The organism is Alkalihalophilus lindianensis (assembly GCF_032843265.1).
GTDB lineage: Bacteria > Bacillota > Bacilli > Bacillales > Bacillaceae_D > Alkalihalophilus > Alkalihalophilus lindianensis.
This window is the reverse complement of sequence record NZ_JAWJBA010000013.1, coordinates 1-56,779: the sequence shown is the minus strand read 5'-3', so window position 1 is coordinate 56,779 and position 56,779 is coordinate 1. Positions and strand designations below refer to the sequence as shown.

At 39.7% G+C, this 56,779-nt stretch carries 60 protein-coding genes, 1 tRNA gene and 1 other annotated feature; of the genes, 2 read left to right on the top strand and 59 right to left on the bottom strand.

What is annotated here, in order from left to right; translation table 11 throughout:
* Nucleotides 1-366: 366 nt before the first annotated feature.
* The 41 genes from lysS to veg form a co-directional block, all read right to left on the bottom strand.
* Nucleotides 367-1,866 carry a lysine--tRNA ligase gene (gene lysS, locus RYX56_RS20710; RefSeq protein WP_317123891.1) on the bottom strand — a complete coding sequence of 500 codons (1,500 nt, stop codon included), beginning with the start codon at nucleotides 1,864-1,866 and terminating at the stop codon, nucleotides 367-369.
* A gap of 191 nt (nucleotides 1,867-2,057) precedes the next feature.
* The gene (gene dusB / locus RYX56_RS20705) at nucleotides 2,058-3,059 is read right to left on the bottom strand and encodes a tRNA dihydrouridine synthase DusB (RefSeq protein WP_317123890.1); all 1,002 of its coding nucleotides are present in this window, start codon (nucleotides 3,057-3,059) and stop codon (nucleotides 2,058-2,060) included.
* A 21-nt stretch (nucleotides 3,060-3,080) separates the two neighbouring features.
* Nucleotides 3,081-3,284, bottom strand: coding sequence for a helix-turn-helix domain-containing protein (locus RYX56_RS20700; protein WP_082153729.1), 204 nt, complete (start codon nucleotides 3,282-3,284; stop codon nucleotides 3,081-3,083).
* Nucleotides 3,236-3,763: a 2-amino-4-hydroxy-6-hydroxymethyldihydropteridine diphosphokinase gene (gene folK, locus RYX56_RS20695; RefSeq protein WP_317123889.1), complete on the bottom strand. Its 528-nt coding sequence runs from the start codon at nucleotides 3,761-3,763 to the stop codon at nucleotides 3,236-3,238. Before folK ends, RYX56_RS20700 begins: the two co-directional genes overlap by 49 nt.
* Nucleotides 3,753-4,121, bottom strand: a complete 369-nt coding sequence (gene folB, locus RYX56_RS20690) for a dihydroneopterin aldolase (RefSeq protein WP_047972814.1) — start codon at nucleotides 4,119-4,121, stop codon at nucleotides 3,753-3,755. Before folB ends, folK begins: the two co-directional genes overlap by 11 nt.
* Complete coding sequence (folP, locus tag RYX56_RS20685; RefSeq protein ID WP_317123895.1) at nucleotides 4,114-4,887, bottom strand: dihydropteroate synthase; 774 nt, start codon at nucleotides 4,885-4,887, stop codon at nucleotides 4,114-4,116. Before folP ends, folB begins: the two co-directional genes overlap by 8 nt.
* Nucleotides 4,888-4,937: 50 nt before the next feature.
* Nucleotides 4,938-5,777, bottom strand: a complete 840-nt coding sequence (pabC, locus tag RYX56_RS20680; RefSeq protein ID WP_317123888.1) for an aminodeoxychorismate lyase — start codon at nucleotides 5,775-5,777, stop codon at nucleotides 4,938-4,940.
* On the bottom strand, nucleotides 5,774-6,358 hold the full coding sequence (gene pabA / locus RYX56_RS20675; protein ID WP_317123887.1) for an aminodeoxychorismate/anthranilate synthase component II: 585 nt from the start codon (nucleotides 6,356-6,358) through the stop codon (nucleotides 5,774-5,776). Before pabA ends, pabC begins: the two co-directional genes overlap by 4 nt.
* 21 nt (nucleotides 6,359-6,379) lie before the next feature.
* Nucleotides 6,380-7,822, bottom strand: coding sequence for an anthranilate synthase component I family protein (locus RYX56_RS20670; RefSeq protein WP_317123886.1), 1,443 nt, complete (start codon nucleotides 7,820-7,822; stop codon nucleotides 6,380-6,382).
* 164 nt (nucleotides 7,823-7,986) lie between these two features.
* A complete protein-coding gene (cysK, locus tag RYX56_RS20665; RefSeq protein ID WP_317123885.1) occupies nucleotides 7,987-8,910 on the bottom strand; it encodes a cysteine synthase A in 924 nt (307 codons plus the stop codon).
* 103 nt (nucleotides 8,911-9,013) lie between these two features.
* Complete coding sequence (hslO, locus tag RYX56_RS20660) at nucleotides 9,014-9,892, bottom strand: Hsp33 family molecular chaperone HslO (protein ID WP_317123884.1); 879 nt, start codon at nucleotides 9,890-9,892, stop codon at nucleotides 9,014-9,016.
* A 25-nt stretch (nucleotides 9,893-9,917) separates the two neighbouring features.
* On the bottom strand, nucleotides 9,918-10,700 hold the full coding sequence (locus RYX56_RS20655; RefSeq protein ID WP_317123883.1) for a type III pantothenate kinase: 783 nt from the start codon (nucleotides 10,698-10,700) through the stop codon (nucleotides 9,918-9,920).
* 97 nt (nucleotides 10,701-10,797) lie between these two features.
* A complete protein-coding gene (ftsH, locus tag RYX56_RS20650) occupies nucleotides 10,798-12,807 on the bottom strand; it encodes an ATP-dependent zinc metalloprotease FtsH (protein ID WP_317123882.1) in 2,010 nt (669 codons plus the stop codon).
* A gap of 69 nt (nucleotides 12,808-12,876) precedes the next feature.
* Entirely contained in the window at nucleotides 12,877-13,416 is a 540-nt protein-coding gene (gene hpt, locus RYX56_RS20645; protein ID WP_317123881.1) for a hypoxanthine phosphoribosyltransferase, read from the bottom strand.
* Between the two features lie 4 nt (nucleotides 13,417-13,420).
* Entirely contained in the window at nucleotides 13,421-14,860 is a 1,440-nt protein-coding gene (gene tilS / locus RYX56_RS20640; protein ID WP_317123880.1) for a tRNA lysidine(34) synthetase TilS, read from the bottom strand.
* Nucleotides 14,841-15,290, bottom strand: a complete 450-nt coding sequence (locus RYX56_RS20635; protein WP_317123879.1) for a threonine/serine exporter family protein — start codon at nucleotides 15,288-15,290, stop codon at nucleotides 14,841-14,843. Before RYX56_RS20635 ends, tilS begins: the two co-directional genes overlap by 20 nt.
* A 12-nt stretch (nucleotides 15,291-15,302) precedes the next feature.
* Entirely contained in the window at nucleotides 15,303-16,052 is a 750-nt protein-coding gene (locus RYX56_RS20630) for a threonine/serine exporter family protein (RefSeq protein WP_047972500.1), read from the bottom strand.
* A 37-nt stretch (nucleotides 16,053-16,089) separates the two neighbouring features.
* The gene (gene prkT / locus RYX56_RS20625) at nucleotides 16,090-17,067 is read right to left on the bottom strand and encodes a serine/threonine protein kinase PrkT (protein ID WP_317123894.1); all 978 of its coding nucleotides are present in this window, start codon (nucleotides 17,065-17,067) and stop codon (nucleotides 16,090-16,092) included.
* Nucleotides 17,033-17,773 (bottom strand): vWA domain-containing protein, encoded by a 741-nt coding sequence (locus tag RYX56_RS20620; protein WP_047972502.1) that lies wholly within the window; start codon nucleotides 17,771-17,773, stop codon nucleotides 17,033-17,035. The genes prkT and RYX56_RS20620 overlap by 35 nt, the downstream gene beginning before the upstream one ends.
* A gap of 107 nt (nucleotides 17,774-17,880) precedes the next feature.
* Nucleotides 17,881-20,379 (bottom strand): stage II sporulation protein E, encoded by a 2,499-nt coding sequence (gene spoIIE / locus RYX56_RS20615; RefSeq protein WP_317123878.1) that lies wholly within the window; start codon nucleotides 20,377-20,379, stop codon nucleotides 17,881-17,883.
* A 292-nt stretch (nucleotides 20,380-20,671) separates the two neighbouring features.
* Nucleotides 20,672-20,748, bottom strand: a tRNA-Met gene (locus tag RYX56_RS20610).
* A 176-nt stretch (nucleotides 20,749-20,924) separates the two neighbouring features.
* On the bottom strand, nucleotides 20,925-21,404 hold the full coding sequence (locus tag RYX56_RS20605; protein WP_317123877.1) for a S1 domain-containing RNA-binding protein: 480 nt from the start codon (nucleotides 21,402-21,404) through the stop codon (nucleotides 20,925-20,927).
* 72 nt (nucleotides 21,405-21,476) lie between these two features.
* Complete coding sequence (locus RYX56_RS20600) at nucleotides 21,477-21,857, bottom strand: septum formation initiator family protein (protein WP_317123876.1); 381 nt, start codon at nucleotides 21,855-21,857, stop codon at nucleotides 21,477-21,479.
* Between the two features lie 12 nt (nucleotides 21,858-21,869).
* Entirely contained in the window at nucleotides 21,870-22,451 is a 582-nt protein-coding gene (yabQ, locus tag RYX56_RS20595) for a spore cortex biosynthesis protein YabQ (protein ID WP_317123875.1), read from the bottom strand.
* On the bottom strand, nucleotides 22,448-22,759 hold the full coding sequence (gene yabP / locus RYX56_RS20590; protein WP_439108521.1) for a sporulation protein YabP: 312 nt from the start codon (nucleotides 22,757-22,759) through the stop codon (nucleotides 22,448-22,450). The genes yabQ and yabP overlap by 4 nt, the downstream gene beginning before the upstream one ends.
* 96 nt (nucleotides 22,760-22,855) lie before the next feature.
* Nucleotides 22,856-23,131: an RNA-binding S4 domain-containing protein gene (locus tag RYX56_RS20585; RefSeq protein ID WP_317123874.1), complete on the bottom strand. Its 276-nt coding sequence runs from the start codon at nucleotides 23,129-23,131 to the stop codon at nucleotides 22,856-22,858.
* A gap of 15 nt (nucleotides 23,132-23,146) precedes the next feature.
* Nucleotides 23,147-24,613 (bottom strand): bifunctional methyltransferase/pyrophosphohydrolase YabN, encoded by a 1,467-nt coding sequence (yabN, locus tag RYX56_RS20580; protein ID WP_317123873.1) that lies wholly within the window; start codon nucleotides 24,611-24,613, stop codon nucleotides 23,147-23,149.
* A 12-nt stretch (nucleotides 24,614-24,625) separates the two neighbouring features.
* Nucleotides 24,626-26,221 carry a polysaccharide biosynthesis protein gene (locus RYX56_RS20575; protein WP_317123872.1) on the bottom strand — a complete coding sequence of 532 codons (1,596 nt, stop codon included), beginning with the start codon at nucleotides 26,219-26,221 and terminating at the stop codon, nucleotides 24,626-24,628.
* 128 nt (nucleotides 26,222-26,349) lie between these two features.
* Nucleotides 26,350-26,889: a stage V sporulation protein T gene (spoVT, locus tag RYX56_RS20570; RefSeq protein ID WP_047972510.1), complete on the bottom strand. Its 540-nt coding sequence runs from the start codon at nucleotides 26,887-26,889 to the stop codon at nucleotides 26,350-26,352.
* A gap of 181 nt (nucleotides 26,890-27,070) precedes the next feature.
* Entirely contained in the window at nucleotides 27,071-30,613 is a 3,543-nt protein-coding gene (gene mfd, locus RYX56_RS20565) for a transcription-repair coupling factor (protein WP_317123871.1), read from the bottom strand.
* Nucleotides 30,614-30,859: 246 nt separating this feature from the next.
* The gene (fin, locus tag RYX56_RS20560; RefSeq protein ID WP_317123870.1) at nucleotides 30,860-31,087 is read right to left on the bottom strand and encodes an anti-sigma-F factor Fin; all 228 of its coding nucleotides are present in this window, start codon (nucleotides 31,085-31,087) and stop codon (nucleotides 30,860-30,862) included.
* A gap of 75 nt (nucleotides 31,088-31,162) precedes the next feature.
* The gene (pth, locus tag RYX56_RS20555) at nucleotides 31,163-31,720 is read right to left on the bottom strand and encodes an aminoacyl-tRNA hydrolase (RefSeq protein ID WP_317123869.1); all 558 of its coding nucleotides are present in this window, start codon (nucleotides 31,718-31,720) and stop codon (nucleotides 31,163-31,165) included.
* A gap of 80 nt (nucleotides 31,721-31,800) precedes the next feature.
* The gene (locus tag RYX56_RS20550) at nucleotides 31,801-32,433 is read right to left on the bottom strand and encodes a 50S ribosomal protein L25/general stress protein Ctc (protein WP_317123868.1); all 633 of its coding nucleotides are present in this window, start codon (nucleotides 32,431-32,433) and stop codon (nucleotides 31,801-31,803) included.
* A 135-nt stretch (nucleotides 32,434-32,568) separates the two neighbouring features.
* Nucleotides 32,569-33,519, bottom strand: a complete 951-nt coding sequence (locus tag RYX56_RS20545) for a ribose-phosphate diphosphokinase (protein WP_317123867.1) — start codon at nucleotides 33,517-33,519, stop codon at nucleotides 32,569-32,571.
* 53 nt (nucleotides 33,520-33,572) lie between these two features.
* Entirely contained in the window at nucleotides 33,573-34,931 is a 1,359-nt protein-coding gene (gene glmU / locus RYX56_RS20540) for a bifunctional UDP-N-acetylglucosamine diphosphorylase/glucosamine-1-phosphate N-acetyltransferase GlmU (RefSeq protein WP_317123866.1), read from the bottom strand.
* Between the two features lie 213 nt (nucleotides 34,932-35,144).
* Nucleotides 35,145-35,438: a septation regulator SpoVG gene (gene spoVG, locus RYX56_RS20535; RefSeq protein ID WP_047972517.1), complete on the bottom strand. Its 294-nt coding sequence runs from the start codon at nucleotides 35,436-35,438 to the stop codon at nucleotides 35,145-35,147.
* Nucleotides 35,439-35,590: 152 nt separating this feature from the next.
* Nucleotides 35,591-35,965: a RidA family protein gene (locus tag RYX56_RS20530; protein WP_317123865.1), complete on the bottom strand. Its 375-nt coding sequence runs from the start codon at nucleotides 35,963-35,965 to the stop codon at nucleotides 35,591-35,593.
* Complete coding sequence (gene purR / locus RYX56_RS20525; RefSeq protein WP_317123864.1) at nucleotides 35,962-36,819, bottom strand: pur operon repressor; 858 nt, start codon at nucleotides 36,817-36,819, stop codon at nucleotides 35,962-35,964. The genes RYX56_RS20530 and purR overlap by 4 nt, the downstream gene beginning before the upstream one ends.
* 68 nt (nucleotides 36,820-36,887) lie before the next feature.
* Nucleotides 36,888-37,742 carry a 4-(cytidine 5'-diphospho)-2-C-methyl-D-erythritol kinase gene (ispE, locus tag RYX56_RS20520; RefSeq protein WP_047972527.1) on the bottom strand — a complete coding sequence of 285 codons (855 nt, stop codon included), beginning with the start codon at nucleotides 37,740-37,742 and terminating at the stop codon, nucleotides 36,888-36,890.
* Nucleotides 37,743-37,875: 133 nt separating this feature from the next.
* Nucleotides 37,876-38,061 carry a small, acid-soluble spore protein, alpha/beta type gene (locus RYX56_RS20515; RefSeq protein ID WP_047972520.1) on the bottom strand — a complete coding sequence of 62 codons (186 nt, stop codon included), beginning with the start codon at nucleotides 38,059-38,061 and terminating at the stop codon, nucleotides 37,876-37,878.
* 119 nt (nucleotides 38,062-38,180) lie between these two features.
* Nucleotides 38,181-38,444: a biofilm formation stimulator Veg gene (veg, locus tag RYX56_RS20510; RefSeq protein ID WP_047972521.1), complete on the bottom strand. Its 264-nt coding sequence runs from the start codon at nucleotides 38,442-38,444 to the stop codon at nucleotides 38,181-38,183.
* 312 nt (nucleotides 38,445-38,756) lie between these two features.
* On the opposite strand from veg, the gene RYX56_RS20505 reads away from it, so the two are divergent.
* Nucleotides 38,757-38,918 (top strand): glycine betaine ABC transporter substrate-binding protein, encoded by a 162-nt coding sequence (locus tag RYX56_RS20505; RefSeq protein WP_336623189.1) that lies wholly within the window; start codon nucleotides 38,757-38,759, stop codon nucleotides 38,916-38,918.
* Between the two features lie 50 nt (nucleotides 38,919-38,968).
* Here RYX56_RS20505 and yabG read toward each other — a convergent pair whose 3' ends face one another.
* The 8 genes from yabG to RYX56_RS20465 all read right to left on the bottom strand — a co-directional run bounded on the left by yabG (nucleotide 38,969) and on the right by RYX56_RS20465 (nucleotide 48,997).
* Nucleotides 38,969-39,841, bottom strand: a complete 873-nt coding sequence (gene yabG, locus RYX56_RS20500; protein ID WP_317123862.1) for a sporulation peptidase YabG — start codon at nucleotides 39,839-39,841, stop codon at nucleotides 38,969-38,971.
* A gap of 50 nt (nucleotides 39,842-39,891) precedes the next feature.
* Nucleotides 39,892-40,770: a 16S rRNA (adenine(1518)-N(6)/adenine(1519)-N(6))-dimethyltransferase RsmA gene (rsmA, locus tag RYX56_RS20495; RefSeq protein ID WP_317123861.1), complete on the bottom strand. Its 879-nt coding sequence runs from the start codon at nucleotides 40,768-40,770 to the stop codon at nucleotides 39,892-39,894.
* A complete protein-coding gene (rnmV, locus tag RYX56_RS20490; RefSeq protein WP_317123860.1) occupies nucleotides 40,767-41,324 on the bottom strand; it encodes a ribonuclease M5 in 558 nt (185 codons plus the stop codon). Before rnmV ends, rsmA begins: the two co-directional genes overlap by 4 nt.
* A gap of 122 nt (nucleotides 41,325-41,446) precedes the next feature.
* Nucleotides 41,447-42,727, bottom strand: coding sequence for a ubiquitin-like domain-containing protein (locus tag RYX56_RS20485; RefSeq protein ID WP_317123859.1), 1,281 nt, complete (start codon nucleotides 42,725-42,727; stop codon nucleotides 41,447-41,449).
* A 228-nt stretch (nucleotides 42,728-42,955) separates the two neighbouring features.
* Nucleotides 42,956-43,726 carry a TatD family hydrolase gene (locus RYX56_RS20480; protein WP_317123858.1) on the bottom strand — a complete coding sequence of 257 codons (771 nt, stop codon included), beginning with the start codon at nucleotides 43,724-43,726 and terminating at the stop codon, nucleotides 42,956-42,958.
* A gap of 108 nt (nucleotides 43,727-43,834) precedes the next feature.
* Nucleotides 43,835-45,826, bottom strand: a complete 1,992-nt coding sequence (gene metG, locus RYX56_RS20475; protein ID WP_317123857.1) for a methionine--tRNA ligase — start codon at nucleotides 45,824-45,826, stop codon at nucleotides 43,835-43,837.
* A gap of 49 nt (nucleotides 45,827-45,875) precedes the next feature.
* Nucleotides 45,876-46,119: a binding site (T-box leader), on the bottom strand.
* Between the two features lie 69 nt (nucleotides 46,120-46,188).
* On the bottom strand, nucleotides 46,189-48,021 hold the full coding sequence (locus RYX56_RS20470) for an ATP-binding protein (RefSeq protein ID WP_317123856.1): 1,833 nt from the start codon (nucleotides 48,019-48,021) through the stop codon (nucleotides 46,189-46,191).
* Between the two features lie 13 nt (nucleotides 48,022-48,034).
* Entirely contained in the window at nucleotides 48,035-48,997 is a 963-nt protein-coding gene (locus RYX56_RS20465) for a DNA double-strand break repair nuclease NurA (protein WP_317123855.1), read from the bottom strand.
* A gap of 201 nt (nucleotides 48,998-49,198) precedes the next feature.
* Between RYX56_RS20465 and abrB the strand changes: the two genes are divergently transcribed.
* Nucleotides 49,199-49,489: a transition state genes transcriptional regulator AbrB gene (abrB, locus tag RYX56_RS20460; RefSeq protein ID WP_047972806.1), complete on the top strand. Its 291-nt coding sequence runs from the start codon at nucleotides 49,199-49,201 to the stop codon at nucleotides 49,487-49,489.
* 57 nt (nucleotides 49,490-49,546) lie between these two features.
* On the opposite strand, the gene rsmI is transcribed toward abrB, so the two are convergent.
* The 10 genes from rsmI to RYX56_RS20410 all read right to left on the bottom strand — a co-directional run bounded on the left by rsmI (nucleotide 49,547) and on the right by RYX56_RS20410 (nucleotide 56,416).
* Nucleotides 49,547-50,410, bottom strand: a complete 864-nt coding sequence (rsmI, locus tag RYX56_RS20455; RefSeq protein ID WP_317123854.1) for a 16S rRNA (cytidine(1402)-2'-O)-methyltransferase — start codon at nucleotides 50,408-50,410, stop codon at nucleotides 49,547-49,549.
* The gene (locus RYX56_RS20450; RefSeq protein ID WP_317123853.1) at nucleotides 50,394-50,663 is read right to left on the bottom strand and encodes a GIY-YIG nuclease family protein; all 270 of its coding nucleotides are present in this window, start codon (nucleotides 50,661-50,663) and stop codon (nucleotides 50,394-50,396) included. Before RYX56_RS20450 ends, rsmI begins: the two co-directional genes overlap by 17 nt.
* A complete protein-coding gene (locus RYX56_RS20445; protein ID WP_317123852.1) occupies nucleotides 50,663-51,400 on the bottom strand; it encodes a tRNA1(Val) (adenine(37)-N6)-methyltransferase in 738 nt (245 codons plus the stop codon). The genes RYX56_RS20450 and RYX56_RS20445 overlap by 1 nt, the downstream gene beginning before the upstream one ends.
* 87 nt (nucleotides 51,401-51,487) lie before the next feature.
* Nucleotides 51,488-51,835, bottom strand: coding sequence for a DNA replication initiation control protein YabA (gene yabA / locus RYX56_RS20440; protein ID WP_047972802.1), 348 nt, complete (start codon nucleotides 51,833-51,835; stop codon nucleotides 51,488-51,490).
* A gap of 15 nt (nucleotides 51,836-51,850) precedes the next feature.
* Complete coding sequence (locus RYX56_RS20435) at nucleotides 51,851-52,678, bottom strand: PSP1 domain-containing protein (protein WP_047972801.1); 828 nt, start codon at nucleotides 52,676-52,678, stop codon at nucleotides 51,851-51,853.
* A 4-nt stretch (nucleotides 52,679-52,682) separates the two neighbouring features.
* Nucleotides 52,683-53,672: a DNA polymerase III subunit delta' gene (gene holB / locus RYX56_RS20430; RefSeq protein ID WP_317123851.1), complete on the bottom strand. Its 990-nt coding sequence runs from the start codon at nucleotides 53,670-53,672 to the stop codon at nucleotides 52,683-52,685.
* Between the two features lie 15 nt (nucleotides 53,673-53,687).
* The gene (gene darA / locus RYX56_RS20425) at nucleotides 53,688-54,017 is read right to left on the bottom strand and encodes a cyclic di-AMP receptor DarA (RefSeq protein ID WP_047972799.1); all 330 of its coding nucleotides are present in this window, start codon (nucleotides 54,015-54,017) and stop codon (nucleotides 53,688-53,690) included.
* A 5-nt stretch (nucleotides 54,018-54,022) separates the two neighbouring features.
* Complete coding sequence (gene tmk / locus RYX56_RS20420) at nucleotides 54,023-54,670, bottom strand: dTMP kinase (RefSeq protein ID WP_317123850.1); 648 nt, start codon at nucleotides 54,668-54,670, stop codon at nucleotides 54,023-54,025.
* A complete protein-coding gene (locus RYX56_RS20415) occupies nucleotides 54,667-56,118 on the bottom strand; it encodes an aminotransferase class I/II-fold pyridoxal phosphate-dependent enzyme (protein ID WP_317123849.1) in 1,452 nt (483 codons plus the stop codon). Before RYX56_RS20415 ends, tmk begins: the two co-directional genes overlap by 4 nt.
* A 136-nt stretch (nucleotides 56,119-56,254) precedes the next feature.
* Entirely contained in the window at nucleotides 56,255-56,416 is a 162-nt protein-coding gene (locus RYX56_RS20410; RefSeq protein WP_317123892.1) for a sigma factor G inhibitor Gin, read from the bottom strand.
* Nucleotides 56,417-56,779 lie beyond the last annotated feature (363 nt).

The window sequence follows — 56,779 nt, the reverse complement described above, 5'->3', positions numbered from 1 at the left end:
CATCTTGTTTTAAAAATTGACGAGATATCATGTATCTCTATTTCGCTTGGCTTTTGTTCAGTTTTCAAAGAACTTGTCCGCCGCTCTTTCAGCGACTTGATCATCTTAACACTTATTTGATTCAGCGTCAAGAAGTTTTTTAAATGATTTGTGTTAGTCGCTTCGTTTATTGCGTTGTTGCCTTAGCGACAAGTAATAATATACCACCCTCAATAAGAGATTGCAATAACTTTTATAAACTTTTTTCAAAGTATTTTATATCGCTATTTAATGATTCATTATATCGGATATAAACTATAGAAGAAAGAGTCATTAATAAAGACAAAAAAAGATCTAGGTTATGATCATAACCTAGATCTCTTTGCTTTATTCGCCTTGCTCACGGTTTCTCATTTGCGGGAATAATAGTACATCACGAATAGATGGTGAGTTTGTCAGTAACATGACTAAACGATCGATCCCAATTCCAAGTCCTCCAGTAGGTGGCATACCATACTCAAGCGACTCTACAAAATCTTCATCCATCATATGAGCTTCATCATCACCTTGCTCACGTTCGACTAACTGTTGTTCAAAACGTTGGCGTTGATCAATTGGATCATTTAACTCGGAGAATGCATTTGCATGCTCACGTCCAACAATGAATAATTCGAAGCGATCCGTGAAGCGCTCGTCTTCAGGATTTTTCTTTGCAAGTGGAGAAATAGCAGTTGGGTGACCATAGACAAATGTAGGTTGAATTAATGATTCTTCAACGAAGTGTTCAAAGAACTCATTTACAACATGACCATATGTCATCGTCTCTTTTACATGCACACCATGTTCTTTCGCAAGGGCACGGGCTTGTTCATCACTCATCTCAGGCCAGAAATCAACGCCTGATTTTTCTTTAATTGCATCAACCATGTGTACACGAGTCCATTTAGGCTCTAGGTCAACTTCATGTTCACCATACGTCACCTTAGTTGTACCTAATACTTCTTGAGCAATATGAGCCACAAGCTCTTCTGTTAACGCCATAATGTCTTGATAGTCCGCATACGCTTCGTATAGCTCAATCATTGTAAATTCAGGGTTGTGTCTAGTTGATACCCCTTCATTACGGAATACACGACCAATTTCATAAACCTTCTCCATCCCACCTACAATTAAGCGTTTCAAGTGAAGCTCGATGGCAATACGCATATAAAGTGTCATATCAAGCGCATTATGATGTGTAACGAATGGACGAGCTGATGCCCCACCAGCAATTGAATGCATTGTTGGCGTTTCAACTTCTAGGAATCCTCGGTTATCTAGATAACGACGCATCGATTGAAGAATTCTACTACGTAATACAAACGTATCGCGCACTTCAGGGTTCATAATTAAGTCCACATACCGTTGACGATAACGTTGCTCAATATCTTTTAACCCGTGGAATTTATCTGGAAGTGGGCGTAATGACTTAGATAGAATTTGAAAATCGGTTACCTTAACAGATAATTCACCGACTTTAGTTTTAAAGGCTGTACCAGTTACGCCAACAATATCACCAATATCAATAGAAGTGAAAAGACCATATTGATCTTCACCAATTGCATCCTTACGAACATAAATTTGGACTTGTCCAGATAGGTCTTGAATATGGGCAAAGCCAGCTTTACCTTTGCCACGCTTTGTCATAATACGTCCAGCAAGTGTTACTTTATGGCCTTGTTCTTCTAAATCTTCTTTAGATAAATCAGCAAATGCTTTTTCCATTGTCTTGGCTGTATGTGTTCTTTCAAACCGTCCACCAAATGGGTTTGTGCCTTGTGCTTCCAACTGTGAAAGCTTATCGCGACGCACAGCAAGCAAATCATTTAATTCGACCTCTTGGCTCATTACCTACTCATCTCCTCTATTTAACTCAATCATTTTAAGCTAACCATCTCGAGTCAACCTTCTTGTATGAATCATCCCAGATCAACTTATTACTAATCATTATACAGTTTTTTTCTACATAGAAAAACTGCCAGTGATTAGCTGGCAGTTTCATAAACTCAAACGAATTATAGTGAATTATCGCCCGAAAGTCAAACAGCACTAGCCTCCGCGGCCATTCTCTCTTCAAGTTGATCAATATATGCATATAAGGATTTCTCAACATCAACTTTCGTTTCGAAATTATTAATTTGATCACGAATGCGTCCGTTCCCACTTAATCCTTTTAAATACCATGCTGCATGCTTTCTCATCTCACGTACAGCAACCGATTCTCCTTTAAGATCAATCAAGCGCTCTAAGTGGATCATACAAACATCAATTTTCTCACGTGGAGTCGGATCTGGCATTAACTCTCCACTTTCAAGGTATTTAACTGTACGATAAAGCATCCAGGGGTTACCCAATGCCGCCCGTCCAATCATCACCCCATCTACTCCGACCTCATCAAGCATACGACGAGCATCTTGAGGGGTTTGTACATCGCCATTTCCGATAACAGGAATATTAACAGCACCTTTTACCTCTTTAATAATGTTCCAGTCAGCATGCCCTTCATACATTTGTACACGTGTACGACCATGAACAGCAACTGCGCTTCCTCCTGCACGTTCAACTGCCTGTGCATTTTCAACCGCATAAACATGATCGGCGTCCCAGCCAATACGCATCTTAACCGTTACAGGCTTATCTACGGCATCAACCGTCGCTGCAACCATATCATAAATTTTGTTAGGGTCAAGCAACCATCTCGCACCTGCATCACATTTTGTGATTTTTGGTACAGGACACCCCATATTAATATCAATAATATCTGCATTTGTATTTTTGTCTACAAATTTAGCCGCTTCAACTAATGTCTCTTTCTCTCCACCAAAAATCTGTAGGCTTAGTGGCTTCTCGCGATCATCTACATAAAGCATGCTAAGTGACCTCTCGTTTTTATGGAGAATAGCCTTGTCACTTACCATCTCTGCACACACTAATCCTGCACCAAACTCTTTCGCAATTAGACGAAACGCAGGGTTACAAACTCCCGCCATCGGCGCAAGGACAACTTGGTTGTTCATTTCGATATTTCCAATCTTCAACACTATATATTCACCTCCGTTTAATCATCTCTTGATCAAGTCTTGCTTTGTTATATTAAGGATTGAGGTCACTTTTTCGAGCATTTTCTCATCAGGTAACCTGCTCCCTCTCTCTACTTCACCTAAAACAGAAACTGATATTCCCATCTCTTTAGCGAACCGTTGCTGGGTAAAACCTTTTAGCTTTCGGAATGCCCTGATTCTTCTTCCCCAACTTTCGATCTCCATACATTTACACCCTCTTTATCTGGCAACGCCTCATATATATCTTCAATCGATTGATTACGCATTTGAAAGTAAATTGTTGGCTCTAGTTCATAAAGCGGTACGATCACAAATGCACGCTCAAACATTCTAGGATGAGGAATGCATAAGTTCTCTATTTTAATATTTTGTTGATCAAAGAGAAGAATGTCAAGATCTATCGTTCTAGGTCCCCACCTGACATCACGCTTGCGCCCGCATGTATCTTCAATTGACTGCGTAGTTGCCAATAATTTCTCTGGGCTTAAATTTGTGTGAATTTGAATGACCATGTTCAAAAATGATTGCTGATCAACATATCCGATAGGTTCTGTTTCATAGATTGACGATGTTGCTACGACCTCTATATCATTCTCTCTTTTTAAGCGGTCAATGGCTTCCTCTAAATAAGCAGCTCGATCACCAATATTAGAGCCGAGTGCAATATAGACATTATGCTTCATTTTTCCCCCTTGTAATCTCAACAGCGACAGATTTGTAGTGTCCTGGAATAGGAGGATCAGGTTTAATAAGTTTCACGGTACAAAGTTCTAGGCGCTCATATGAAGTAAGTAACTCTTTTGCAATTTTCTCAGCCACGGTCTCCACCAATTTATAAGGTTTACCCTCGACAATTTCTTTTACTCTTTTATAAACATCGCCATAGTTGATCGTCTCGTCAATGTCATCTGTTGCACCAGCCTCTTTTAAATCAAGCTCTAGTGTCAGATCGACGTAAAAACGTTGACCTAACTTGTTTTCTTCTTTAAAAACACCATGAAAACCGTAAAATTCAAGTCCATCCATATAGATCTTATCCATTATGAACCACTCCTCCTAGCATCGCATCCATCATTTTGGCCATCCGACTCATTTCTACTACATCATGAACGCGAACAATTCCGCATCCCTTGGCAATTCCCAAACAAACCGTAGCGCCAGTTCCTTCTACCCGCTCATCTACAGGTAGATCTAACGTTTTAGCAATAAATGATTTTCTAGAGGTACCTAACAACACGGGGTAACCAATCGCAACAAACTCATCAAGTCTACGCATCGCCTCTAAGTTCTGTTCATAGGTTTTTGCAAATCCGATACCCGGGTCTATCATAATCTTATCGTCACTAACCCCTGCTCGGTGACATAAGGCGATACTTTCATCAATATCACGTTTCATATCTTCTAAGAGGTCTCCGTAATCCTTGTTATCACGATTGTGCATCAAAATAATTTCTGCACCTGTTTCAAAAGCCACTTGTGCCATCATAGGATCAGCTTTAGCTCCCCATACATCATTGATAATATTAGCCCCTGCTTTGATCGCTTCCCTGGCTACTTCAGCTTTGTATGTATCAATTGAAATAGGGACATCAACAACTTCTCTTACCGCTTTAATAACTGGAATAACACGCGCTAGCTCCTCATCTGCAGGAACTTTCGCAAATCCTGGTCGTGTCGACTCACCGCCAATATCAATGATATCTGCACCTTGTGCTACCATTTCATATGCTCTTTTAGCCGCGACTTCAACCTCGTTATACCTTCCTCCATCTGAAAAAGAGTCAGGTGTAGCGTTTAAAATCCCCATAATCTTTGTTCGATTTCGCACAACGATCTCTCCTTATAGCTCGCTTCTACTTAAAAGTCTCGGCATTGTTCTTGGTATAATTGCTGAAGTTTTTTTGTTACAGGTGGGCTAGACTTATACAGATGAGATTGAATGGATGTGAGGGATACAACCTCTTGAATTGAATTGGTCACAAAAGCCTCATCCGCCTCATATAAATCTTCCTCTAGATAAAAACCTTCTTCTACTTCATACCCCTCTTTTTGTAAAAGTCTGATTACAAACTGCCTTGTTATACCATTCAGAATACCCGTTTCAATGGACGGGGTATACACAATACGTTTCTTTACCCAGAATAAATTCGAAACAATCCCTTCTGCTAGATGACCCTCTTCCGTTAAAAAGAGCCCTTCTAAACTAGGGTCTGGCCCTATCTCACGCTTTGCTAGTAAGTTATTTAGATAATGATGAGACTTTAATCTTACTTTCGTTTCTGGTGTGTTCCGTCTAGTCTTTAGAATAACCCCTTGTTTTTCTACCTTCATCTTTTGAGGAATCGACTTTATATAAACGATGGTTGTAGGCTTCTCGTAATGACCCGTGTAAAGTCCAAGCCCCTTATCACCTGCTGAGACATTCCACCTTACATACGCATCCATCTCACGAAGGTCATTTGCTTCAATTAAATCATCAAGGACTTTGCGGACTTCCTCGGTATTCATGTCCCACTCTATTCCTAGTGTTGTGAGTCCTTCTTTTAAACGGCGAAAATGGTCATCCAATAAAAAAGGATGACCATTATACACACGAAATGTCTCAAACAAACCCACACCATACATGTAACCATGGTCAAAAGCAGACACTTTCGCTTCCTCTTCCAACACCAGTTCACCATTTACATAGACAATCATTCTACCGGCTCCCTGCGGTATGTTCTAATAAAATTGCGTAACAATTCCTTTCCTGCATCCGTCATGATGGACTCTGGATGGAATTGAACACCTTCTATAGGCAGTTCCTTATGACGAATCGCCATAATTTCGCCTTCTTCCGTTTCAGCCGTTATCAGGAAGCAATCCGGAAGACTCTCTCTTTTAACGATTAATGAATGGTACCTAGTAGCCGTCAGAGGCGTTGGTATATCTTTGAATATTGTTTCTTGGTTATGTTTGACTAGAGATGTCTTCCCATGCATAAGACGTCCTGCTCGCACAACCTCTCCTCCAAATACTTGAGCAATTGATTGGTGACCAAGACACACACCGAAAACAGGAATCTTTCCAGCGAAATAACGAATCGCCTCTAAACTAATTCCTGCCTCATTGGGGCTGCATGGCCCTGGTGAAATCATCAAGTAATCAGGATTTAACTCTTCAATTTCCTCAATGGTGATTTGGTCATTTCGTTTTACAACCAACTCCTCACCCATCTCACCTAAATATTGGACCAAGTTATACGTAAATGAATCATAGTTATCAATCATAATAATCATATCTTTTCCTCCTCAGCTCAACTAACTATTTACTCGTTCTCTCAACTCTTCTTCACTCAACTCAAGTGCATGCCATAACGCTCTTGCTTTCTTAGACGATTCCTTATATTCATGACGCGGGTTTGAATCGATCACGATCCCTGCTCCAGCTTGAACATGTGCTTGCCCATCTTTACAGACCATGGTACGGATTGTGATATTAAGCTCCATTTCATCATTAAAGCCAATCCAACCAATCGAGCCGGTATAAATCCCTCTTCTTACCGGTTCTAGCTCTTCTATGATTTCCATTGTGCGGACTTTAGGAGCTCCAGTAATTGTTCCACCTGGGAAGGTTGCTCGAATTACCTCGTAAAGATCATGCTCAGCACTAAGTTTCCCTCTAACATTTGAAACGATATGCATGACATGGGAATATTTTTCAATGACCATCAACTCATTTACTTCAACACTTCCATATTCACATACCCTGCCTAAATCATTTCTCTCAAGGTCTACAAGCATGACATGTTCAGCCCGTTCTTTTTCATTTTCAATCAAGGAGGCAGCAAGCTGTTGATCTTCCTCCGCGTCCTTCCCACGTGAACGAGTTCCAGCAATCGGACGAGTGCTGACCTCTATACCTTGTTTCTTGACAAGTAACTCAGGGGAGGCACTGACAAATTGAAAAGCGGGTGTATGAAGGTAACTCATATAAGGGGATGGGTTTAGCTTACGTAATGTCTCATAGACATGCATCGCCTCACAGGTCAAACCTTTTGATTGCCTTACAGAGAGATTTACTTGGAACACATCACCTGCTGCAATATATTCTTTTATCTTTTCAACAGCTTCTCCAAATTCCACTTCACTCATCGAAGCAGAATTTCCGTGTGTTGTTTTTTGCACTTGATAGTTCAAAGCAGTTTCAGGTCGGGAGCTCTTCCAAGCCTGTTCATAACCTTTTAAACGATCATCAAGGTCTGCTGAGTCGCCTTGTTCACCATGAATAATGACCCACATCTTTTCTTCTTTATGCTCATAGATAAATACATCATGGAACAGCATGAAAAAGAGATCAGGTAGGGCGAGGTCATCCTCAGCAAGAAGGGGCAATCGCTCAATTTCCCGGACAATATCATAACTTAAATAACCAATCGCTCCCCCTTGAAAAGATGGGATACCTGGTATAACAGCTGTTTTATAAGGAGCCATCACTTCTTTTAATGAATCTAACAGCTTCCCTTTTTTTATCTCCTCATGCTCACCCTTTTTAACCGTTAAGGTGTCTCCTTTTCCTTCAATAATAGCAAATGGATCAAGCCCAATAATGCTATACTGCCCTCCACGTCCACTCTCTAAGAGAACTTGATGAGTCTTATTTTTTGATAGATGTTTATATGCAACAAACCATTCATCCTCCGCTAATGAAAAAGAGGTGGCTTTCGCTATCCAGTTTTCTTTCTTTACGTTCTCTCGTTGCAACGGCTTCACTCCGTTCGTATCATTTACTTCTATGTATTCATTTTACATGACTCCGAAATAGAAGAAAAGAACAAGAGCTAGGATTAGCTCAGTCTATTAATGGAAATCCACCTCTAAACAAAAGTAGCCCTACCTAAAAGGTAAGACTACTTTAACGCTAAATCTTAATCTTCAAATTGATAAAGTGGTGTACTTAGGTAACGTTCACCGTTTGAAGGGATAATCGCAACCACTTTTTTACCTGGTCCAAGCTTTTCAGCAAGTTGTAGCGCTGCATAGATCGCTGCCCCAGACGAAATTCCACCTAAAATTCCTTCTTCCTTTGCAGCACGGCGCGCATATTCAAAAGCTTGCTCAGTAGATACTTGAATCACTTCATCATATACCTTCGTGTCTAAAATATCAGGAACAAAGCCAGCACCGATTCCTTGGATTTTATGCGGTCCAGGATTTCCACCAGATAAAATTGGTGAATCTTGTGGCTCTACTGCCGCAATACGGAGATTCGGGAAGTGCTCCTTTAAAAATCCACCAGCACCCGTAATCGTCCCCCCTGTTCCAATACCTGATACAAACCCATCTAATTGGCCGTCAGCTTGTTCCAGCAATTCTTTACCTGTCGTTTCGCGGTGAATTTTAGGGTTTGCCTCATTTTCAAATTGTTGTGGCATAAAGTAGCCATTTTCCTTTGAAAGTTCCGTAGCCTTACGAATTGCTCCACCCATGCCTTCTGGACCTGGAGTTAATACAAGCTCAGCTCCGTAAGCTCGTAATAAGTTACGGCGCTCCATACTCATCGTTTCAGGCATAACTAGCTTTGTTTTGTATCCTTTTGCAGCAGCAACCATTGCTAAGCCGATACCCGTGTTACCACTTGTAGGTTCTACAATTGTATCACCAGCTTTAAGCGTGCCATCTTTCTCGGCTGCCTCAATCATCGCTAAGCCGATACGATCTTTTACACTGCTTCCTGGGTTCATAAACTCAAGCTTTAAATAAACATCAGCATGCTTATCCGTGACAAGACGATTTAATTTGACTAGCGGCGTATGACCAATTAACTCTGTAATCGATTGAACAACTTTCATATATAGCGCCTCCTAATTCCAAGTAAATTCATAGGTTTTGTTTAAAATAATGTTAGCAGACGTTTTCAGATAAGTCAATCAATGAATCCCTTAATTCTCAAAATTATTTTGATTCAGCAATCAATTCCTCTAATTCACTTACATCAAATGTATACACTTCATTACAGAAGTTGCAACGCGTCTCAGCTCCACCATCTTCAGCAATCATCGAACGAATCTCTTCTTCACCTAAGCTTGTTATCGCATTAGACACTCGCTCTTTCGAACACGTACAAGAGAAAGCAACTGGCATTTTATCGAGAATTTTCACATTATCATCACCTAGAAGAGCGTTTAGCATTTCTTCAGGTGGCATTCCCGCCTCCACTAATTTTGAAATAGGAGGAATAGAGCTTAGTCTCTTTTCAATTTCCGTAACAACCTCATCATCAGCTCCAGGCATTAATTGAATGATAAATCCTCCCGCTGCTAAAATCGAGTTGTCAGGGTTCACAAGAACACCAACTCCAACAGATGAAGGTGTTTGTTCTGATGAAGCAAAATAATATGTGAAATCTTCTCCAAGTTCTCCTGAGACAATCGGTACACTTCCTGTAAAGTTATCTCTCATTCCAATATCTTTTACAATAGATAGATATCCGTCTGTACCAACTGCTCTTGCAACATCAAGCTTCCCATCCTTATTTAAATCAAAATGAGTTTGAGGGTTAGTTACATATCCACGTGATTCTCCCTTCGTATTACTATCAACAATAATTGCGCCGATTGGTCCCCTTCCTTCAATTTTCACAGTAAGCTTCGCGTCACCTTTTAACATCGCGCCCATCATAGTACTTACCATCATCGCACGACCTAATGCTGCTGATGCAGTAGGCCACGTACCCTGTCTTCTGACTGCTTCGTCAATCATTTCTGTTGCTACTAATGCATATGCACGAACTTTGCCTTCAAAACCTGTTGCTCTTACTAAATAATCACTCATGATGAACATTCTCCTTTTAATTGGTTTATCCTTTTTTATTACTATCTTTATTCTTCTCATAAATGATCCGCAGCCCTTTTAAAGTGAGAAAAGGGTCAACGACATCGATACTTTTAGCTTCTGTTGAGATCAGACTCGCTAAACCTCCTGTGGCAATAACTACAGGAACTTCTTTTGATTCCTCTTTCATTCGATTGACAATTCCATCAACCTGCCCCACATAACCAAAGAAAATACCCGCTTGCATCGCATGAATCGTATTTTTACCTAGTATATGTTCAGGCTTTGCAATTTCAATACGAGGAAGTTTAGAAGCCCTTGTGTATAAAGCTTCTGTTGAAATGGAAATCCCGGGTGCAATCGCTCCACCCATATATTGTTTTTGCTCGTTGATGTAGCAATACGTAGTGGCCGTACCGAAATCGACAATAACAAGTGGACTACCGTACAACTCTATCGCTGCCACTGCATTAACAATTCGATCGGCTCCAACTTCCCTCGGGTTATCATATTTTATGTTTAATCCTGTTTTAATTCCAGGACCAATGATCATTGGTTGCAACTTAAAATACTTTTTGCACATTTGTTCTAGTGAGAACATGATGGGAGGAACCACAGAAGAAATAATGATACCAGCAATGTGATTAAAGTTTAGCCCCTTATCATTAAATAAAGCTTTAATCGACATCGCATACTCGTCTTCTGTATTTTGTCTGCTCGTCGCTATACGCCAATGGTATACAAGCTCTTCTTGTTTATAGACACCTAGAGCGATATTGGAATTTCCTACATCTATTACGAGGATCATATCTTCACCACATCTTCTACAAAAATGGATTTCAAATTTGAGTTTAAACGAAAAAAGAGAGGATGTCGATTCCGACACCCTCCCTCTAATCAATTGATTAGTCATTCTTTTTGTTCATATCATCTTTTTCAATCGGCTCATCTGTATTTGGCTCTTGTGGTTGTTCAGGCTCTACCTCAGTAGACTCCTCTTTTTTAGAGTTAATGTTCACTTTCACATCGGACTCTTCAGCCTTGTCTTTATTAATATGAGCATTTAGGTGATGACCTTCTGGAAGCTTTCCGTCATTTACTAATGACTTAATTTGCTCAGCATCCAATGTTTCCATATCAAGCAAGGTTTTAGCTACAAGATCTAAGCTATCCTTGTTCTCAAGTAAGATCTCCTTACAACGCACATAACATTCTTTAATAATGCGTTGAACTTCAAGATCGATTTCATGAGCAAATGCATCACTATAGTTTTGTTCATTTTGAATGTCACGACCAAGGAATACTTGCCCACCTGATCCTGAGATAAATTGCATCGGTCCAAGCTTTTCACTCATGCCATATTCTGTAACCATTTTTCTGGCAATACCTGTAGCTCGTTGGAAGTCATTGTGAGCACCTGTACTCACTTCTCCAAACGTTACTTCCTCAGCGACACGTCCACCGAGTAAACCAATAATTTTATCAAGTAATTCTGGCTTTGTCATAAAGTAGCGATCTTCCTTAGGAAGCATTACTGCATAACCACCAGCCATACCACGCGGAACAATGGTTACTTTATGAACCATATCAGCATTCTCTAGCCTCACACCGACAACCGTATGACCCGCTTCATGCCAAGCGACAATTTTCTTCTCTTTCGGTGAAATAACACGGCTCTTTTTAGCCGGACCTGCAATCACGCGGTCAATCGCTTCTTCAATATGAATCATACTTATCTTCGTATGATCATGTCTTGCTGCAACAAGAGCAGCTTCATTAAGAAGATTTTCAAGATCCGCACCTGAGAAACCAGGCGTTCTTGTAGCGATTGTTTTTAAGTTCACATCGTCATTTAATGGCTTATTTCTAGCATGTACTTTTAAGACTTCTTCACGTCCAATGACATCCGGACGGTTAACTTGAATTTGACGGTCAAAACGTCCTGGACGAAGTAGGGCAGGGTCTAGGATGTCAGCACGGTTAGTGGCAGCGATGATAATAATTCCTTCATTGGCACTAAATCCGTCCATTTCAACGAGTAATTGGTTTAGTGTTTGTTCACGCTCATCGTGTCCTCCACCAAGACCAGCTCCACGTTGACGACCTACAGCATCAATCTCATCAATAAAGATGATACATGGTGCATTTTTCTTTGCATTTTCAAATAAATCACGTACACGGGATGCACCGACACCGACAAACATCTCAACGAAGTCAGAACCACTTATTGAGAAGAACGGTACGCCAGCTTCACCGGCTACTGCACGTGCAAGTAATGTTTTACCTGTACCCGGAGGACCTACTAATAGGACACCTTTTGGAATACGCGCACCAATAGCAGAGAATTTACGAGGGTCTTTTAAGAACTCAACAACTTCAACTAGTTCTTGTTTCTCTTCATCTGCACCAGCAACATCTTTGAATTTTGCTTTCTTCTTGTCTTCATTAACCATCTTCGCTTTACTCTTACCAAAGTTCATTACACGGCTTCCGCCACCTTGAGCTTGGCTTAGTAAGAAGAAGAAGAGAATAAATATAATGATAAAGGGAATAATCCCAGTGAAAAATTGAACCCATCCACTTGTTTCATCAGCTGGTTCAATATCAAGGTTAAATGGAGTTCCACCTGGTCCTTGGGCACCTGTTAACACTTCAGCAGATTGTTCACTTTTAAGTGCATATGTTTGGAAATATTCATCTTCAGCTTGATCTGTAAATTGACCGCGCACTAAGTACACTTGTCTCTCTGGCTTTACTGACAACTCTTGAACCTGACCATTCTCAAGTCTTTCTATGAATGCATTAAATGATACGTTCTCTGTTTCTGTTTGATCAGAGTTGAATACACTCACAATCCCGACAATGACTAGGAAAATGAGTAAATAAAATATCGTATTACGGAATATCCGATTCATTCTTGACCTCCTCCGACGGGCGTTATAGCTTGGTTTATCGTATCATAATTATTCTTTACCACTCAAATATTAACTCTCGTAGATTTCTGGCTTTAACACACCGATATACGGTAGGTTACGATAACGCTCAGCATAATCTAGCCCGTAGCCAACAACAAAAGCATCTGGCACTGTGAAACCTGCCATATCTGGAACAAGGTCAACCTTTCTTCCGTCAGGCTTATCAAGCAATGTAACAACTTTTACCGACTTTGCTTTACGGTAATGGAACAGTTTAATAAGGTAACTTAACGTTAAGCCACTATCAATAATGTCTTCAAGAATTAATACATCGCGACCTTCAACAGATGTATCTAAATCTTTTAAGATTTTCACTTCTCCTGAAGAAACCATTCCTTTTCCATAACTTGAAACATCCATAAAGTCCATTTCAAGATGTGTATCGATTCTCTTTGTTAAATCGCCCATAAATGGCATAGCACCTTTTAAAACACCAACTACTAGAGGAAAACGACCATCATACTCCTCTGTAATTGCCTTGCCTAACTCTCTTACTTTTTCTTGGATTTCTTCTTCTGAGATTAATACTTCTTTAATTTCGTCCCTCATCAATTTAAAATGCCCCTCCTGTAATGGACTTATAATCATGAAACAAAAAAAACTCATCATTTGGTGTAAACACCAAAACAAGTACACGTTTCGTCTTATCCGTGATGTCTGTACTCTTTGACCGATGTAAAAACGGAACCCACAATACCTCTCCATCTCCATCGGTTAACAAAGGCCATGCCCCCCTAAAAGACGCATCCACCTTCTTATCAATAAACAACCGACTCACCTTTTTTGAACCAGTCATCCCTCTTCCTGTAATGCGATCACCGGGAAGTACTCCTCTTATAGAGAGAGGAAATATTAGCTTATCGGCATCTAAGAAAGTCATATACTTTTGTTCTTTAGGTATGTCAGAAGTCTCTAGATAATAAGAAGTGAATCTACCAGTCGCAACATCAACTTCTCCTGGCACCGAAAGGTCAACATGTGGTTGTTGAATGCGTTTGGGTGGCTTCAAAGAAAAGTGGCAGCAATCATAGCTAAGGTATGCAAAAAGACCGTTTGCTAAATGAAGTTCCTTAGACGGTTCATGCCTGTTGAGCAGACGTTGAACCTGCTCAATATGTATAGACGTACTAGATGGTGAATTTTTCCCGTAAAGATACCTTAATATTAGATGAATCACCCTTCTTTGTAAAGGGAAGCGCAGACGTTCAATCGCTTCAATTGAAATTGTTATCGATTGTTCACTTTTTTGGAGGGTAATTCCCTCTAGTGCCTCTTCTGCTAATTCCATCAGAAATTGCTGATCATCCCTCTGCCATTCGTGATACCTCTGCATATGAGTGTGAATGCTAGGGTTTTCTTTTTTGATAAAAGGCATTAAATGATGTCTAAATCGATTTCGTGTATATTTCATTGAAGAATTACTTGTATCACTTCTCGGAAATAGACCTACCCTACTACAATAGTGCTCGATTTCCTCTTTTGTTATTCCCAAAAATGGACGAATCACAAACCCATTTTCAAGAAATCTCTTCTCATTAATTCCGGTTTCCTTTAAAAGGTTCACTCCTCGAACCATTGTCATAAAGATGGTTTCAGTTTGATCATCCCCATGATGAGCAGTAGCCAAACAACTATTCGGCCGACCTTTTAACAACTCGTCAAACCACTGATAACGTAACTGGCTTGCAGCTGCTTGAGTGCCAAGCCCATTTTTTGTGGCAAAACCAACGATATCAAGTTTTGTTGTATGAAAAGGTATGCCATATTCCCCGCAAAAATCAGCCACATATTGTTCGTCACTATCGGACTCCTGCCCTCGTAACTGGTGATTGGCATGAGCTGCTTCAATACGAATATTGTATGGTTTTCTCATCTCCCATAAGTAAAAGAGGAGAGCCATCGAATCAGGTCCACCTGATGTCGCAACAATAACGGTATCGACCCCTTTTAATAACTCATGCTGAGCGATGAAATTATGAACGTCTTGATTCATATCGCTGTCCGATACCTCCTTTACCAAATGAGAAGATCGACAACGCAAAAACAAGTCCTGCAGCAATAGCTCCTGCTTGAAGCATCGTTTCAATTCCAAGCTGAAGTCCTTCAATATAATCCCCATCTACAAAAGCTAACATTGTAAAATAGGCACGACTCCCAGGAACTAGGGGAATAATCCCTGGTATGCTAAATGTTGTGACGGGAACCCGATATTTTTTCGCTAAAAAGTGCGAGATCGTTGCACTAACGATTGAAGCGATAGCTGTCGCAAAAATAACAGATACATCCCAATTGGGTAAGGTAGAATAAATAAACCATGAAATCGATCCAATTAATCCACCAAGCCAGATTACTCGATAAGGAACATTAAAAATGACCCCAAATGCCACCGTAGCCATGAAACAAAAGATTAATTCTACTATCATTGATGCCCCTCCTTATAACAACAGGGCAATTGCTAACGCAATGCCTGTTGCAATCGATAATGCTGTAATAACAGCTTCAGCGCCACGACTGACTCCAGCAATTAAATCACCAGACATCAAATCACGAACAGCATTTGTAAGAGGAACACCAGGTACTAATGGCATTAAGGTCCCAATAATTACTTGGTCAAGATTCTCACCCAATCCAAGCAAGACAAGAACAATAGCTACAACTCCACCTAAAAAAGCAGACATGAATTCAGCAAAAAATTTCACTTTCATATATTCCTGGAGGGTTACCACACTCCAACTTGCTGAAAAGCCCGCTATAAAGGCTGGGATTGTATCAAATAAATTCCCCCCGAATAAATAGGAAAAAGCTCCCCCTGCTACACCTGAGGCAATATGAAGCAACAAAGGAGAGTAATTCATCGGAGCTTTTGCAATCTCATCTAATTTCATGTAAGCGACATCACCATCTATTAAGCCGCCTACAAACTCTCTTGATACTTGATTTACAAGAGATACTTTATTTAAATCTTGCATACGATCGTCGACTCGAATCATCTGCATGACATCATTGCCTTCTACATCAAATGACAAAAAGATTCCGGTCGTGGTTACAAAGCTATGCACATTTTTAAAGCCTGCAGACTTTGCCATACGCTCTAGTGTTTCTTCAACTCGATAGGTCTCTGCCCCATATGTGAGCATAATTTCCCCTGCGAGCATGCATATATCCATCATCCGATCTGCATTCATGCCTTGCCCCCCGTTCTATTTTTACCAATTGACTACCCTACATCATTTGTCCAAATAAGTATAGGATATATGCCAAAAGAATAAAAGAGCAGAAGAGGAAGATTTCTACAAAGTAAGATGATTTCTTCTTTTTCTTTCGTTTTGTATGTTTTGCCTTTGGTTTTGTTTGCGGTTTAACTCTCGTTTTGGGCGCTGTATAACTAGAAGCACTTGATACCGCATGAACAAGCTCTTTTCTCATCTCGGTTGCATACGCATACTTTCCTTGTAAGGCTTTTAAAATAACGGATCGGTAGGGTCCTAAATAGTTACTTTCATCAACCACCTGTCTTAACTGATTAAATGGCTTCTCCCCCTTTTTATCAAATCGTTTAGGATATGCACAATTAATCATAATCATCGCCACAGCAAATAAGTCATAGCTTGGCTCAGCAACTCTTGTTCCACACCCCCAGTATCCACGGTCATAAAACTCTGTATATTCTTTAATAGAACGACCTAATAAAGTCGTTCCACCGACATCTAACCAACGAATACGCGCCGGAGGTCCGACTACTAATAAATTGTCAGGCTTCAAGTCGCCAAAAGCCCAACCTACCTGATGGAGCTTTTCTAAATCCCCCAATAGTTGGATCATTAAGATTCCGAACCATTCCGAACCCCTTTTTGATAAGTAATCCATTAACTCACTACCATCCAAGTATTCCATGGCATAAAACGGTAAATTCACACCATTTATAACAGCATCATCAACATCTAACAAAGAAGGCCCAAGCGTTTGCCCTTGGACCTTGGAGAAATGCTTTAGTACGTTCACTTCAGATGTAATAGCCATATTATCAATCCCGACTTTCAGAGCCACAAGTCCAGAGACCGATTCTGCTAAATAAACCTTCCCTGTAGCCCCAGAACCCAGCGAGCGAATCACTTTATATCTATTTTGATGCCACTTTCCAATCAATCTTGTTCCAACCGCTAACTTATAAGCCGGATTCTCTGAATAGCTGTTCTTCATCACCAGCCATCAAACTCCTTCTTGAACCGCCTTTAGAAAACTTTTGGAGAGCAGCTTGCAACGCAGGGCCCGTTGGCGTAATTCCACCTGAAGACAGCTTATGAAAGACACCTGTTAACGATTGTAATTGCGGAGTCCAATCAAGCAATCTGTCAACCTCTCTTCTTTTCCCGGGAAATGCATATAAGGCAAATCGATTTTCTCCCATGCGAGAGGTTAAGCTAATTGATAGATCTGTTAACGCCTCTTGTACCATTGGTAGTTTATTGTTCATACTAGCACTCGTATCAACAAGAATTAGAACATCTAAGTGAATGGTTTCACCCAGCTCATCTACTACTTCCATTACCTGACCACGTTTTTCAGGAGAAAGATCTTCCATCTCCTGGTCCTTACCTAGTATTTGTTGAAGTTCTTTGTTCACCACCCCATGTAAGGTTTGGGTCATTGCTTTTCTTGTGACCATTTGTACCGTTTTGGCTAATTGTTTTGCATAAACAATTTGACTAACCCCGCCTCCAGCAAGAGCTATTGCTTCAATTTCATCAATACCTTGCTTATTTAGATGATCTTCATCCACCACACCGATAACGTTTACTGTTATTCCTTGCTCTTTAGCAAGTGCTGCAATCGCAACTGGATCTTCGCCTTGATTTGAGTGGCCATCCGTTAACAATAAAATTTGCTTTAAAGTACCTTTACTCAAAACTGATCCCCTCCAAGTAGTCTGAATGTTACCATCATTCACCACCTAGAGAGGATTTATACGTTTACTTTTTACCAGAGTGTGGAATAGGGAAAATAGATAAAACCTTAGGCTCTCTTTCTTAATAATTTGTGAGACTTATAGAGCGGAATAGCTGCCCATTTAGGCGTATTACGCTTCACCTCGGTTACAATAATGGTCATATCATCTTCTATTGCACCTCGTCCTGAACGAATGACTTTTTCTAACATAACATCAGCTACCTCTTGAGGGTCTGTCGTGTCAAGTTCATTAATCATACGACGAATCCACATTTCTTTGTTCTCCACATGCTTAGGAGCTTCAAAGATTCCATCACTCATCATAATTAACAGGTCACCAGGCTTCAATTGTTCGCTAACCACATCGACATCAAACTCTTGAATGATTCCCATCGGAAGATTACTAGCTTCTATCTTTATCACTTTATCGCCACGTTTTATAAAGCTTGGTATGGATCCAATTTTTAAGAACCGTGCAGTTGCATCTTGGAGGTCAATCATCGCCAGATCAAGTGTAGAGAATATCTCATCTGTTGTCCGCAGAGATAACACTGAATTAACTGATTTAATAGCAACTGTTTCTTCGATCCCTGACTGCAACACTTTTTGCAATAATTGCAGGGTCTCGTTGCTCTCTAGATGCGCGCGCTCTCCATTTCCCATTCCATCACTGATCGCTATTGCGTATTTGCCTGCCCCTAACTCAATCGTGGAGTAGCTATCACCAGAAACATACGCACCACCTTTTGCAACATTGGCAATCCCTGTTTCTAGCACAAATTTCTTTGCTGAACTAAAGGATATGTGACTATATCCATTGGGATAGTAAGACCGTTCTTCTGCTTTTACTACAATCGTTTCTTTCATTACATCAGATAACATTGGAGCTATAATTTTTTCAGCTTGGCCGTGCCCTTGATCAAAAGAAATACTCATCTCAATTTCAACATTCCCTTTTTCTAAGCTATAGATATCGATATGCCCAACCTCAAGCCCCACCCCTCTCAACGCTTCTAGCATTTGCTCTTCTTGATGATGATGCGCTTGCTTTTCTTTTTGGATTTCTTTTGCAAAATCACCCATTACACGAGATACTCCTAGTAGTTGATCTGCTACTAGCTTACGACTTTCAAGAACTTGCCGCTTTAACTTTTGATTTGCTTGATAATGACCATGCTCTTGCTCAATTGCTTGGATCACTTTTTCTGGCTTTATACATTGTTTCTTCCAATCCGAGAGCAACATATGACTTCTTACTTCACCATATTGTTCAGTTTCAGTCATAAGTTTTTGCATCGACTCATAGGTTGTAGAGAAGTTTTGTACCCAACATTTCTCTTTTTTAAAACAAGCCTGACATGTTTTTTCCGTCACATTACTTAAGAAGTAATCAACTTCTCGTTCTGCATCTTCTGGAAGATCAGCAGCCGGTGTCGACTGAAAACTTTGGGAAAGCGTTTGAAATAGAGTAGAAAACTGCTCTACTCTTCCAGCTGTTACATCTCTTATTTTGCGAAGATATTGTTGCTGTTCGTTGGAATATTCGCTCGTTCCAGGGATGTATCTTGCCAGGCGACCTATTAACTCTCTCGGTGTAAGCATGAAGATTGCAATAGCTGCAAGCGACTCGAGCAGAGTTACAGACACATTTGATCCGCCCTCTCCATATAAACCAATTAACAACGTACCTACTAATAAACCAACCCCGACCCCTATTTTCTTACCATCTTTTAATAGACCTCCTAGTAACCCTGAGAAAGCAAGCAGGCTCATCTGATACAAACTAGCAACGCTTGCCAAACTCAGGATAAGACCTGTTACGACACCAACAGTTGATCCAATAGCCGCTCCACCAACAAATGCAAAGATTAAGACTAAATAACGAGCTAGAACATGCTCAACCGTCACATCATAAATAACCCAGCCAACAGTCCCTGTCATAACAGATGCTAAAAGAATAATTAAGCATACAATTTCTTCATTTCGTAATGGTTGCTTTAGTTTTTTAGATGTTACCAGAGGTACACTTTGTAAAAAAATCATCGTTAAAATAAAGCTAAGACCTGCCTCAACCGTTGCCATCATTAGAGCATAGTTTGTCACCGTACCTTCAAGGATGAATACTAAACCAAGCCTTGCACTCATACTCGCTACAAATACCGTGTAAGGCAAAGCTTTAATTGTTTTGTCCATATACCTAGCTACTACCTTCTGCATAAGAACATACAAGAAAATTGCGACAATAACAAAAGCAATGCCCCCATGATAACTGGTTAGAGCTCCTGCCATTAAAGCCATGGCTGCTATACCAGCTTTTTCGCGTTTTAGCATGTACACGGCAGCTAAGAATGGTAAAACAAAAGGTGTTAGCTCAGATAGGATCATGGCTCGTCCTAATAAAAAACCTACAACAGCGACAAGCAACCCCCATTGATAAAATATAGCCTGAGTCGTTTTACCAGCCTTTGTAAATACATCGCCCGTCCAACCGATCATCTTTTCATGGACCATTACACTACCACTACGAGCTGGTCCGATCATTGCTTTGGCTGCCTTCCTTATCATCTTCGTCCACCACCCCTATTAGAATCGTGGTTTCATTATATACAGAATTATCTTTCAATTTTTGTCAGAATTAGGTTTGCTTGCAAAAGAATCGTTCGACTTCATTCGTCTAAAAAAGGAAAAAACAAGCACTAAAAAGCAAAAAAGGGCTCTTTGGCCTCTCATATTCTAGGAGAAATGAGCATAGTTTGAAGAACGTTCGGGAAGAGTTTTATGTTTAGGAGGGTTATATCTATGATTTGAGCACACAAAAAAACTTGAATCTGAATAGATCCAAGTTTGTATATGTATATGGTAGCGGCGGAGGGAGTCGAACCCACGACCTCACGGGTATGAACCGTACGCTCTAGCCAGCTGAGCTACACCGCCATATGTTGCGTCATTTGCGACAAGTATTAATATACACCCTTTTTCAAAAAGAGTCAACACTATTTAAGAATTTATTAAAAAGTTTTTCTTCTATCTCTCATTTAGTGTATCTCTCATAAAGAAAAGACAAGCATAAATGCTTGTCTTTCATTTTGTAGAAAGAAGCGGACAGCAAGTTAACCACGGCGTGCGCCACGACCGCCACGCTTGGACTCCGTTTGACGCTTTATAGTAGATAGACGCTCTTCACTATCTTTCAAGAAACGACTCACCTTATCTTCAAATGATGGTGCTGGTCTGCTGTTAGTACGAGGTCCGCGGTTTCCACCTTGTGGGCCTCTGCCACCACCTTGTGGACGTGGTGGACGTCCTTGAGTGCTTGGACGACTTGGACGTGCAGGTCTTTCGGAACCTTCCGGACGGTCTTTAGCTTTACGAATGGATAAGCCAATCTTACCATCCTTTTCAACATTAACGACCTTTACGGTAACTTCTTCTCCAACCTTTAAAAATTCATTAATATCCTTCACATAATTATCAGCAACTTCACTGATATGCACAAGGCCGGTAGAACCACCCGGTAATTCAACAAAAGCTCCAAAATTTGTAATTCCAGTAACCTTACCCTGCAACTTGCTGCCTACTTCAATTGACATGAAAAAATAGATCCTCCTTAGAAATCTGTAAATATTCGTTTCTTACATTATACCCGAATGAAAAAAAAGGTGTCAATCAGCTGAAGAATCTGGAAGCTTAAAGAGGGTTTCTCCTGGCTTGGACAAATAATAATCTCTTCTGGCAATCTCGGCTATATAATCTAAATCATTGTAATTAATGATTTCTTGTTCTAGTCGACTTTCTTCAGCTTTTAGTAATTCTAACTCTTGTTCAAGTGCTAGCTTTTCTTCTTGTTTTTCATTAATTGATGATGCTTGGGCATAAAATGTCACCGATGCGATTCCTGCAAGAATGAAACCTATAATACCAAGTACACTTAATCGGCGAATTAAACCTCTGCGTTTTTTAGCTTGAAATTCTAGTTCTTGCTCTCGCTTTTCAATATACTTAGAATCCATTTCTCGCACCGTTGATGAACGCTTCGTGACCATATTATCCCCTCCTTACTCTTTCTTTTTCCTCATCGCTTGCACATATTCCTTTATTTTCAAATAAAATGGCGAAAGTTTTTCCCATAAACGTTCGAGTCGAGTTATTCGAAAGACAAGTAGTAACATCCATTTTAAAGGTCTCCAGATCATTCTGGCAAGAAATAAAAAGATTGCTAGAATAGCTGTTACTACCATCATACCTAAGGAATAAAGTAGTTTCAATAAGTACTTGATCGGAACAATGAGTAGAACGTTGAATAAATTCTTAATAACACGATAAAACCCGATAGATAATAGAATTATTTGCTCTAAAACTCGTTTGTATGTTGTCTGTAGCAATGCCATATAACAAGCATATCCACATAAAATGGCTAAAAAAACATATAAGCGAACTTCACCATGATTCGATACAAGCAACACGTAGAAAACAATGAGCCCTTGGATCAGCCAAAATAATAGATCTTTGCAGGCAGTCAACCAATGAAAAGATCGTCTTTTTCGAAGGAAACGTCCATACGTATCAATCGCTGCACCGAGCCATATGCCCATGGCAGCCATTGATAGCATTGTATAAAATTGAACCGTTAAACTCACTTGAATAGCTTCCCAAAGAACCCTTTGGATTTATCTTGCTGGCTTTGATCAAGGTAGACAAAGTCATCAACTTTTCCTTCGATTGAGACAAGACCTAATTCAACATTGAGGTTCTTCATATGGAGGTTGCGTCCTCTAACAGATAAAAAGCCCATTACCGTCTCTAACAAGAACTCTTCATTATCAAAGCTTTCTACTTGCTTTACACCAGTGATATCTAATTGTTTTCTCCCACGCAGGGTGACATCGTGATCATTATTTTTACTTTCCCGTCCCATTGGAGTTCCAAACTCATATTGCTCAGTCATTTTTATCTTCCCCTCTCCGTTCTTTACCACAAGTCTATGAACGGACTAAATAAAATAGAACAAGCTCCATCCAACAGGGAACTTGTTCTATTCTTACTAAAAGGGTTGATTTTTATCTTGAAGTGATTCTTCTTTTACAATCGTATACATTGAACTCGCTTCTTCTTTACGACTTGTTTCTTTCACTTCATTTATCTCTACAGTCACAAGTTTTTGACCAAAACGAACAATAAGCTCATCTCCAGCCTTTACATTAGAACCAGCTTTTGCTTGAAGACCATTAATCGTAATACGCCCTTGATCACATACTTCCTTTGCTAATGTCCGTCGCTTAATTAAACGGGATACTTTCAAAAATTTATCTAGTCTCATAATCTCTCTCCTTCGTTACTTATCGTTTAATTTTGCTTCATCCCAATACGCATCGAGCTCCTCTAATGTATGCTCAGTAAGAGATCGACCCGATTCGCTCACCCGATCCTCAATGTAATGAAAACGGCTTTTAAATTTACGATTAGTCGAGCGAAGTGCTTCTTCGCTATCTAATTTATAATAGCGAGCAATATTGACAATCACAAATAAAATATCACTTAATTCTTTTTGCATATTCTCATTATGATCGTTGTTCACTTCTTCCTTAAATTCCTTCAATTCCTCGTCAAGCTTATCCCACATCGGACCTACTTCATCCCAATCAAATCCTACACGCGCAGCCTTTTTTTGTAATTTCTCTGCAATCATAAGGGCCGGTAAACCGTTAGGAATACCGTTTAATATACTTTCTCGTTCGGTAGGTTGATTTTCCTTCTCGGCTTGTTTAATTTGTTGCCAATTATCTACCACTTCCACAGAATTCGAAACATTTTTATCACCGAATACATGAGGATGGCGACGAATCATTTTCTCAGAAGTTGATTGAACAATATCTTTAATTGAGAACCAACCCTCGTCTTCCCCAATTTGAGCATGAAGCATTACTTGTAGCAATACATCACCAAGCTCTTCAATAAGGTGATCATCATCTTCTTCATCAATCGCTTCTAAAACTTCATATGTTTCTTCGATTAAATACTTTTTCAACGACTGATGAGTTTGTTCCTTATCCCACGGACATCCATTAGGGCCTCTAAGTGTAGCAATCACTTCACGTAATCTAGTAAATTCACCATTTAGTAACGTTTCATCTTTTACAGGCGGCACATAAACTGCCGTTAAATTATTTAACGTTGTGGCGTGATCTAATTCATAAAGTGGAACACGCGTAAGTTGTTGTGCAGTTGAGCCTACGGCTGTTGCAATAATCACTTCATAATCATCGGGTAAACGCTCCATTAAGGTTAATTTCACATCAGAGGCAATCATGGCATCGTATACTTGAACAATGATGATATGTTGTGTTAATTCTAGTTCATCGCGGCGTAGAGCGGTTCCATCTACAATTTGACACCCTTCAATCGGATCAATTTTCAAGGCATTGTACATCGGATCGAGGAAGCTTTGCCCTCCTAAAAACTCTAGATGAACATCTTGATTACCGGCTATCTCAATTAATAATTGTATCGTTCTTTCTGCAACAAACGGATGTCCAGGCACCGCATATGTAATGGAACCCTTTGACGATTCATTAATCAATTTCTTAACAATGCTTTGATAAACATCTTCAAATTGATCATGTTGTTCATAAATCGAATCAAAAGATTGAAACGTTACACCCTCTTCTTGTAGCTCAGTTAAGACTGGGTGATCTTTCGTACGTACGAATAATTGATCTGTTTGCTTTAAATGTCGGTACACTCCAAGAGGTAATTGCTCAAGTTCTCCTGCACCTAGCCCTATAACAGAAATTGTGTTCATTACATCCACCTCTTACTTTCTACGTAACTTTTGTCTGATTTTATTCAACTTCGGTACGAATTCCCACTCCCGACTGTTCATAATCGGCCAAGAAAAGAAGCAAACAACCATAAAAATGCCCCCAACACTTGCAGTTGTAAGTGCATATATACTTGCTAATAGGCGCTCATTCGTAATCATTGTAAAGTGAGTTAGACCAATTTGCCAACTAAACGTCGTGAGGGCTAGGAGACCGAAAGCTCCTAGTAACAATAAATAAAAATAGCTTGATTGAATAATGACTCCATCTAATTTTTTTAATAAAATCAGTTGAATGATTGCCATTGTTCCAATTGCTAATACAGTGGCAAGTGCTGCACCTACCGTTCCAAGAAAAGGGATCATCAATAAATTTCCAGCTAGCTTAACACCAGCCCCAATCACCATCATCTTGGCCGGGATATGGACATAGCCATATCCTTGAAAAATGGCAGCAGTGGTTAAATAGATCGAACTAAAGAAGATGGCAAATGCCAGAATCGCTAAAACATGTGAGCCTTCGCCGTTTCCATAGAGCATGCTATTTGTAGGTTCAATGATCATAAAAAGGCCAATAGAGGCAGCTCCTCCAATAAACAAAGTAAGCCTCATCGCCAAATCACGATAGATCCGTGCCTTCCCATATTCTTTGGTCGCGATTGCTTTTGCGATCAATGGTACAAGCGCTAACGAGAAGGTAGTTGTCACAATTGTCCCTAGCTGTAGTAACGGTTGACCGCGATCGTAAATGCCCTTTTCCTTAAAAGCCATCTCTTGATATAAGCCAAATTTATTCAGCAACGGAATCATTGTAAAGGCATCAATGAACTGAAAAAAAATAAATAATAGGGCACTTATGCAAATAAAGATACCTTGTTTAAAAAGGAGTGCATGAACCTGCCATATTTCTTTGAAAGAGGCTCCTTTAACCTTTAACCAACTAGACCATGAAATATCTTTAGATAACAACGCCAATACAATCACTCCTGCAAGGCCGCCTAATAATGAACCATATATAGCGCCCATTCCTGCTTCATACGGATTAGCAGACTGCCTCATCACTACCACAACAAACACAATGATCATTGCCACCCGAACAAACTGTTCACTGATGTGAGAAATAGCAGTCGGCAGTAGCTGTTGTCTTGATTGATGAAGGCCTCTTCCTACGCTCAAAAAAGGAATAAACCAAAATGTTAAACTGACTGCACGTAATGGTGCAGTTAGTTGTGCATCCCCCATCACTCGAGCAAGAGTCGGTGCAGCCAAATGCAACATCGCCCATAATGATGCAGCCAGTACTAATAAGCCATAAAAAGAAATAGCAAGAGTCAGTCTCGCTCCTTGTTGGTCGCCATTCGCTTCAAGTTCAGCTACTCGTTTTGAGATGATAACAGGGAAACCATACATCGATAACAGCATCACAAGCCCATAAAATGGGTAGAGTTGTTGATACACATAGAAACCGATATCCCCAGCAATATTTTGATAAGGGATCCGATAGCCTGCACTTAATACTTTCGCCACTAATGCAGCAACCGATAATGCCATGGCACCTTTAATCAGTTGATGGCTTCTTTCTTCTTGCAAAAGTTGTCCTCCTCCACTTATATACCTTTCCTTATCATACTTAAATTGTTGGTATTCGCCAAGCAAATGGAGGATAGCATCCGAAATGAAAAAGCTTGTCCTCATTAAACTGAAGACAAGCCTTAATCTTAATGTTCCATTTGACGAGCCAAAAAGCTAGCTGCCGTTTCTGCAAGCTTTTGTTCTAAAGAACCACTTAAACTTTGCTCTTTATTAAAAATGACTACAGCTCCAATCGGGTCTCCGTTGGCGATAATTGGTGCTATGACGTATCCCTTAAGCTCATCAGTATGATCTCCAACTAAATTGTATTCACCTGCATTAGTTTCTAGTTTGGATTTACGATCATCCATCGTCATCTCTATTATTTCGCCAATAGCCTTGTTCGCAAATTCTTTTTTAGAAGCGCCTGCTACCGCAATATATGTATCACGATCAGCAATTAACACATGGTGATGTAAACTATCATATAAAGCTTCTGCATACTCTTTTGCAAAATCACCAAGTTCTGATATCGGAGAGTACTTCTTCAAGATAACCTCGCCATCTCGATCAACAAAAATCTCGAGTGGATCTCCCTCACGAATGCGAAGAGTTCTGCGGATTTCTTTCGGTATAACGACACGACCTAAATCATCAATACGTCGAACTATGCCAGTTGCTTTCATGCTGTTGTGCCCCACTTTCTAAAGGTGTAATAGTCTTGATGTGTCCACATGTATGAAATGTTGAAATCATCGCTTCATACTACTATTATCCGTTTATTAAAAAGAACTATTCACCAATTTATGAATTTGTTTGGTTGGATGGCTTACATCTTCATGAATAAGTTAGGAGCACAACAAAGCATTATACCGTGTTGCTTGTTGTTTGTTTACGACTTTTAGGAATACTTGCGATGATGGATTCAATCGAAGTAATGATCCCCTCATCATCGATATTTTTTGTTTTGATAGTAAATTTAATTTTTTCACCGGCTGTGCCAAGTGATACATCTCGACCTAGTGAGTGAGCCATCTCAAATAACATCGCCCCGTCCATTTGTTTTGATGTTTCAGGCGAAAACAAGATCTCGATCTGATTTTTCACTTCTACAATTGATTCAACCCGTTCACTATTTGCACGTAACTTAATTTCAGTCAAACGTAGGAGATAATCCACTTGCTTTGGATATTCTCCAAAACGATCAAACATCTCATCTTTTAAGTCAGCCAAATCCTCGACGGTCTCACAACCTTTAAATCGTTTGTACATCTCTATTTTCTGTTTCGCATCTTGAATGTAACTCTCTGGAATATAGGCATCAATTTTTACGTCTAACTCTACTTGGAACTCAGGCTCTTTTGGTTTATCGCCTTTACGCTCTTCAATCGCTTCTTTTAACATTTGTGAGTAAAGATCAAAACCTACAGATTCAATAAAACCATGTTGTTGCGCACCTAGTAGGTTCCCGGCGCCACGAATCGTTAAATCACGCATTGCAATTTTGAAACCAGATCCAAGCTCCGTAAATTCTTTTATCGCTTGAAGACGCTTTTCGGCTACTTCAGTTAATACTTTATCTCGTTGATAGGTGAAGTATGCATAGGCAACTCGATTCGAACGACCAACACGCCCTCTAATCTGATACAGCTGAGATAGACCCATTTTGTCAGCATCATTAATAATTAATGTATTTACGTTAGGGATGTCTACCCCCGTCTCGATAATCGTTGTTGTCACTAGAACATCGCTGTTACCTTCTAAGAAGTCTAGCATGATCGATTCAAGCTCACGTTCATTCATCTGTCCATGAGCAAACGATACTTTCGCATCTGGAACTAGCATCGATATCTGTTCAGTCATTCTTTCGATATCTTCAACTCGGTTATAAAGGAAATACACTTGACCTCCCCGGGTCAACTCACGCTCAATCGCCTCACGAATTAACGAAGCATTGTATTCCACCACATACGTTTGAACCGGGAAACGATTCTCTGGCGGGGTCTCAATGACCGATAAATCACGAACACCAAGCATCGACATATGAAGTGTACGTGGAATAGGTGTTGCTGTTAGAGTAAGAACATCAATATTAGCTTTCAATTGTTTGATTTTCTCTTTATGAGTCACACCAAATCGTTGCTCTTCATCGACAATCAATAAGCCTAGATCTTTAAATACTAGATCTTTTGAAAGTAGTCGGTGTGTCCCAACAATGAGATCAACAGAACCTGCTTTTAAGCCTTTAAGAGTCTCTGTTTGCTCTTTTCTAGAACGAAAACGACTAAGAACCCCAATATTAATTGGGAAATCTGAAAAGCGCTCTTTAATTGTCTCGTAATGCTGTTGCGCTAAAATCGTAGTCGGAACTAAAATAGCCACCTGCTTACCACCCATGATCGCCTTGAACGCTGCGCGAATAGCCACTTCCGTTTTTCCATACCCTACATCTCCACATAACAGACGGTCCATCGGTCGTTCTTTTTCCATATCTTGCTTAATTTCTTCCACTGCACGTATCTGATCTTCTGTTTCTTGATAAGGGAAGGTCGCTTCAAAATCCCCTTGTTCTGGACCATCTTCAGAATAAGCATGGCCTTTACTTGCCTCGCGCTCAGCATATAACTTAATTAAGTCATCAGCAATATCCTCCACCGATGATTGAACACGCTTCTTCACTTTTTTCCAATCACTACCGCCAAGCGCATAAATCTTCGGATCTTTCTCTTCTGACCCTACATATTTTTGCACTTGGTCAATCTGTTCAACCGGCACATATAACTTATCATCTCCTGCATAGCGTAAGTGGAGATAATCTTTATGAAGTCCATTTATTTCAAGAGTTTCTACCCCTAAATACTTACCAATCCCGTGGTTAGTATGGACAACCAAATCACCGATTTTTAATTCGGAGTAGCTTTTAATACGCTCGGCATTTGAGAGCTTTTGTTTATTTCGTTGAACTCTTTTTTGTTGCTTAGCATAAACTTCTTCTTCTGTAACAACCACCAGCTTGTGTGATGGCAGCTCAAATCCACTATTTAAGTGGCCAACCATTAAGTGAACGGTATTCTCTGTTAATTCCGTTGCTCTTTCGACCACATGAGCATCAATGCCTTCCTCATCTAGATTTAACGCAAGTCTAGAAGCACGCTCTTTTGATCCCGATACAAAAACGATCGCATAGCCCGCTTTTTCCCAACGCTTCACTTCTGATTGTAGCAACTGCATTTGACCGTGGAAACTTTGCATGGACTTACATGTAAAGTTCACGACATTTTCTGGCTTGGTCGATGGAATATGCTTTAAAAATAAAGATAGGTAGATAAGAGAATGATTTGAGTTCTTCATCGCCTCTAGAACATCTAGTGACATCGTCGCCTCATGCACCGTCTCCCCTTGAGCAAGTAATGCCGTAGTCCATTCCGCTTCTTCTCTTTCTAGACTATCAGCCATCTCTTTCACACGACTCATCTCATCAATCAAAATAATCGCATCATTAGGTAAATAAGATAGAAGTGTACTTTTCACTTCATAGTAGAAAGACATGTACTTATACATCCCTTGAAAACTAGAGCGTTGTCTTAACTGCCCAATCTCATAGGAGATATTTTGAGATAGCTTCTCTTTTGTCTGTTTAGCCTTAACCTTTTTTAATGTTGCAGAAAGCTGTTCAGATAGTTTATTCGATGCGTGTTCATAATGTTGATCTTGAAGAATAACTTCTTCAGCAGGACCAATTGTTACTTCCTTTAGCTCCGTTTCAGAACGTTGCGTTTCAATCAAAAACGTACGTATAGAATCAATTTCCGTATCGAATAATTCAATTCGGACAGGATTTTGGTCCGTTAATGGATAAATATCAATGATTCCACCGCGCACACTAAATTCTCCAGGAGAAGAAACCATATCGACACGTGTAAAGCCCATCATCACCAACTGCGTCATTACATTATGGATCTCTCCAATATCTGTGCCCACTGAAATCGTTAGCTGACTTTCTTTCCATAAATATTTTGGCGGAAGAAGTCGTCTAATCCCTGCTAACGGTACAATCACAATCCCATTAAAGTCTCCTACTAGCTTATTTAGCACATCAAGACGCTGTGACTTCATTTCCGGACTCGCAATCGCAATTTCCGAGGAAATAAGCTCATTTACAGGATAAAGAAGCACTTTGTCTTCTCCAACTAAATCGGTTAAATCATCATATACTTTTTGTGCTTGAAACAAGTTGTGAGTAATGACGACTTGTGTTCGGCTTGTTTCTCGATACAGGGCTGCCATTAATAATGTACGAGCAGAACCTGTTAATCCAGAGAGTAGTTGTTCTTTCATTCCTGTTTCAATACCGCTTGAAACCGCTTTAACCTCATCATTTACTAGAAGATAATTTTGCAATCCTAACATGTTGTTCCCCCTGTTATCAAACACCTATTCTACCTTGCTTAATGCTACTCTACTTTTTATGTTAGTATGACAAAACTGTTCATTTCTTGTTTGTCCTTATCTAACATTTATTCGTACCTTTCTTTCTCCCAATAATATCTTATTTTATCCTATGTTCGACTAATAATGGCTCAACCCTGCCTACATATAAAAAAATCAAAACAGAAAAACGCTTTGGCATATTGCCAAAGCACTAACTGCTATAAATTATTGAATAAATGTATCTAATTCATAGAAATTGGGATTTCTCGTTAAAGCCTCTTCACAATCCTCGCAAATTACATTTACATGTATATCTCCATTGTTCTCATAAGACAACATTTCCTGCCGCTCCTGTGATGTTAAGTGACCAAAACCTAAAGACGTTGCATCTGTATGGTTATCAATCTGACCTATATTTGTGCGACAATGGCGACATTTATAGTGAATGGCCATCCATAGCCCCCCTTTACATGACATACCTTATAACCTAAGTATGATCACGCACTTGGGTCCCTATGCATATATTTGTTAATTGAATTGATTCATCACTTCTAGAAAAGGCTTCTCGGTCCATGCTTCCACTGCTTTTGAAGCGTGGATAATTGATTCATTAACGGCTTCGCGCTCATCAGGATGATATGTACCGAGCACATAATTAACAATAGGCTCGCCATTTTGAGGACGATCGATTCCGACACGAATTCGTTTGAACTTATCTGTACCTAAATGTTGAATTAAAGATTTTATCCCATTATGACCACCAGCACTCCCCTTTTGACGCAAGCGAATTTTGCCGGTTGGTAAATCCAAATCATCATAAATGACAACTAGATCTTCAATATCAATATTAAAATAATCCAAAAGCGGTCTGACCGATTCGCCTGAGAGGTTCATATAGGTTAACGGTTTAAGAAAAAAAACTTTCTCTCCGTTCATCATTTTCGTGCCATAAATGCCTTTGAATTTTGATTGGTTAAGTTCCACTCCAAACTCTTCTGCACAATAATCAATAATATCAAAACCAATATTATGGCGAGTTCCTGCGTACTTAGTTCCAGGATTCCCAAGCCCTACGATTACTTTCACCTTGTTTCCACCTTTCACTCTCATATAAACGCCCTAAAAAGGTATAACCTTATGGCTATACCTTTTTAGCTTAGTAAGTCTTATTCTTCCTTATTAGAGTCATCTTCACCAATAACTTCAGGTTCAGCATCTCCAGATTCATCTGCGTCTTCTGACTCTTCTATTACAGTTGGTGGTTGCACCGTCACGACTGTTTCTTCATCTTCATTGGTAATTTCAACAGAAACCTTATCACGTAAATCTGTGATTTGGATGGAATCCCCAATGTTTAATTCAGAAATATCTAGTTCAATCTCTTCTGGAATATCGTTTGGTAAACACTTCACCGAGATATCATATAGTAAGTGAGTAACGACGCCACCTTCTGTGGATCCAGGCGACTCTCCTGTTAAGCGAACAGGTACGTCTGCGTCGATCTCTGATTTCATATCAACTTCAAAGAAATCAACATGTAGATATTCATTTTTCAGTGGGTCGATTTGCATGTCATGAATCATAACTTGATGTTTACTACCATCAACATTCAATGAGAACAATCCATTTTTTCCTACTTCGCGGACCGTTTTTAGAAATTCTACACTCTCAACGTAAACTGGCTGGCTATCAATTTTATTTCCATATAAAATTGCTGGAACATGTCCATCTTTTCTAATTTGTCTTGTTGAGGAACCTGTTAGATCTGTACGTAGATTAGCTTGTAATGTTGTTGCCATTTTTATCACCTCTAATTAGATTCGATTGTGTCTATATCTTTTGTTCCCTAATTAGTGAATTTTAAAACGACTTTTGTGAAATTGACTAAATTCCAGTCTCAAACTTACTTACCTAAATTCTACGTAATTACTTAATCAATCAAATAACTTACTTACAGATGCATGCTCATGGACACGAATAATCGCTTCAGCCATTAATGGCGCCACTGATAGTGGTGTAATCTTATCGATTTTTTTATCTTCATCTAGAGGGATGGTGTTTGTTACAACAAGTTCTTTAATTTTTGAGTTATCAATACGTTCAATCGCTGGACCAGATAACACTGGGTGCGTACAACAAGCGTACACTTCTTTTGCGCCATGCTCTACTAAAGCATTTGCTGCTAATGTGATGGTACCGGCAGTATCGATAATATCATCAATGATAATCGCTGTTTTACCTTCAATGTTACCAACAATATTCATAACTTCTGCTACATTTGGTTTTGGACGACGTTTATCAATAATGGCGATAGGAGCTTTCAAGCGATCTGCCATTTTACGTGCACGTACTACTCCACCATGGTCAGGTGAAACAATAACGATATCTTCTAATTTTTTTTCTTCAAAGTAAGTCGATAAAATTGGAACACCCATCAATTGATCAACAGGAATATCGAAGAAGCCTTGAATTTGAGTAGCGTGTAGGTCAAGTGTTAACACACGTGTTGCGCCCGCAGTTTCAATTAAGTTTGCAACTAGTTTTGATGTGATTGGTTCACGAGCACGTGCTTTACGGTCTTGACGAGCATAGCCGTAATAAGGCATTACAACGTTGATTGTTCTAGCAGAAGCACGCTTCATCGCATCAATCATAATTAGTAACTCCATAATATGTTCATTAGCTGGAGCAGAAGTAGATTGAATTAAATATACATCACACCCACGGATACTCTCTTCAATATTAATTTGAACTTCTCCATCACTAAAACGAGTTACTGAACTTTTCCCAACAGGAACCCCAATATGCTCTGTAATTTCATGAGCTAAGTCTTTATTAGAATTTAATGTGAAAACCTTTAAGCTTGGATCACCATATTTAGCCATTGTGAATACCCTCCAGATAATATATCGTCATACGCGTCATGAGTAACTTGATACTATTTCTTTTGATAACCTTCTTTGTTGGTTTGGCGAGCTCGTGCGATAGATAGCGCTTCACCAGGTACATCATCTGTAATGGTTGAGCCGGCAGCAACTAGAGCGTTCTTTCCAATTGTCACCGGAGCAATTAAGTTAGCGTTACAGCCAACAAATGCACCATCCTCAATTTTTGTAAGAAATTTATTCTTGCCATCGTAATTAACCGTAACAGCTCCACAGCTGAAGTTTACATCATTGCCAATCTCTGCGTCTCCGATATAACTTAAGTGAGATGCTTTACTGCCATTACCCATGGTAGACTTCTTAATTTCAACAAAATTCCCAACTCTTACTTGATCACCAATAGCTGATTTCGGTCTAATATGAGCAAAAGGACCAATCGTCACATCTGATCCAACTTCACTATCGTGCACCACTGATTGACGAATAGTCGTACGGTCCGCAATTGAACTATCTTTAATTTCAGTACCTGGGCCAATCACACATTCAGAACCAATCGTCGTTTGGCCTTGTATCACTACTCCTGGATAAATAACCGTATCTTGACCAATCGTAGCATCTGTAGAAATATACGTATGATCAGGATCAATCATTGTAACTCCTTGACGCATCCAATGTTCATTTGTCCGTTGTTTCATAATCTGTTCTGCTTGCGCTAAGGCAACACGATCATTTACTCCAAGCGTTTCGTCAAATGCTGGCGTTTGATAAGCTGCAACAACTTCGCCACTTTGTTGTAAGATTTCAATTACATCTGGTAAGTAGTATTCACCTTGCGCATTATCGTTACCAACGTCTTTTAGTGAGGCAAATAGTGCTTCGTTGTCAAAACAGTACGTTCCTGTATTGATTTCTGAAATACGTTGTTCCTCACTTGTTGCGTCTTTATGCTCAACAATTCGTTCAACAAGCCCTTCGTTATTTCGAACAATACGTCCATAACCAGCCGGATCATCGGCCATAGCTGTTAAAATAGTTGCTTTTGCCCCTTCTTGTGCGTGGTGAGCTAAAAGCTTATCGATCGTATTAGCTGTTAGAAGTGGCGTGTCTCCACACAAAACAACCGTCACTCCTTTTTTATCCGCAAGAATATTCTCTGCTTGCATAACGGCGTGACCGGTTCCTAATTGTTCTGTTTGAACAGCGTACTTTACTTGATCACCAAGTTGATCTTGTACCACTTCTGCTCCGTGCCCTACGATCGTAACTGTTTCTTCAAAGCTAAGCTCTAAGACTTGATCAACGACATGTTGAACCATCGGCTTTCCATTTACAGGATGTAAGACTTTATAAAGTTTAGATTTCATTCGTGTTCCTTGCCCTGCTGCTAAAATAACCGCAAAACGACTACTCATGGTTTCCCCCCAAGTGTTCCTTTTTCCATTACGAATATATCCTAAAACTGATGTGTTTTCAAGGACTGTTCATTAGTTGTATCAAACTGGATATGTCAGCTTCTTGAACATTTCCCTAAATCAACCTAAAACCTACCTTCTAAACAAGGTATTTACATTTATTAAGGAGAAAAATAAAAAAAAGACCTATCTTAAATTGATAGGTCCTACTTCCTAGGAAGCCCCAGCTTCCTCGTATTCAACTTCTTCAAATTCTCCAGCCCGTTCGTACTCAGTTAGTACCGCTGTTTGAATCTTGTCACGTGTACGGGATGAAATAGGATGAGCTATATCTCTAAACTCCCCATCAGGCGTTCGCTTACTAGGCATCGCTACAAACAAGCCATTGTTTCCATCAATCACACGGATATCATGAACAACGAATTCATGATCAATTGTGATAGATGCAATCGCGCGCATCCTGCCCTCGGTGTTCACTCGACGTAATCTCACATCTGTTACCTGCATGTTGTCACCACCTATAAGAGTAGATTATTCATGCTATAACAATTCTCTGTTAACTTTCTAATACCTTCTTTTATAGAAAGAAAATTTATAATCTTTTTATTTTTTAAAAGCACAAAAAAAAGACCGTGCTTTTGGCACAGTCTTTCATGCATTTATTTAACTAAGGCAATCACTTCAATTTCAACAAGTACGTCTTTAGGAAGACGTGCGACTTCTACACAAGAACGTGCAGGTTTGTGAGTATTAAAGTATTCACCATATACTTCATTGATACGAGGGAAGTCGTTCATATCTTTAATAAAAACAGTCGCCTTCACCACAGTTTCAAGTGAAGCATTTGCTTCTGCCAATACTGCTTGAAGGTTTTTAAACACTTGATGAGTTTGCTCTTCTACCGTTCCATTGATTAAATCGCCTTCCGCCGTTAATGGAATCTGACCTGAGCTATAGAACATATTATTTACAATAATCCCTTGTGAATATGGGCCAATAGCGTCTGGTGCATTATTTGTGTGAACTATTTTCATGATAAATCCTCCTCTGCAATCGGTACAAGTTTTTCGAGTACGTTCCCAGCTTCTACTTTTATCGTTTTGTCTCTAACATTAACCTCCGATAAACGGGTAATTGACATGTATTCATCGACAAGACGTTCTTCTGCGTCCACATCTACTGATTCAACCAGTACACCGATGCCAACCAGTTCAGCCTGGAACTCCTCTAACAGATCAATCATACCACGAATGGTACCCCCAGCTTTCATAAAATCGTCGACTATAAAGACCCGAGAGCCTGGCGCTAAGCTTCTTCTAGCTAATGTCATCGTTTGAATTCGCTTAGATGAACCTGATACGTAGTTAATACTAACCATAGAACCCTCTGTTACACGATGATCACGCCTTACAATACTAACAGGTACATTTAAATACTCTGCAACGGCGTATGCAAGCGGTATCCCTTTCGTCGCAACCGTCATGACGGCATCAATCTTTTTATGAGCAAGAACGGAAGCAAATAGTCGTCCCACATCTTGAATAAAACGAGGACTTCCTAATAGGTCCATCATGTAGAGGTAGCCACCTGGTAACACTCGGCCAGGTACAGCTAATTGGCTTATGAGTTTATCAACAATCTCACTCGCTTCTTTCTCTCCGACCTTTGGCATGTACTTCACGCCACCACTCGCTCCTGGAATCGTCAAGAGAGTGCCGTACCCTTCTTGCTCAAATATTTCTTTGACTATTACCAAGTCTTCGCTTATTGAAGACTTAGCTGATTGGTAACGATCTGCAAAATACGTAAGTGAGATCACTTCATGTGGATGCTGAAGCATATAATAAGTCATATCGACAAGCCGTCCGCTTCGTTTTAATTTTTTCATAATACCCCCACTAAAAACCGAATAATTAGTTATAACATATCACTTTTGTACGGTTTTTAGCAAGTAAACTAGGAACGAATTAAACGAACTGCATACACATCGCTACAGAAACCGCGTAGCCCATTATAAACTCTATGTAGTCTTGATTCCTTCTCTACCAAGCCAAACACAGTCGGACCACTTCCACTCATTAACACACCATCCGCCCCGAAACGTTGCATTTGTTCTTTAATTTTACGAACTTCTGGGTGCATATCTAACGTCACCGTTTCGAGAACATTATGAAGATGATTACAAATCCCTTTAAAATCTTGATTTTTAATAGCTTCTATCATCTGCTCTGTTTTAGCATGTTCTACCTCATTTACATTTAACCGCTTGTACACATCAGCAGTCGAGACCCCAATTGGTGGTTTAGCTAAGATAACCCAGCATGGAGGTGGAGAGTCAATATGTTTAATAATTTCACCACGCCCAGTCGCTAGTGCAGTGCCACCATAAACACAAAACGAAACATCAGATCCAATCTCCGCACCAAGTGTTGCAAGCTCGTCCAAACTAAGACCTAGCGACCATAAGTCATTTAAGCCTTTTAAAGTAGCCGCCGCATCGCTACTACCCCCAGCAAGTCCTGCTGCAACCGGTATTCTTTTTGTGATATAAATGGATACACCTTGCTTTACTTGATAGCGCTCTTTAAGTAGAGAAGCAGCTTGATAAGCTAAGTTACGGTGATCACTTGGGACGAAGCCTTCTGATACATCTACTTTGATTTTTCCGTCTTCGGTACTTGTCAAATCGAGTCGGTCTGCTAAATCGACTGTTGTCATGATCATTTCAACTTCATGATACCCATCTTCTCTTTTTTTGATTGCGTCTAAAGATAAATTAATTTTAGCAGGAGCTTTAACTGAACATTTCACCATAGTCACCTTCTATACTATCCATTTGCTTACGTTATTTTATCACTTGTTCATCCAACATACCACAGCAAGTCGATTTTCTCTTTAACAATGAAGAAAACCGAGGCATGATGCCTCGGTTATCGTCATCTCTCTATTTTGATTGTTGTTGATGTGCCAATTGATTTTCAGCGATCTCAACCGCACGCTTAACCATATTCCCAGCATCTCTCGAGCGAATACCGCCCCATCCTTCTTTTTGGACAGTGTCATAAAAGCCAAGCTCTTTTGCTAGCTCTTCTTTAAATTGCTCAGACATTACACCGCGTTTTCTGCTCATGATACAACAACTCCTTTTTTGAGAAGACCGACGACATTCTTAGAATGCACCTGAAATCAAAAAAAATGACTCCCTAATGCTTCCATTAGAGAGTCAAGTTATGTGAATTCTATGTTGAGTTACTTTATTGCGGAGGCACTTTCACCCTCATCACAAAGCATGAGTTCGACTGTTTCAGTTAAAATATCCGCGTAACTATACGATACACGTTCAAATGCATTCTGTTGTTCATCCAATTTCACGATGAAAACTGAAGGGTATGTTTCTTCTAAAAGACCTGAACGTTCCATCGTTTTCCGACGGCCGCCATTCGCCTTTATTGTGATCCGTTTCCCAACATTGGCATCTAATGCACGCTTAATGTCTATCAACGTTTTTCCCATTATTACACCCCACCTCATTCTTAAGATATACTATAGCACGCATCCTCAATTTTGTCAAATAAATTTAAAATTATATCAATTGGACATATTGATTGTCAATGCTTTCAACAAAATCCGTGCAACATTTTTTCTCTTTATCTATTTTGTCTAAGTTTGTCAAAATTATGTATGGATTCTAAAAAAACAAACCGCACATGGTTTTACATGGACGGTTTACTTGATCTAAGTTGGTTGATTAGATTTATTTTTTCTTTTTAAATTTTGAGTAATGCGGTCTAACATAATAGCTAAAATAACGATAGCTAGAACCAAATTGTAGAAATTGATGCTGGAGCTAGCTTAATGGAGCTTACTCGTCAAGCGATTGAAGAATTCGACCTTCCTTACACTCTCATTGAAAGTTCTGAACCGGCTATGTTAAGTGAACTTGAAAGGGCGCAGAGCAATGGGTTGAAGATAATCGTGAATAATTAATGAGTGGACTGGATCCGCTGAATAACAGACCTAACTATAAAGAGTACCAGTCATTCTTCTGACTGGTACTCTTGTTTTATTGGCATTCCTCGCCTCATAACGCCACGCGTTTCGATCCCACCTAAACCTCTTTCACCGGTAATCGTGTTTCGCAAGACATCCCAAAGGCCAATACGGTCCATAAATGATGTTAAGCTAACTTTAGCTGCTATATAAACGGGGTCGAGCGCATGAATATTGACTCGTTCAGGAGAACTTGCAAAATTAGCACCCGCTCTTATTAACGTCTCAAAATGAGATTGGCAAGCACCAGCAAAAATCACCAGTTCGTCTCTGTGTGCCACATGTTTTCTAGCAATCCTGACACATTCTGCAAACTGTTTGGTGTGCCGATAAGAACGTAAGTCGTCCTCATCTCCCTTTCCTTTCAAATAAGCATCATGACCTGTGATGACCACAATGTCTGGTTGAACCATCTCAAGTAAGGAACCAATCTGTGCAGGCATTTCCTTTTCAGCTATATGAACTCCATACACAGGTATCCCTAAACGCTCATATAACTCTGTACATTTACGCAAATAGAGCGGATCCCCGTCAACATGCAAAACACGACCACGCAACTCAAAAAAAGATGATTCTGCTTCATATCCAGATGTGGACTCATATTCATTTCGCTCTTTCATTAGCTTAGCATCTTGCCTAAAAAGGCGGTAGGAGTTCAATTCTGTCTCTAGAGCTTGTTTCCTACGCTTTGTCCTCTCTTCTTCAGAGATGAGCACTAAATCCTCTAGAGGGGCATCTGCTACTAAACGCATCTCTTCTCCAACAAGCTCTACTGTATTGCCTATGATTTTGTGAACGCGAAATAATATATCACATTTGTAGGAAAGCCGAGCCACAATATCTCCAGTTTTTAATTTCATCGGCACTTCCCCCTCTCAACTCAGCCTATGTGAGAGAAAGAAAAACTGTGCTAAGGTTGAAGAATTCTGTAAAGAGTATCACTTAAAATGCCAAACTCTTCAATTGATAATGTTTCACCACGTCTTTTAGGATCTATATTTGCTTCTGCTAAAGCCTGTTCAATTTTTGGCTTTTGTTCCTTTGAAGCTAAATTATGAATAAGGTTATTTAAAATCGTTTTTCTTCTGTTAGCAAAACTTGCATGAAACACTTTAAAGAAATACTGTTCATCTATCACATCAACTGCAGGAGTCTCTCTAATTGTTAAGCGCAAGACAGCTGAATCAACTCTAGGTTGGGGTACAAAAACCGACGCAGGAACCGTTAACACTTTCTCCGCCTCTGCATAATACTGAGCAGCAATTGATAATGATCCATAATCCTTTGTACCTGGCTTTGCTGCTATTCTTTCTGCCACTTCAGCTTGGATCATGACCACAATTCCTCTTATTGGCAACTTCAATTCAAGTAATTTCATTAGAATTGGCGTCGTGACATAATAAGGAAGATTCGCTACCACCATTAGATCCTGGCCATCTTTGAAGTGGGTTGTAATCGCCTCGTTAATATCTGCTTTTAAAACATCCGAGTGAATCACTTCAACATTATCATAAGGTGATAGCGTGTCTTTTAAGACCGGTAATAATCGTTGATCAATCTCGAATGCAACTACTTGATCGACTCTTTTAGCTAACTGCTCGGTTAAAGCTCCGATTCCAGGCCCAATTTCAATCGCCCCTGATGTTTCATCAAGACCTGCAGCATCTACTATATTCCGTAAAACATTTGTATCGATTAAAAAGTTTTGGCCTAAGCTCTTTTTAAAACTAAAGCCGTGCTTCTTTAAAATTTCTTTCGTGCGTATCGGTGTGGCAATATCCTTGTTCATTGTTGTTCCTCCCTGTATACCTCAATAAGTGCTTCCCTAAATTCAGATTCCGATATGTGAAACGTGTGCAGTCGTTTTAACAATTGCTTTCCATTCGCATACCCAATTTTAAGCAATATTCCAAGATGTTCACGACGTTGTTTAGCACAGGGACCTCCTATAAGGCCCGCAGCATGTAAATCATCCCAAGTAATCGTCTCTAGCGGCTCCTCATATGTTTGTAGTACATGACTAAGCGCCATACGAATTGCTTCAATTGATGCATTTTCGACACCAAGGTCATCTCCATTTTTTGAGATGGCTTCGTCTTTTGGAAGGAATGCATGCTTACATCCTGGAACATGTTCATTTACCACATTTCTAATCCGATCACCCGGATAATCTGGGTCTGTCAAAATAATCACACCTCTGCGCTCTTTGGCAAGGGCGATACGCTCTAGACAAGCTTTATTAACGGCAGAGCCATTCGTTTCAATCGTATCAGCATCTACTGCTCTTTGAACCGCCACAGTGTCATCTCGACCTTCTACAACGATTACTTCTTTAATTTTCATTCACAAACTCCTTTATTAACCCTACTTATCCTTACCATGCTAAATAAATTGTTCTCTATATTGTAGACTTTTTTTTCACAAAAAAAAAGCACAGAACGATAACGCTCTGTGCAGATAAGCCATTAATCTAAAATAGTAATTTTAACTGACTTACGTCCCCAACGTGTAGCCTCTTCTTTCGTCGGAACATGAACGTCAATTTTATTTCCTTTAATCGCACCACCTGTGTCTCCAGCAACAGCTGTACCATAGCCCTCTACGTGGACTTTTGAGCCTAGCGGAATCACACTTGGGTCTACTGCGATCACTTTCATATTACGATTGTTATTCAAATTAATTCCAGTTGCCGTCACTCCGCTACAACCACTGCAAGAAGCAGTATAAGCCGTTGCACTAACAGTCATTGTGCGACCTCCGCTTGATTTAGATTCGCTCTCAGAGGAGGAACTTGAACTGTTATTACTTGCAGGAGTTGGGCTAGGTGTACTCGTCGGTGCTGGTTTCGGACTTGCACTACGAGATACGGTCTCAGGAGCAGGTCTTGTTCCTACAGCAACAATCCGATCTTCACTCTCTTTTACCGTCTCGGTTTTCACTAGTTCACGAGAAATTTCTTCTCCATCCTCAAGCACCACTTCAAAATGTTTATTCACCTGGCCTTCAGCACCAGCATTTACTACTTTTTCCTTACCATTCTCAAGATCATCATCTCGTTTTGTAACCGTGCCAAATGCAACGGTTTCTTCCACCACATCGGTGACTTTTTCTACCCGTATCACTCGAATATCTGTTGCTTCGTCTAAGCGTTCTTCTAACGCAGGTTCGACTCGGTCAAGTTCTCCTAATGAAACATTTTCTTTCTCTAAAAAGTCAGCGACAGTCGTCGAAGTTGTCCAAAACCCTTGTTGTTCACCGTCACTTGTAAGCTCAACTTGAAAGGCAGATTCATAGTTTACAACTAAATCTTCAGTAATTACCGTATTAACTGCTGGTTCAATGTGATCGTGATCATTATATTCAATATTTTGTTCGGCTAAAAGCTGTTCAACGTCTTCAGCAGTCGTCCATACATTTTGCTTTTCTCCATCAATTGTCATTGCTACTTGCTTTGCAGGTTGCCACGTTACAAGCATATTTCCATCAATTCGAGAATCTAGTGATGGTTCTATATGATCATATTCGTTAACATCCCATTCTTGCTCCATCATCAATTCAGCAACAGTTGAAGCATGTGTTTGAACGGTTACTTCTTCTTCATCAACCATAACCGTAACTGTTGCCTTCGTCGTCTCGTATACAGCGTAAATGATCACGCCAACGAAGAGAATGAGACTTATGACGGAGATGACTAGTTTCATACCAGAACCATTACCTGGAAGAAACCGGCGTATATTCGCTTCCATGTCATCCATTCCTCCTTCTCAACGTTCGAATTATAAACACTGTACCTCCTTTTTGTCAACTGATTAAATATGGGTACCGCGCCACATCTACTCTATTATCTATGAAAATGGCATGATTGGAAACCCTAACTTCTCGACACGTCCACTCTATGCGTGACGTTTGTCGTGTAGAACTATAACGAAACAGAATTATTCTAGACAAGCCCCGTCACGCTTTGACAAAAGCGGCTATCGAATTATGCCAAAAAGTCTTTTAGCATTCTCTCTTGTTTTATTCGCCACCACTTCTAAATCCACCTCTTTAAGCTCAGCAATTTGTTCCGCTACAAGCTTAACGTAGGCCGGCTCGTTACGTTTTCCGCGGTATGGATGTGGCGCTAAATAAGGGCAGTCCGTTTCAATTAGTAAACGATCCATCGGTACATGCTTCGCTACTTCTTTTGGACGTTTTGCATTTTTAAACGTTACCGGACCTCCAAGAGAAATATAGAAATTCATGTTGAGACAACGTTCAGCTATTTCTACGCTCCCCCCAAAGCAGTGCATAATTCCACCAACTTCCCTAGCGTCCTCCTCCTCCAAAATATCTACAATATCTTGGTCAGCCTCACGGTTATGAATGACAATTGGTAATTTGACCTTTTTAGCTAGTTGAATTTGCTTTCTAAATACCTCTTTTTGAACATCTTTCGGAGACTTATCCCAATGATAATCAAGACCCATTTCTCCAAGAGCTACGACCTTTGGGTGCGCTGCTAACTCTTCTAGCCAATTTAAATGTTCGTCTGTCATGTCAATTGCATCAACCGGATGCCAACCTACAGCTGCATATAGCATGTCGTACTTTTCGATTAAATGAAGTGCACGATTGATTGTTTTCTCATCAAAACCGACCACAACCATTTCACTGACTCCTGCTTCTCTCGCACGTTCTATTACTTCTTCTATATCATCCTCAAATTGATCAGCATTTAAGTGGACATGTGTATCAAATAACATATCTTCTTACCTCCTAGTTTACCAAAAAAATATACTAATAAAACAAATGTCAAAAGGAGAAGGTTTATCTCTTCTCCTTTTGACTAGCTTTCCACCTAATGGTGAGATCTATTTAACTTGAGCCCCGTTTGGTAAGCTGCCATCAATTGTAGCAAGCTGTAACTTCTTACCTTTTGAACCAGCTAAAATCATTCCTTGTGATAATTCACCACGTAATTTAACTGGCTTCAAGTTCGTAACACAAATAACTTTTTTGCCCTTTAATTCTTCTGCAGAATAATATTTCGCAATACCTGATACCACTTGACGTTTTTCATAGCCTAAATCTAGTTGAATTTTAAGCAAACGATCGGCACCTTTTACTGGTTCTGCTCCTAAAACTTCTGCTACACGAAGCTCTACTTTAGTAAAATCATCAATCGTAATTTCATCTACTTCTGGTATGTCTTCTTGCTTCGTTTCTTCTTTCTTCCCTTCTGAAGGCTTTGCCCCTCCCATTTTTTCAACGATATAGGCTACTTCTTCAGGTACTTCAAGACGAGGGAAAATAGGTTGTCCTTTTTGAACAGTTGTACCAGCTGGGATTTGTGCAAAATTACTTAGAGATTCCCAACTTGTTACCTCCGCGTTTAGTCCAAGCTGAGCCCATATTTTTTTCGGTGTTTCTGTTAAGAATGGTTGAATTAATACAGACACATAGCGCAAGGATTCTGCTAAATGATACATAACCGAACCTAGCTCTTCTTGCTTAGATTCATCTTTAGCAAGCATCCATGGTTGTGTTTCATCAATGTACTTATTTGTACGACTAACTAGCTGCCAAATAGCTGTTAATGCTACTGAAAACTCCATTTCTTCCATAGCATTTTCAACCTTAGTGACCGTCGCGTTCACAAGATCTAGTAACTCAGAATCAAATGGTGTTGCATCCTTCACATAAGTCGGAAGAGCACCATTGAAATATTTATTAATCATCGCTACTGTACGGTTCAATAAATTACCAAGGTCATTAGCTAGATCATAATTAACACGCTCGACGAATCCCTCTGGCGTGAACACACCATCAGAACCGAATGGAACTTCACGTAATAGATAATAACGAAGAGCATCTAATCCGTAACGATCAATCAATGATTCAGGATCCACGACGTTCCCTTTGGACTTCGACATCTTTCCATCTTTCATGAGCAACCATCCATGAGCAAATACTTTCTTAGGTAAAGGTAAATCAAGTGCCATTAACATGATTGGCCAATAGATCGTGTGGAAGCGAACAATTTCTTTTCCTACTAAGTGAACATTTGCCGGCCAATATTTTTGGTAAAGCTCGTCACTGTCTTGTCCGTAGCCAAGTGCAGTAATATAGTTTGATAGAGCATCAATCCATACGTAGACAACATGCTCAGGATTGCTCGGTACTTGTACACCCCATTTAAAAGAGGTACGCGATACAGCAAGGTCTTCAAGACCAGGCTTAATGAAGTTGTTAATCATCTCATTTCTACGAGATTCTGGCTGAATGAACGTCGGATTGTCTTCATAAAACTTTAACAGGCGATCCGCATATTTACTCATTCTAAAGAAGTAAGATTGTTCACGAACCTTTTCTACCGGATGACCACTATCTGGGCTCTTTCCACCAATAATCTTCCCGTCTTCATTGCGAATCGGATCAACCAATTGAAGTTCTGTGTAGAATGTTTCATCAGGGATTGAGTACCAACCTTCATACTCATCAAGATAGATATCCCCTTGTGCAAGCAAACGCTCAAAAATGGTTTGAACAACATTTTTATGACGCTCTTCTGTTGTACGAATAAAGTCATCATAAGAAATATCTAGTTTTTTCCATAGAGACTGTATATCAGCAACGATTTCATCGACAAATTGCTGTGGCGTTAACCCTTTTTCAGCTGCTTTTTGCTCGATTTTTTGACCATGCTCATCTGTACCAGTCAAATAACGGACATCATAGCCACGAAGACGCTTATAGCGAGCCATTGCATCCCCAGCTACCGTCGTATACGCATGACCGATATGTAATTTAGCACTTGGATAATAAATCGGCGTTGTTAAATAAAATGTTTTGTTCTCACTCATTAAAAAAACCTCCCACTTCTTTTTAGACAATACAAAAAGCCCTCATCCAAATCGGGACGAGAGCATATCTCACGCGGTACCACCCAACATTCCCTTTCTCTTCACAGCAGAAAGGCTCATGAAGTCCATGACTTCGTCTGTTAACGCCAGCTACGTCATCTCCTTACAACACATACATGCTCGAAGATGATACCTCCAGGACCATTTTCCATGTTGTTCTACTACCGGTTCCCAGCTCTCCCGGCTCTCTGTCAAATAGCTCATACATGTACTTATCCTATCATCGGATCTTATATCTACTTACTTATTCTACATTTATTCCTCAAATCTATCCAAAATATACCGAACCCTATAGACTGCTGTCAAGAGCGATCATAGAGCGTGGCAAATGGTGTTTTTTGCTTTTTTAACTTTCCTTGTTGACACAAGCGTTCTAGCTCCTGTTTCCACGTCTGCACATCCCAGCTTTTTTGCGCTTCTTTGTTGAGTGTTTCTAGTTCCTTCATTATACTCATTTCGGCAATAGGAAGATGTGGACTTAGCGCCTCCATGACGGCATCATCACTTGCCGCATTCATTTGCTTTAACTCATCAAATGGATTCAGCGTATGTGGGCTAGTGGAATGAGCAAAGCGAATTCGAACAGCCATCGTTCTACCAATAATAGCTGAGGAAACAAACACATCCCCAGAGCGAAGGTAAGGAAGTCTTTTGCCTTCATCATGAGTCAAGTCTGTTTCTTCTTTAATCGTTTGAATATCGGTGCCCCTTACGGTTCTAAATACGAATTTAGAATTCAATTGTGCCGTAATCGTTTCATCAAGTAGCGTCGGTCTTTGCGTAGCAAAAATGAGAAACACTCCGTATTTTCTGCCTTCTTGTGCAATTTCTTTTAATACGGATTTAGCAGGAGCATCATATCCTTTCGGAGCAAAGTTATGTGCTTCATCCGTTACCACCACAAATGGCGGGAAAAACTCACCTTGCTGTTGTTGCAGCTTCGCATCTTTATACATCCGTCTCTTCCCATATAAAGAACCGATGACATAACTTGAGAATACTTGCAACAACCAAACCGCACCTTGGACAACAACAAGCTGACCCGCATGGATCCCTTGTTCAATCGCGCGAATATTTTGCTGAAAAAGACCAGCTTGATTTAAACGATTTACACGCCATTGAATTCCCTTTACCGAGGCAAGTGGTAAGCTCCCGAATTGATCTAATAACTTCTTAAAGGTGTGGTACTTTGCGATTTCTTCCCTAGACATTCCACCATCGTGAAGAAAGCCTTCTACCTTTTGTTTACCAAGCTCCAATGCCTCTGCTAAGTTTGCCACTCGATCACTAAAAGACTGGTAACTATCTTTTCGCTTATGAATCGTTTGAATCACATTGACCATCGACTCACTTAGGGAACCAGCAGCTTGAAGTAACCTCTCCACATCTCTTGTTGATAAGGCAGAAAAATCCACTCCAACATCACGACCAATTTGAACGACTGTGTAACGATCTTTATAGGAAGGAACGTCATCGAGTCCACTCGCAGTAGCTGCAAAGTTCATTTCAAAATGAGGATCGAAAACAATAGTTGGAATCGAAAGCTTCATTAATTCCTCTAACATCACTCGCAGACCAAATGATTTCCCAGAACCAGAGCCACCAAAAACTCCTATGTGAGGGTATTGTTGCATAGCTCGAATATCAAAAATAAACGGTACACCGTTTTGTTTGCGAAGAACTTCTTCTTCTTGAATATGTAATAATCCGTCAAGCGAATCTGGCAAGCTTGGTGCAATAAAGTCCGTTGATTTGACTTCTCCAAGTATCATGCCATCTGTTGGTGTTGATTGGACTAGCAATGATTCAATTTCATGAAATTCTGGGTGTCTAATTCTTGCTCCCGTTTGAATCGGTTGAGGGGCTTCTTCAAATAAGCGCACCTTAGCTAGATGAATATCATCTGCACCAATATCATAGCCAATATGCTCCAAAGTCTTTAGCACTTGATCATCGACAATTCCTTTATCAAACCCCATTGGTATATAGCGGTTATAGGAAAATGTTTCGACCACTTCACCTTTTGGATGTTTTAGCGCTTCATCTTCTATTACGACCATTTCATTCATACGAAATTTATGAGTTTTGGACGCTACATATACCTCATGCTGTGTAGTTACACCTACAATCTGCATCTCTCATTCCTCCTTAGTATGGTCTATCTTGGCGTTTTTGTATAAATAATCGTTGTTTAATTTCAGGATCAATGTACTGCTCTACTAAAGCTTCGACAAGACGATCCGTTACTCTAACATCACGATCAACATAATCCAACCAAAAAGGGATTCCTCTTCCATCTTTTGGGGTAAGAGTATAAATAAGATCAGAAACAAGATCCCGTTTATCTGTTTGTTCTACTAATAAATCAAAACCAGTCATACTTGGAGCAGAGCTAGGCCTGATCCATGAAGAGGATAGTCCAGCTTTTTGTTGGATTGCTTCTATAAATATCATCTCACCACGGTTGAGTACGCCAAAAAGTAAATCTCGATCGTACGTGTGAGGACGGATTGTCTCTGCTGAAAAGGCAGGTAATTTAATGAGGTTCTCAGTTGTAATTTCTTCAGACACACCTACTAGTAGCACATCTTTCTCTATTGCAAGACCTCTTAAGTGCTCCCATTCTTCTGGGGCATCAATTCTGTAATGATATAAAGCACCATCCATCATCAAAAAGCCAATGTCACGCTCTTCTATTAATTGGCTTGCTACTTGCAATTCAAGCTTTGCTAAAAGGTGTGAACGCATATTAATCGACGGTGAGCCTTCTTCTGATTCTTCTTTTGCATCTAGAAGGGGGGTGTATACATCAGAATCTCTACATTCATACCCCGAAATCGTTTTCCCTAGTGCTTGGAATAAATACAATAGGTGAGGAGGTTGACCTTTCGTCTGGTTTACAGATCCATCTACAGCTGCAATCTCACGACCATTTAACCATTTCGACATAGTCTCTGTCGAAATCGACTCCATTTGTCGAAAATAAGTACCTGACTCCTGCAACTTTTGTCGAATGATCTCTTTATTATTTGTCGAATGAGTATATATTCCTTTTAATTCATTTCCGATACCTTCCAACTTTTTAGCAAGATCTGGGGATAGATTTAACATACTTAATTTACCTCCTTTTAAAACGGCTGTTACTACTAGGTTTAGGTAATTGGAATAAATTACATGTATATATAAGCAAAAATCATTATTATTTAATTGACTTGTTTTGGAAACACTGGTATTCTAAACACAGAGAGAAAAATGTCGAATAATGACACAAAAAATTATAAATAGTTCTAGTCTGAGAGGAGACGATTCATAATGAAATCTACAGGTATTGTACGTAAAGTTGATGAATTAGGTCGTGTAGTTATTCCAATTGAGCTACGCCGTACACTTGATATTGCTGAGAAGGATGCACTTGAGATCTACGTTGATAACGATCGCATCATCTTAAAGAAATATAAGCCAAACATGACTTGCCAAATCACTGGTGAAGTTAATGATGATAACCTTTCAATTGCGGGTGGAAAAATCATTCTTAGCCCACAAGGTGCACAAGATATTATTAAAGAATTACAAGATTACGTATCTCGTTCAACTCAATCTTAATTCTTCTACTGATAAAAGACTCTGATCTATTCAGAGTCTTTTTTGTTTGATCAACACTTATTGATGATAAGCTTGATATACTTCTCTTTTTTGAAGATTACGGTCTGTAGACACTTGTTTAATAGCAGCCTTTGAAGTCATTCCTAGGGCGATATAATGTTCAACATGCTGAGTTAGCTCTAAGTTATCCCACCATTTTTCTTCCTCAATATCCTCTGTTGCTCCTTCTACAATCAAGCAGAACTCGCCTTTTACCATACCATTTTCACACCATACTAATGCTTCTTCTAACGTTCCCCGTTGATACTCCTCAAATTTCTTCGTAAGCTCTCGGCAAATACTAATACGTCGATTTCCAAATGCAGTAAAAAGTGCTTCAATTGTTTCTTTTAAGCGATGTGGGGCTTCATAGAACATTAATGTGGCCCTCATTGATTTTAATTCCTCTAAAGCTTCATACCGGTGTTTTTTTTGACGGGGCAGAAATCCCGCAAAATAAAACTGCTCTGTATTAAGTCCTGAAGCGACTAGACTGGTTAGGGCAGCATTCGCACCAGGTAAGGCAATGACAGCGATCTCTTCTGTAATAGCTAGTTTGACGATATCATGACCAGGATCTGATATAGCAGGCATCCCCGCATCACTAACTAGAGCAACTGACTTTCCTTCTTTCACCTTCTCAATCAGCATATGTCCAGCTTTATCCTTATTGTGTTCATCATATCGCACAAGAGGCGTTGTGATGTCAAAATGGTTACATAGCTTTTTTGATTGTCTTGTATCTTCTGCTGCAATCATATCCGCTTCTTTTAATGTTCGGATAGCACGAAACGTCATGTCTTCTAAATTACCTATAGGTGTTGGGACTAAATAAATTGACCCTACTTCAGTCTCTTCTCTAAAACTAGCTTGTTGCTTCATTGTTCTCACCACTCTCTAGAACGTAACGTTCTTTCTGCTTTCTATTCAGTTTTTTGATTGCATATTCTACCTGAAGTGCTTGCTTTTTCGTTTCGAATTTCTCGACGTACTTAAGTGTAAAGGGTCCACGCCCTCTCGTATACTTTGCACCTCTACCATCCTCATGCATCCCTATTCGTCGTTTGACGTCGGTGGTATAACCTGTATACCAACTACAATCTCGGCATTCAAGAATATAGACGTAGTGACCCATTACCCTATATACACCTCTTTAAATTCTTTCGTATACTCCCCGTCCTCACCATATACAGTTAAGGAAGGTAAGCACTTTAACCCAGAGTGACCATCCTTAATGCCTTCTATTAAAACGATATTCGCTTCTTTTCCCGCCTTAGGATGAACAAGCTGCATTCTCTTCGCTTCAATTCTGTATTTCTTCATCAACGTAATGATATCACTTAACCGCTCTGGCCTGTGTACAATTGTTACTTTCCCTTTTTGCCTGACATACTGGCTACACGTGCGAATAACATCGTCTAATGTACAGTGAATTTCATGCCTCGCAATCGCCAGATGAAGACTTTTATTACGCTCTTCCTCTGTGATTGTTTTAAAATAAGGAGGGTTGCATGTCACAACATCAAAGCTATTCTTTTTTATGGTATTAGGTAATTCATTTAAGTCGGCATGCTCAAAATAGAGTTGTTGTTCAAGCTCATTCATTTTTCCATTTCGACATGCCATATCAAATAACCTCTCTTGAATCTCCACTCCTATAATCTTCGCCTTTGAGCGTGTAGATAATACAAGAGGGACAACTCCATTACCAGTACACAAATCTAAAATGGCCCCCTTTTGAATAGGAACGTATGTAAAGCGGGCGAGCAAAATGGCATCTATTGAAAATGAAAAAACAGAAGGGCTCTGAATAACTTTTAACTCTGTTCCTGCTATATAATCGATCCGCTCATCCTCATATAACTTCTTCAAGCTACCCAACTACCTTTCATTTTTTTATATGTAAACAAAAGACCTTCCTATTAAGACGGAAGGCCTTTTCTAAGATCGTACTTCAACTTACTTATGATGCAAAAATGATAAACAAAAGAGGCAATCATCACCATCAGAACGGATGCTACCATAATGTGTATTACAGACATGAAATCCCTCTTGATAAAGACGGGCTAGATTATCATAGCCTTCCCCTACAATCGGATGCTTCCGTCCTTGATTTTTTGGAAGTTCTTCCACTCGCTCTGCCTCAGCATCGAGTCTTTTTCTTAAGTTATCATTTTCTATTTGCATATAATGATTTTCTTCTATTAAGTGGGCGAGCTGTTTCTTCAAGCCACGTAGTTCATGATGAAGCTCTCCGATCCGTTCTTCAATTTGACTTACCTTTTGAAAGATTGCCTTTTTCTCCACGTAGCTCCCACCTCTTTATTCTGTGGCTTCAGCTGCTGCGACTTTGTGATTCATGATTTCATCAATAGTGAATTCAAGAACCCCTTCTCCCTCAAGTAAATCAACTTGAACAAGTCGCTCAAGCAAATTCAGCCCAACTACTTTGCCTTTTCCATGTGGAGTTTTAATATGTTTTCCGATGTCAGGTAATTCTTTTTTAGCTGACTCATACATATCATTTTCGTACTTTAAGCAACACATTAAACGCCCGCATAATCCAGAGATCTTAGCAGGGTTCAGTGATAAGTTTTGATCCTTCGCCATTTTAATGGAAACCGGCTCAAAATCACCTAAGAATGATGAACAACAAAGTACTCTACCACACGGACCAATTCCTCCGAGCATTTTCGCCTCATCTCGGACTCCAATTTGACGTAATTCAATACGCGTTCTAAACACCGCTGCTAGATCTTTGACTAGTTCTCTAAAGTCAATTCGTCCATCAGCTGTAAAATAAAATAGTACTTTATTACGATCAAATGTATATTCAACATCAACTAATTTCATATCAAGTTGATGTTCATTAATTTTATCTGTGCAAACATCAAATGCCTTTTGGGCTTGTTCGCGGTTTTCTTGGACGGTTAAGCGATCTTTCTCTGTTGCAATCCGGATAACTTGCTTTAAAGGTAGAACGACATCTTGTTCTCCTACTGACTTTACACCGATTACAACCCGTCCATACTCCACACCACGTGATGTTTCCACAATGACAGCTTCTCCATTATCTAGTTCTAAGCTACCTGGGGAGAAGTAATAGATTTTGCCCGCTTTCTTAAAACGGACGCCTACGACTTGATGCAACCGTCTATCCCTCCTGTATGCTAAAGAACAACTTCTCCATCACCAGCTGCGGATTCACATTGGCGCTTAGATGGCGCTTTGCTTCGAGTACAAAAGACATGTTTTGACTCGTTTTCTCCTGCGAGCTAGAGAGGGCTTGCTGCTCTAGCAACGTCTGTTGATCAACAAAAACCAATTGATCGGTTTTGCCAACCTGTGTATATAAAAGGTCTCTCAACCATAAGAGAATCATATCAAGACCAAGCTCAAGTTCACGGCGTTCTTTAAATGTAGGAATCCATTTATCCTGAATTGTTAAGAACACTTGATGTGGCCTCTCATAAAGCTCTTCATTTAATTGTATCACTACGCTTCGTGCTTGTGCAATCCAATCTGACTCGATAAGTGCAATTGCCTCTTCATAACTTGAAGTTAGACTGGCAATCAGCGTACTTAGCGCCTTTGTATTGCCTTCTTTTTCTAAACGATTTATAAATATTTCTTTTGACAATGGTGAAAAGCTTAATTGTTGGCTACGCGATTGAATAGTAGGCAAGACATTACCTGCTCGTTCAGTCATTAAGATTGCTAAAGTAGGAGCAGAAGGTTCTTCTAAAAATTTAAGCAAGCTATTTGCCGCACTTGCCGTCATTTTATCCGCTTCTGAAACGAGATATACTTTTTTACCTGATTCCACGCCACGATACGTAAATTCCTTTTGCAAATGCTCAACCTGTTGCTTTTTAATGGATAGTCCATCTGGCTCTATCATATGCACATCCGGATGGTTTCCATGATCAATCCGCTTACAATCTAAGCATACTTGACAAGGCTCAGCACCCTCTCTTTCCTTACATAAGAAGCTCTTCGCTAATTGAATCGCAACACGTTTTTTTCCTATCCCTTTGCTTCCCTCAAATAAGTAAGCATGTGCCAACCGGTTTTTTGATAAGCTACGTTGTAGTAATTGTACGACTTTAGGTTGGCTCTTTTTTAATTCAATCCATGATTCCATCTTGTTCCATCACCCTTAAAATTGTTCAAATTGCTCAACCGGAAGAACAAATACAGTTGCTCCCCCCACTTGCACTTCAACCGGATAAGGCACATAGGAATCGGCATTTCCACCCATCGGAGAAATCGGAGCTACTAATTGATCACGACTTTGGCAATTTTTCTTGATGATCTCTTTGACCTCATCAATGTGTTCATCTTCTGTACCAATTAAGAAAGTTGTATTACCGGCCTTTAAAAAGCCCCCAGTACTTGCTAGCTTCGTCGCTCTATAGTTGGCTTTTACTAGAGCATCAGACAAACGATTACTATCTTTATCTTGGACCACAGCAATAATTAATTTCATCTTGATCACTCCTTGTTTAGTGAGGTACTTAGAAATGTATTAATCCTTTTCATCGCATCGCGAAAAACTGCCTCTATGTCTTGATTGGCATCAATAATAGCAATCCGATCAGGGTGCTCCTCGATTACTTTTTCATAGCCCACTTTCACTTTTTCGTGAAAGTCAAAGACTTCTTGATCTAATCGATTTACCTCACGCGTGCCACTTCTTTTTATCCTAGCAAGACCAATCTCAGGATCTATTTCAAAGTATAAGGTTAAATCGGGAAAATGACCTTCGATCGCAAATTCATTGATTGCAAGAACATCTTTGAACCCAATCCCTCTAGCATGCCCTTGATAAGCAAGACTACTATCAATAAATCGGTCACAAATAACTACTTTTCCTTGTTTAAGAGCAGGTAATACCTTCTCAATAAAATGTTGTCTTCTTGCTGCTGCATATAATAATGCTTCTGTTCTTGCATCCATTTCTGTATGCTCCACATCAAGAATCACTTCACGTATCCTTTCAGCTATGCGAATCCCACCAGGCTCTCTTGTTCGCACAAAATCAATGCCACGTGTTCTTAAATTTTCTTCTATTTTATCTACGATTGTGGTTTTTCCTGCTCCTTCTCCACCTTCAATGGTGATAAACAGTCCTTCTTTCATTCGACTTCCTCCAACTCTAATACCTCTAATCCATTTACAACGGGGTTCGTTCCTTGAAAAAATGCTCCCGCTTCATATAACTTCTTTAGATCTTTCACTACTTCATTATCTACTTTCTCACCAGGGAAGATGAGTGGTATACCCGGTGGATACGGAATAATTGCTTCAGCTGCTATATACCCCTCTGCTTTCTCCACCTTTAACTTCTTGGTGTCGAACTGTTTCAGTTGATGCGGGGCCACGTGTAGCATAGAGATTTTCTTCTCTGTTTCTACCACCTTGTTTTCCTTATCAATGACGGCATACGATGAAACAGCTTTTTTGATTCGATTAATGATCTCCGGTACTTTCTTATTAAATGTTAAACCAAAGACTAGTAATAGATGCATATCATCAGCTAACTCAACATCTACACCAGCATCATAAAATAGCCTTTGTAATTCAAATCCCGTTAAAGTTGTACATGACTTTATTGTAACCTTTAAAGGATCTGAAGAATAGGGAGAGCTCTCTCTTTTAATGACTTTTAATTGCGGAATAGTAGCTAATTCGTTAATAAATGATTGAACTCCTGCAAGCATGATATCAATATCTTCTTGCACTATTTCTTCTGTATAAGCCCTAGCTCCATCTAGGGCAGCCATTATTAAATAAGATGGACTGCTCGATTGCAGCATGGTTAGTACTTTTTTTATTTTGGATTTACTATCAACCGCTAAAGTATGATGAAAATGTAAGTAAGAACCCATTGTAAGGGCAGGAAGCATTTTATGAGCAGACTGAACGACAATATCTGCTCCTAACAGAAGGGCAGATGGTGGAAATGGTTCTCCTAATACAAAATGAGCACCATGTGCCTCATCAACACAAACAAGCATCCCTGCCTCATGAGCGACTTTTATGATCTGTTTTAATTCATACGTTGCACCATAATAAGTTGGATACGTTAAAAATAAAGCTTTAGCTTTTGGAAATTGTTGAACTGCTCTTTCAACTGTTTTAATCGAAGGACCTAACGCATGACCTGTTTCTTTCTCTAGTTCAGGGGTCAAAAAGATAGGCTCTACTTGGAATAATTCTATTGCATTAAACAATGATTTGTGACTATTACGCTGGATTAATATTTGATCTTGTTGCTCACATAATCCTTTTACCATCGCTAAGTTCCCGACAGTGGATCCCCCTACTAAGAACAATGTCTCTCCAGCATGATAAAACCGGGCAGCTGCTTGCTCGGCTTCATGTATCGCTCCTGTAGCATCATGAAGATCATCAAGACCTTCAAGTTCAGTCACATCGTATTTATGTACATGCTTAAAATCTTCTATTAATGATGAATGAAAAAGTTCACCATTCTTGTGCCCTGGTACATGTAATGAAATAGGCTCTCTTTTAAAATGTGCTTGAATCGCATCAATTAATGGAGTCTTTGTATATTTATGTTTCAACTTCGCTCACTCCTTTCTTACATTATAAAAGAAACAAGACTACTATGCCCTTGCTCCTTATTATACAAAAAAACTGATCCTAACAAGCAGCCACTTAACTAGTGATGCGATTGTTAGAATCAGTTCTTTAAAGGTTTTACCTATGCTTTTCGGAAGGAAGAATATCTCTTAAGTTTGATATATAGTGCTGGTAATGCTCTTGCTCACACTCTACTCCCACTATCTTCTTTTCACACGAATGGCAGATAAATGACTTAAATACATGCAAACCTTCATTCCCCACTTGATCACAACACATACACTTTTCCCCTAGCCGTACATGAATGACTCTAGTTTGTTTCATCCTCATCACCTCTAGCTTCATTGTCGGCACAGTATAGATTCTTTATACTCTCAATATACTCATAATCAGTCGAATCAAATCATTTCTATATTTACTTTATTCAAGTAAACCCTGATCTGTGCCTATCCACTCACAGATAATAATTGAAGTAGCCCATCAATTGAATACTTTATTACCTGGGCATGAAGTGTCTCTCATCGATACTAGTAAGCTCTATCGCGCCTTTATACTCTTTATACATCAAAAAAACCATTCCTTATCGGAATGGTTTTAGGTGCCTGGCAACGTCCTACTCTCACAGGGGGAAGCCCCCAACTA

Coding starts and splice junctions, on each gene's coding strand:
- hslO (WP_317123884.1), bottom strand. CDS start 9,892: ATGAGTGATTATTTAGTAAGAGCAACAGGTTTTGAAGGCAAAGTTCGT.
- RYX56_RS20450 (WP_317123853.1), bottom strand. CDS start 50,663: ATGGGTCACTACGTCTATATTCTTGAATGCCGAGATTGTAGTTGGTAT.
- darA (WP_047972799.1), bottom strand. CDS start 54,017: ATGAAATTAATTATTGCTGTGGTCCAAGATAAAGATAGTAATCGTTTG.
- pabC (WP_317123888.1), bottom strand. CDS start 5,777: ATGATTGTCTATGTAAATGGTGAACTGGTGTTGGAAGAGGAAGCGAAA.
- glmU (WP_317123866.1), bottom strand. CDS start 34,931: ATGAGTAGTCGTTTTGCGGTTATTTTAGCAGCAGGGCAAGGAACACGA.
- pabA (WP_317123887.1), bottom strand. CDS start 6,358: ATGATTATTATGATTGATAACTATGATTCATTTACGTATAACTTGGTC.
- RYX56_RS20470 (WP_317123856.1), bottom strand. CDS start 48,021: ATGCAGATTGTAGGTGTAACTACACAGCATGAGGTATATGTAGCGTCC.
- spoVT (WP_047972510.1), bottom strand. CDS start 26,889: ATGAAAGCAACTGGCATAGTTCGACGTATTGATGATTTAGGTCGTGTC.
- RYX56_RS20585 (WP_317123874.1), bottom strand. CDS start 23,131: ATGAGACTAGATAAATTTTTGAAAGTATCCCGTTTAATTAAGCGACGG.
- folK (WP_317123889.1), bottom strand. CDS start 3,763: ATGAAGCATAATGTCTATATTGCACTCGGCTCTAATATTGGTGATCGA.
- RYX56_RS20600 (WP_317123876.1), bottom strand. CDS start 21,857: ATGGTCACGAAGCGTTCATCAACGGTGCGAGAAATGGATTCTAAGTAT.
- veg (WP_047972521.1), bottom strand. CDS start 38,444: ATGGGAAAAACGTTGATAGACATTAAGCGTGCATTAGATGCCAATGTT.
- yabN (WP_317123873.1), bottom strand. CDS start 24,613: ATGAACACAATTTCTGTTATAGGGCTAGGTGCAGGAGAACTTGAGCAA.
- RYX56_RS20700 (WP_082153729.1), bottom strand. CDS start 3,284: ATGGAGATCGAAAGTTGGGGAAGAAGAATCAGGGCATTCCGAAAGCTA.
- prkT (WP_317123894.1), bottom strand. CDS start 17,067: ATGAAGAACAGCTATTCAGAGAATCCGGCTTATAAGTTAGCGGTTGGA.
- holB (WP_317123851.1), bottom strand. CDS start 53,672: ATGGAATCATGGATTGAATTAAAAAAGAGCCAACCTAAAGTCGTACAA.
- yabG (WP_317123862.1), bottom strand. CDS start 39,841: ATGAAATTAAAAACTGGAGATATTGTGGCTCGGCTTTCCTACAAATGT.
- ftsH (WP_317123882.1), bottom strand. CDS start 12,807: ATGAATCGGATATTCCGTAATACGATATTTTATTTACTCATTTTCCTA.
- yabP (WP_439108521.1), bottom strand. CDS start 22,759: ATGACTGAGCAATATGAGTTTGGAACTCCAATGGGACGGGAAAGTAAA.
- RYX56_RS20485 (WP_317123859.1), bottom strand. CDS start 42,727: ATGGAAGCGAATATACGCCGGTTTCTTCCAGGTAATGGTTCTGGTATG.
- hpt (WP_317123881.1), bottom strand. CDS start 13,416: ATGAGGGACGAAATTAAAGAAGTATTAATCTCAGAAGAAGAAATCCAA.
- lysS (WP_317123891.1), bottom strand. CDS start 1,866: ATGAGCCAAGAGGTCGAATTAAATGATTTGCTTGCTGTGCGTCGCGAT.
- rsmA (WP_317123861.1), bottom strand. CDS start 40,770: ATGAACAAGGATATTGCCACACCGATACGCACGAAAGAAATTTTAAAG.
- RYX56_RS20550 (WP_317123868.1), bottom strand. CDS start 32,433: ATGGCAACAACATTACAAGCTAATCTACGTACAGATCTAACAGGTTCC.
- RYX56_RS20530 (WP_317123865.1), bottom strand. CDS start 35,965: ATGAAAATAGTTCACACAAATAATGCACCAGACGCTATTGGCCCATAT.
- abrB (WP_047972806.1), top strand. CDS start 49,199: ATGAAATCTACAGGTATTGTACGTAAAGTTGATGAATTAGGTCGTGTA.
- folP (WP_317123895.1), bottom strand. CDS start 4,887: ATGGGGATTTTAAACGCTACACCTGACTCTTTTTCAGATGGAGGAAGG.
- RYX56_RS20480 (WP_317123858.1), bottom strand. CDS start 43,726: ATGTTATTTGATACACATGTCCACTTAAATGCTGATCAATTTGAGGAT.
- metG (WP_317123857.1), bottom strand. CDS start 45,826: ATGAGTGAGAACAAAACATTTTATTTAACAACGCCGATTTATTATCCA.
- mfd (WP_317123871.1), bottom strand. CDS start 30,613: ATGTTAGGATTGCAAAATTATCTTCTAGTAAATGATGAGGTTAAAGCG.
- RYX56_RS20630 (WP_047972500.1), bottom strand. CDS start 16,052: ATGAATGCAGATCGGATGATGGATATATGCATGCTCGCAGGGGAAATT.
- RYX56_RS20465 (WP_317123855.1), bottom strand. CDS start 48,997: ATGTTAAATCTATCCCCAGATCTTGCTAAAAAGTTGGAAGGTATCGGA.
- spoIIE (WP_317123878.1), bottom strand. CDS start 20,379: ATGATAAGGAAGGCAGCCAAAGCAATGATCGGACCAGCTCGTAGTGGT.
- rsmI (WP_317123854.1), bottom strand. CDS start 50,410: ATGAAGCAACAAGCTAGTTTTAGAGAAGAGACTGAAGTAGGGTCAATT.
- tmk (WP_317123850.1), bottom strand. CDS start 54,670: ATGAAAGAAGGACTGTTTATCACCATTGAAGGTGGAGAAGGAGCAGGA.
- fin (WP_317123870.1), bottom strand. CDS start 31,087: ATGGCCATTCACTATAAATGTCGCCATTGTCGCACAAATATAGGTCAG.
- RYX56_RS20605 (WP_317123877.1), bottom strand. CDS start 21,404: ATGTCAATTGAAGTAGGCAGCAAGTTGCAGGGTAAGGTTACTGGAATT.
- spoVG (WP_047972517.1), bottom strand. CDS start 35,438: ATGCAGGTAACAGATGTGAGATTACGTCGAGTGAACACCGAGGGCAGG.
- RYX56_RS20655 (WP_317123883.1), bottom strand. CDS start 10,700: ATGATCCTCGTAATAGATGTAGGAAATTCCAATATCGCTCTAGGTGTC.
- folB (WP_047972814.1), bottom strand. CDS start 4,121: ATGGATAAGATCTATATGGATGGACTTGAATTTTACGGTTTTCATGGT.
- RYX56_RS20545 (WP_317123867.1), bottom strand. CDS start 33,519: ATGGCTAAATATGGTGATCCAAGCTTAAAGGTTTTCACATTAAATTCT.
- RYX56_RS20515 (WP_047972520.1), bottom strand. CDS start 38,061: ATGAGCAGAAAACGCGGTGTAATGTCTGAGCAATTTAAAGAAGAGCTA.
- tilS (WP_317123880.1), bottom strand. CDS start 14,860: ATGAATCAAGACGTTCATAATTTCATCGCTCAGCATGAGTTATTAAAA.
- cysK (WP_317123885.1), bottom strand. CDS start 8,910: ATGAAAGTTGTTCAATCGATTACAGAGTTAATTGGTCATACGCCGCTA.
- rnmV (WP_317123860.1), bottom strand. CDS start 41,324: ATGAAAATTAAAGAAGTAATCGTTGTAGAAGGTCGAGATGACACTGTG.
- RYX56_RS20635 (WP_317123879.1), bottom strand. CDS start 15,290: ATGATAGTAGAATTAATCTTTTGTTTCATGGCTACGGTGGCATTTGGG.
- purR (WP_317123864.1), bottom strand. CDS start 36,819: ATGAAAAAATTAAAACGAAGCGGACGGCTTGTCGATATGACTTATTAT.
- RYX56_RS20410 (WP_317123892.1), bottom strand. CDS start 56,416: ATGTGTTGTGATCAAGTGGGGAATGAAGGTTTGCATGTATTTAAGTCA.